This window comes from Nocardia suismassiliense (assembly GCF_900269665.1).
In the GTDB taxonomy this organism is placed as follows: Bacteria; Actinomycetota; Actinomycetes; order Mycobacteriales; family Mycobacteriaceae; genus Nocardia; species Nocardia suismassiliense.
Window position 1 is genome coordinate 4942034 of the sequence record NZ_LT985361.1, and the last position, 57671, is coordinate 4999704.

Consider the following 57671-nt stretch of genomic DNA (forward strand, 5'->3'; position numbering starts at 1 on the left):
GCGCGCACCGCACCGGTTGCCGCGTCGACGGTGTCGGCCCCGAAGAACCGCTGCCTGGCGGCCACCGTCTGCGGCGCCGCCGGTTCAGCAGCGGCGGTCAGCCTTCCTGCCGCCAGCAGAACCCCCGCTCCGAGCACCCCACCCAGCATCGTCCGCCGACCGACCAAGCCCCGCCCAGGAATGTTGCACACCGCAGTACCACATCACGGAACGCCTCACCCGGGCAACCATTTCAGGCGAACCGGTGAGGTGTCGCCTTGTCCACAACGATTCGGCCGCGGCAGGACCATGACCTAGGAGCCCAACTCCCGCAAGCTGCACTCAGCGCTGCAACGTCGTAGTGCAGACCCGGAGGGTGAACACGGCTTCGGCAGGACCGTGCTCGGGAAAGAACGGCCGTATCTCTTCGGCGAGCGCGTGCTGCAGCTCCGAGAGACTCGCCTCGCGGGTCGCAGTGGCCGTGTTGCTTTGGCTCACGAGATAAGCCGCTGCCGCCTCGCACGTCATCGGAACCCGCCATTCGTGGTCGGAGCTGACGGTGGGGCCGAAACCGGCGGCGGTGGCGGCGTCGGGATCGAAGTGCGGCCGGCGGCGTACCGAGGGATACCGGGACATGTACTCGTCCCGCATCCACTCCGCGAACGCCGGTCGATCCACCAGGCGACCGTGGAAGTAGTCGCTATAGACGGCGAGCCCGCCGCCGCGTCGCAGCACGCGGGCCAGCTCGGCTAGTACCTGCGGCGGGTCGAACCAGTGGAATGCCGCAGCGACAGTGGCCAACTCGGCGACGCCGTCCTTCAACGGAAGCTGTTCGGCTGTCGCCGTGACGAATTGCGCCCGCGGATGCCGTTCAGCGGTGCGCACCATCGCCGCCGACGCATCGGAAGCGACGACGGATGTCGCCACGTCGAGCACAGCGCGGGTCGACAGCCCCGTACCGCAGGCAACATCCACCGCGACACCTACACGATCGATCGCCAACTGCCGCAGGGCAATCCGCAGCGCCTGCGGATGGTAGTACAGCCGCCCGCGCACATAACGCTCAGCGATCGCCGCACTGTCGAACGGATTGCCCATCCTGCCGCCCCCTTGTGCCGAACCCACTTCGCATGGCGTCACCCATCCCGCTGCTCTTGCGTGAGATCCGCAGAGAACTACAGGCTGATACCGAGGAGGCCGTCGACAGCCGCCTTGATCGACGCCGGAGCATCGACGTCCGCCCCACCGTAATCCAACGCTTGACGAGCCCAATTGTCCAGTGCGTCCAGAGCTTTCGGCGTATCGAGATCATCGGCCAGATGCTGACGGACACGAGCGATGGTGTCGGCTGCCGCAGGCCCCGAGGCGAGGGCGGTCGCCTGACGCCACTGGCCCAGACGAGTCTTGGCCTGCTCGAGCACCGCGTCGGTCCACATCCGATCCTGCCGGTAGTGTCCTGCCAGCAGCCCGAGGCGGATCGCGGCCGGATCCACCCCGCTGCGGCGCAGCGTGGAGACCAGCACGAGGTTGCCTTTGGACTTCGACATCTTCTCGCCGTCCAGCCCGATCAGACCGGCGTGCACGTAGTGGCGGGCGAAGCGGCGGCCCGCGATGAGCGACTCGGCGTGCGCGGCGGAGTACTCGTGGTGCGGGTAGATGAGGTCGCTGCCGCCACCCTGGATGTCGAACTCGGCGCCGATCCGGTTGAGCGCGATGGCCGAACACTCGATGTGCCAGCCGGGGCGGCCTGCGCCGAACGGGGCGGGCCAGGACGGCTCGCCGGGACGCTCGGCGCGCCAGAGCAGCGCGTCGATGGTGTCGCGCTTGCCCGGACGGTCGGGGTCGCCACCGCGTTCGGCGAACAGGCGCTCCATGGTGGCGCGGTCGTAGCCGGACTCGTAGCCGAACTGCTCGGTGGCGTCGGCGCGGAAGTAGATGTCGGGGAACTCGGCGTCGTCGACGGTGTAGGCCGCGCCGGAGGCGAGCAGCTTCTGCACGAATTCGACTACCTCGTCGACGGATTCGATGGCGCCGACGTACTCGCGCGGCGGCACGATGCGCAGCGCCGACATGTCCTCACGGAACAGTTCGATCTCCCGGGTGCCCAGATCGCGCCAGTCGATGCCGTCGCGCTCAGCCCGTTCGAACAGCGGGTCGTCGACGTCGGTCACGTTCTGCACGTAGTGCACCTCGTGGCCCGCGTCCCGCCACAGCCGGTTGACCAGATCGAAGGTCAGGTAGGTGGCGGCGTGACCGAGATGGGTGGCGTCGTAAGGGGTGATCCCGCAGACGTACATGGTGGCGGTGGCACCGGGTGTCACCGGCCGCACCTGACGGTCGGCGGTGTCGTACAACCGCAACGGTGGCCCTGCTCCGGGGATGGTGGGTAGGGCTGTATCGGACCAGGACTGCATGATTCGAGGGTAAAGGTGTGGTCGAGAGCATCGCTCCCCGCCCCGGTCGAGCGGCCCTGGCAAAGCGCTGACCAGCCGCTCCCGACCTGCGTTTTCCAGCAAATCATGGGATGTCAAGAGTTTCGCTCTCGCAGAATCTGCTGTCGGCCGGGCCGCTCGCGGTGCAATCGGCCGATTCGCTCCCGGCCTCCGTGCGGCACCGCGCGCCACCGAGTCGACCGCCGACAGTATCGTCCCGGCTGCAAGAGGGCAACGAGGAATTTCGCGTCGATCGACCAGCGCTCGGCACATCGTGCAGCCCTGCGCGGGGTGCATGATCAGCGGCACCTATAACCTAGGGCACCCCACGCCGCACCCAGCTCGCCCAACGCCGCAAGTCCCGCGCAGTAAGTCCCGCGCAGTAAGTCCCGCGCCGCAACTGGCACGCCCAACGCCCCACGCCCAAACCCCTCGCCACACCCGGCACGCCCCACAGCACACCCGGCGNCACCCCCGAGATCTCCCCCAAAGCCTTCGCCGGCAGCGTCAGATGTGTATAAGCGACCGCCCCCGGCACGCCCCACAGCACACCCGGCGACGCCCCACGCCAGCGTTCCACGCCCCAACGTTCCACGCCGCACGTCCCAACGTTCCACGCCCCACGCCGCACGTCCCACGCCGCACGAGGGCAACGAGGAATTTCGCTTCGATCTACCGGCGCTCGGCACATCGTGCAGCCCTGCCGGGGGTGCACGATCAGCGGCACCTGGCACCCCGGACGCCCCACGCCGCGCTCAGCTCGCCCAACGCCGCAAACCCCGCGCCGCACCCGGCGCACCCCACGCCACACCCGGCACGCCCAACGCCGCAAGCCCCCCGCCGCACCCGGCACGCCCGACGCGACACGCCTTACGCCCGACGCGACATGCCTTACGCGACACGCCTTACGCGGGACCCAGCACGCCTCACCCAGCACGCCTCACGCGGCACGCCTCATGCGGCACTTCCGACCCGGCACGCCTCACTCTGGACGCGGCATGCCTCACGCGGCACCCCTCACACGGCACGCGGCACCGAGCCCGCTTCGAAATGTCGCACAGCAGAACATGACCGAATCAGCCTCGCGCCGAACTCGATCCACATCCACCCCCGAGCCACCGATACTGAGCGAAACCGGCCCGACTCAGCACACAGTGCACCTACGCACCCACTGCCATTCCCGAACCGACCCAGCACCAACCAGTTTCAGAACGCCGGCCACGGAATCGGCCGTGACGTCCGAGGTGTCGGCATCACCGGATCATCGACGAGCTCCTGAGTACGATCGATCAGCGCCTCGATCTCGGCATCGGTGATATGCCCGGCGAGCTCGTCCGCGACCGCACCGGGCAGCTCCTTCGCGAACGCGGTGATGTCCTCGACGAGCGCGTCACTGAGCGGTTGTCCCGCCCACCCCCACAGCACCGTGCGCAATTTGTGCTCAGTGTGCAAACAGATCCCGTGGTCGACCCCGTACACCTGCCCGTCCATCCCCTCCAACGCGTGCCCACCTTTGCGGTCCGCGTTGTTCAGCAGCACATCCAGCACCGCCATCCGCTGCAGCCGCGGATCGTCGGCGTGGATCAGCGACACTTCGTTGCCCGCGGGGTCCTGCGCGCGCAACACTTCCCGAAAACCATCGGGCACCGCGCCAGGAGGGCACAGGTCGACCAGGTCGAGCCGATCGCCCTGCTCGGTGTGGTTGTCGACCCCGTCGACCCACCGCTGCACCATGCCGATCCCGTAGGGCCCGTCGCGCAGGATCGTCTCCGGAATCACACCCCAGCCGAGCGCGGCGGAGATGCGATACGACGCCACCTCCCGCCCCGCGAGGGTGCCGTCCGGAAAGTCCCACAGCGGTCGCTCACCACGCACCGGCTTGTAGACCACCCGGATCGGCGGTTCACCGTCATCGAGGATGTCGCAGACCACGGTCACGTTACTGGCGGTGCTGATCCGCCCGATCACCGTCAGCTCGCCGCTGTGGAACCGGTCCCCGGCCCGCGTCACCGCTCACTCCTCTAGCTCGGCGGCGCCGAAGATGTCGCCGCGCTTGTACCCGTTGGTGCGCACGCACATGTGCCCACGCGACGACAGCGGCTCCCCGCACAGCGGACACGGCGGACGGCCCGCCGCGATCACCCTGGTGGACCGCAGCGCGAACTCCCGCGCCTGAATCGGGGTGAGGAAAACGCGCACCGCGTCCGGCCCCTCCTCGGTGTCGTCGAGCACCACCGACTCGTCGACCTCGGTCTCGGTGATCGCCAGCAACTCCACCACCACCGCGTTCGCATCGGCATCCCAGCCGAGCCCCATGGTGCCGACCCGGAACTCCGCGTCCACCGGCGTCACCAGCGGCGCGGTATCGCCGATGTCCTCGGCCTGCGGCGGCACCTCGGCGCCGAAGCGACGGGCCACCTCGTCCAACAGCAGACCCATTCGGTCGGCGAGCACCTTCACCTGCTGCTTCTCCAACAGCACGCTGACGACCCGCGGTTCCTGAACGGCCTGCAGATAGAACGCGCGATCGCCCGGCTCACCGACGGTCCCGGCGACGAAACGATCGGGGGTGCGAAATACATGGATTGCGCGTGACACATGCACCTCCTGATACGTGACCCTGATCGACTACCCACGGCGCTGCGATACAACGCCAACTATCCGTGTACAAGGAATCTCAGCGCTCCGCATTCCCATTATCCGCACTCCCGGTACCGCCTAGCTCGCCGCCGGGAACGGGACCGGAGGTATCGACCTCGGCGTCGGGCTTGCCGGAACGGGAATCCGGAACGGGGCGTTGCTGATTCGACAGCGCGGACAAATCGGTACCGGTGTCGTTGAGCCGCCACACGTAGGGCGCGGTGGCGGTATAGCGGACAACACTGATCGACGCGGGTTCCACCACGATGCGCTGGAACCCGTCCAGGTGAATACCCAATGCGTCGGCAAGTACCGATTTGATGACGTCACCGTGGGTGCAGGCCACCCAGAGCGTGTCGTGCCCGTGCTGCTCGGCCAGCGCCCGATCGTGCTCGCGCAGCGCGGCGACCGCGCGGCTCTGCACCTGCGCCAGTCCCTCACCACCCGGAAACACCGCCCCGGACGCGTGCCGCTGCACCACTTTCCACAGCGGTTCGGCGAGCAGTTCGGCGATCGGACGCCCGGTCCATTCGCCGTAATCGACCTCGATCAGCCGATCGTCGAACACCGGTTCCAGCCCGAATTTCTCCGCGAGCGGCGCTACTGTTCGCTGACAGCGCAACAGCGGAGAGTGCACAATACGTTCGATCGGCAGCCCGGCGAGCCGGTCGGCGACGGCCCTGGCTTGCTCCTCGCCGTGCTCGGTGAGCTCGACACCGGTGCTGCGACCGGCCAGCGTGCGGGCGGTGTTCGACGTGGAGACTCCGTGGCGGAGCAGAATCACCGTCATACGGTCAGCCTAGTCATGTCGCCGACGAGCCACCGGGTGCCGGCAGTCCCATAAGGGTCAGACCGAGCCGTATCGCCGACACCGGCGGCTCCTGCACACCTGATCACGTGGCCGACACGACACCCGTGGCCAGCAGACCCATCACGGTCAGACCCAGCACGATTCGGTAGCCCACGAACCAATCCAGCGAATGTTTGGCGACGAACTTCAGCAACCACGCCACCGACGCATAGCCGACCACGAACGCGAGCAACGTCGCCACGATCAGCTGCGCGCCGCTCGCATTGAGCCCTTCACCAGCGGGTTTGAACGCATCCGGAATGCTGAACAGCCCCGAGGCAGTGACCGCAGGGATCGCCAAAAGGAACGAAAACCGCACGGACGCTTCACGAGTCAGCCCGAGGAACAGACCGGCCGACGACGTGGCACCCGACCGCGACACACCGGGAATCAACGCGAGGCACTGCGCGAAACCCATCACCAGCCCGTCGCGAGTGGTGAGCTTCTCCAGCGGACGCGCCTTGCGCCCGTAATACTCGGCCGCCGCGATCACCAGCGCGAACGCGATGAGCATGAAAGAGATCAGCCACAGGTTGCGCGCCGCAGTGCGAATCACGTCTTTGAACAAGAACCCGAGCACACCGATCGGGATGGTGGCGATGATCACATACCAGCCGATCCGGTAGTCGAGCTCGCGCTGCCGCTCGTCGTCGAAGTAGCGGTCGGCCTGCCCCGCCGTCACGACCGGAAGGCGCGTCGTCACCTGGTCGGTGATCGGCACCGTTTCCCGCACCGTGAGCTTGCGCAGCACCGTGCTGAACCAGGCCTGCAGGATCCGCCAGATGTCCTTGGCGAAATACACCAGCACGGCGGCTTCGGTGCCGAGCTGGGTGACGGCGGTGAACGAGGCACCCGCGTCGTCGCCGAAGAACACCCCCGACACGATCCGCAGATGCGCCGACGACGAGATCGGCAAGAACTCCGTCAATCCCTGCACCAGGCCGAGCACGAGCGCCTGCACCCAGGTCATCGATTCGCCCGTCACACACTCTCCTGGTGTCTCATGCCGCCTCCATGTGTTCTTGCCCGAAAGAACTGTTCCGCCTGGGCAATTGGTCATCAGATGGGTCGCACGCGAGTGAGCACCGGCGCAATCCCGCAGCGACAGTACAGTGTCGCGGACGCGGCGGCATGCCCGCACCGCCCTCGTGCAGCGGGTTCACAGGCATCTCTGACCTGCCACCCAGGGATCGGCGACGCTGCTCGCCAGGGAACGTCCACGCTGCCGGACGGAAACGAATTCGGCAGCCAGGTCGGTATCCGGCGTTCCCGCAGGGTGGTTCGCCGTCGCGCGACGCGCGAGTCACTGTGCGGGTAGGCGCCCGGACGCGTACGCACGCTCTAGGCTTGGCGCCGTGACGATTGCGCGGACACGGTGATGGAACAGCGGACGGTCGGCCGCAGCGGCCTACGGGTGTCCCGGATAGGGCTTGCGACCCATACCTGGGGTTCGCATACGGATGCCGACGAGGCATCGGTGCAGTTGGTGGCATTCGTCGAAGCGGGCGGCACGCTCGTCGACACCTCCCCCGCGTACGCCGGTGGCGGCGCGCAACGGATCCTGGCCGAGTTGCTCGGCGATCTCGTCTCTCGTGACGATCTGGTGCTCAGTGGCTGCGCGGGTATCGCGCCGCGCGTCACGCCCGCCCCCGCGGGACCGGCCGTGCCGGACGCGACCACCCGCACCACCATCGATACCTCCCGGCGCGCGCTGCTGCGCCAGCTCGACCGGACGCTGCTCGAATTCGGCACCGACCATCTCGACATCTGGAACGTGGCGGTGTGGGATCCGCGGACCCCGCTCGACGAGGTCGCGGCCACCCTCGACCAGGCAGTTCGGACCGGAAAGGTCCGATACGCAGGCGTGCGCGGGTTCAACGCATGGCAGCTGGCAAGTTTGGCCGCCATCGCCCCGATCAGCGTCGCGCAGACCCCTTACTCGCTGCTGGCTCGCGATGCGGAACTCGATTTCGTGCCCGCCGCGCTGCACCACGGTGTGGGCGTGGTGGCCTCGGCGCCGCTCGCCGGCGGCATTCTCACCGGCAAGTATCGCGACGGGGTGCCGGCGGATTCGCGCGGCGCGGACGAGGCGACCGCGGCCGATATCCGCAGCAGCCTGGATGAGCGCGCGACCCGCGTGGTCGACGCATTGGTGACCGCCGCAGATGGTTTAGGCACTTCGCCGTTAGCCGTCGCGCTGGCCTGGATTCGGGATCGGCCCGGCGTCGCGAGCATGATCGTCGGTGCCCGCGATATCGGTCAGCTCACCGGTGTGCTCGCCGCCGAGACCCTCGAACTGCCGCGGGCCATCGCGGCCGCGCTGGACGATGTCAGTGCGCGCACGGAGTGAGGGACTCGGCACCTGACATCGCGCTGATCCCGGCAGGCACTTGCCCCGGCGGGGTCATCGGCGCAGACCCGATGCGTACTGCCGCGCGGCACGTCTTAGGCTTACCTTCATGAGTGTGACGTCCGGAAATCCGTCCGTCCGAACGCAGTGGACCACCGGTATCCGAACCGGCTGGTCGCGCTGCGTGCTCGCCGTGCTCGCGCTGACGCTGGTCGTGGCCTCGGCCGCGTGTGGAAACGACAGCGCTGCGACGAGTACCGGACAGCGCGGTCCGGCCACCGCGACGCTGAACAGCCTCGACCCGGTGCCGATCGGGCCGGAACCGACGCCGACGTTGCCGGTCACCGTGCGCTCGTTCGACGGTGCCGACGTCACCGTCACCGACAGCAGCCGCATCGTCGCCGTCGATCGCTACGGCACGCTCTCACAGATCGTCTACGCGCTCGGCATGGGATCGAAGCTGGTCGGGCGCAGTACCGTCGCCTTCCCCGCCATTCATGACGTACCCAACATGGCGGGTGGCAACGGTTCACTCAACATGGAAGGCCTACTGGCGCAACGTCCTTCGATCTTCCTGACCGACACCGTCTCGGTCACGCCACCGCTGCGCGAGCAGTTGCGCGCGGCCGGTGTCACCGTCGTCTTCTTCGATCCCGAGCGCACCATGGACGGTGTGGTCCCGCAGATCGAAGCCGTTGCCGCCGCGCTCGGTGTGCCCGACCGCGGCAAGGCGCTCGGCCAGCGCACCCGCGCCGAGATCGACGCCGCCACCGCCGCGGTGCCCAAGCAGGATCCGCCGCTGTCCATCGCGTTCCTCTACTTGCGCAGCTCGGCCATCACCATGCTCGCCGGGCCCGGTTCCGGTGCGGACTCGCTCATCGCCGCGCTCGGGGCCAAGGATGCGGGCGGCGCACTGGCCGAACCGTTCGTCACGATCACCAGCGAGGCGATGATCGCCGCGGCGCCCGACCTGCTGCTGGTGATGTCGGACGGGTTGAAATCCGTTGGCGGCGTTGACGGTTTACAGAAGGTGCCCGGCATCGCGCAAACCCCTGCCGGGCGCAACAAGCGCGTCGTGGACATGTCCGACTCGGTCGTGCTGAGCTTCGGCCCCAACACCGGCCGGGTGATCGCCGCCCTCAGCGAGGCCGTCTACGGCGCTCGGCCCGCATGACCGGAACGGCCACCACCGAGACCGAATCGCAGGTGACACCCTCCGCGCCGAAGTCGCGCGGACGTTCGCGTACGACAGTGGTATTCGCGGTCGCGATCGTCGGACTGATCGTGCTCGCGCTGGCCTCGGCCGCGATCGGGCAGGTTCCGACGACGCCCGCCGAGGTCGCAGGCAGCGTGTTTCATCGCATCGGACTGGACTGGGGGCCGATGCCCGCGCATCCCGCCGGCGAGGTGACGCTGTGGGAGGTGCGGTTCCCGCGGGTGCTGATGGCCATGCTGGTCGGTGCGGCGCTCGCGACCGCGGGCGGGTTGTTGCAGGGGGTGTTCGCCAATCCGCTTGCCGAGCCCGGTGTTATCGGCGTCTCGGCCGGTGCCGCGGTCGGCGCGGGCACCATGATCGTGATCGGTGGCGCGTTCGTCGCGGCGTGGTCGGTGGCCGCGGCCGCGTTCGTCGCCGGGTTGGCCACCACGCTGCTGGTGTATCTGCTGGCGCGGTCCAACGGGCGCACCGAGGTGGTCACCCTGGTGCTCACCGGTGTCGCGATCAACGCCTTCGCGGGTGGATTGATCGCGTTCCTGCTGTTCGTCGCCACGCCTGCCGCGCGCGACCAGATCGTGTTCTGGCAGTTGGGATCCCTCAACGGCGCGACGTGGGATTCGGTGTACATCGTCTCGACCCTCACCGCGATCGGCGTCGCCGCCGCCATTCTCATCGCGCCACGGCTGGACCTGCTCGCGCTCGGCGAACCCGCCGCCCGTCACCTCGGCGTCGACGTGGAACGCTTGCGCCGCAACGTCATTCTGGTCGTCGCCATCCTCGCCACCGCGGGCGTCGCATTCACCGGCATCGTGCTGTTCGTCGGCCTCATCGTCCCGCACCTGGTCCGCATGCTCGTCGGCCCCGCCCACCGCGTGCTGATCCCGTTGAGCGCCATCCTCGGTGCCGTCGTCCTACTCGCCGCCGATGTCGCCGCCCGCTCCCTGGTCCGCAACGCCGACCTCCCGCTCGGCATGCTCACCTCGCTCATCGGTGGGCCGTTCTTCTTCTGGTTGTTGCGTCGCACCCGGGCTCGCGCCGGTGGGTGGGCATGATGCGCGTGGTGGCGTGTGCGAAGGTCGCGCACGCGCGGTGGAGTTTTGCGAATGACGGGCCAGCGCAGAGCGGCACGAGACACGTTGCGGCGCTACGCAATTGCATGAGCGGGGCGACTGTCGACAGCAGCGCGGATCGACGTCGGCACCGATCGCCGGTGATGGTTGCCGGGAATACTTGTGACGCAACGCATCCCAGTCACCGGTGCGACCCCGGTACGGATCAGCGCGGTGGCCGAGCAGTTCGGAGGCGGCGCGTGAACAGCGAGCGGCGCCTACCGTCGGCGACGGTTGCTCGGCAGGCTTGTAGCGCACCACATCGCTGCCACCGAGGCGACCCAGTACCGATCGCCGACGATAGTCGCCCGGCAGGCTTGTGGCGCACGGCATCCCAGCCACCGGTTCAGCCCGGCACGGATCAGCGCGGTCGCCGAGCAGGTCAGAGGTGGCGCGTGAACAGCGTGCGGCACCTATCGTCGGCGATGGCTGCTCGGCAGGCTTGTAGCGCAAGTCATCCCAGCCACCGGTTCGGCCCGGCACGGATCAGCACGGTGGCCGAGCGGGTCGGAGGTGGCGCGTGAACAGCGAGCGGCACCTATCGTCGGCGATGGTTGCTCGGCAGGCTTGTGGCGCACCACATCGCTGCCACCGGTGCGGGCCCGGTACGGATCAGCGCGGTCGCCGAGCGGGTCAGAGATGGCGCGTGAACAGCGAGCGGCACCTATCGTCGGCGACGGCTCCTCAGCAGGCGTGGGGTGCCGCGCACCATGACTACCCGTGCGCTTCGATACGAACGAGTGTGGCGCACTGGCGGTTTGGAGGTAGCGCGTGAGTGGGGTTCGGCAAGTGTTCGCGCGAACACATGAGTTGCCTACTACTCCGGAGAAGGGGGCGGTCACCTTGCGGGCGCGGGGGGTNGGGACAAGAGTGCGCAGCGGCGGGTGCTCGAAGCGGTGGACTTCGATGTTGTCGCGGGTGAGGTGGTCGCGCTGGTGGGGCCCAATGGGGCGGGCAAGTCGACGCTGCTCGCCGCGCTGGCCGGGGAGTTGACGCCGAGCGAGGGGGCGGTCGAGCTCGAGGGGCATGCGCTGACGCACTGGTCACCGTTGGACATGGCGCGTCGCCGGGCGGTGCTCCCCCAAACCCACACTGTCGGTTTCCCATTCACCGCGCGGGAGGTCGTCGCGATGGGCCGCGCACCGTGGCTGCGCACCGAACGGCGCGAACTCGACGACGAGCGCATAGCCGCCGCCATGGCCGCCGCCGACGTGGAACACCTTGCCGCCCGGTCCTTTCCAACCCTATCCGGCGGTGAACGCGCCCGCGTCGCCCTGGCCCGCGTCCTCGCCCAAGACACCGGAACCCTGCTCCTCGACGAACCCACCGCCGCCCTCGACCTCGGCCACCAGGAAGCCGTCCTCCACCTGGCCGCCAGCCGCGCCCAAACCGGCACCGCCGTCGTAGTCGTCCTGCACGACCTAGGCATCGCCGCCGCATACGCCGACCGCGTCGCAGTCCTCGAATCCGGCCGCATCGCCGCCGACGGCCCACCCCGCCAGGTCCTCACCACCGACCTCCTCACCCGCGTCTACCAGCACCCCGTCGAGGTCCTGAACCACCCCCTCACCGGCGCCCAACTAGTCCTCCCCGTCCGCCGCTGAGTCCCTCTGCGCCACCGTCCGGCCCCGCCAGTCCGGCCGTGCGACGTCAGGGCCCGCCCAGCCACACCCTGCCTGCCCGCTCGCCCGGCCACGCTCGCCCGCTCGCCCGCCCGTCCGCCCGTCCGCACGTCCGCCCGTCCGCACGTCCGCACGTCCGCACGTCCGCACGTCCGCCAGGCTCGCCCGCTCGCCCAGCCACGTCTAAGTGCGATGCAGCCCCCGAAGGCGTCTCTCACCTCGATCCCCAGGGTGTGCTCCGGGGCGAACCCGTCGCGCAGCCGCTGCCGCACCTCGTGCTCGTCGTAGCGACCGAGGCGCTCGAGATCCGGCCACAGCGCTACAGCACGCAACTCTGCGATTGGCTCATGTCCGCAGGCTCAGCCGTGTCGTCGGGCTGATCGTCGGGCTCGGCCGGTAATGACGGTGCGCCAGCGCAGCGTCGCCTGACGCGTCCCCCGCTCTGCATGGCGGGACGGTACCGGATCGAACTGCGATCAGCCGCCCCGATTTTCTGCCGGCCTCCCAGCAGCCGCACACCGCACGGTCCCCCGCGCAGCACAAAACGCCTCAACCATGTCCCCCACGCACCCAACCCAAGCATTGAGCGGGACATGGTGGCGGATCCACTCGACGCTCAACGCCCCCATGTCCCCCACGCACCTAGCCCAGGGGTCGTGCGGGAGATGGTGACAGGTCTACTCGACGTCTGCCACATGTCCCACCCCAACACTCAGGTTCGTTTCTGGGTCGGCGCTGGGCAGCGGGGAATGCCTCAGCCGCCGGGTATCAGGCTGCCCTGCAGGCGGACTCGCAGCGCCGCGTTGATTGCCCAGAGCGCGAAGAAGATCACCCCGACAAGCACGGTTGTCGCACTCGCCCAGGCCAGTGCACCACCCCCGAACCAGATCAATTCGAGGGCAACGCGCCACCGACCGGCGAGCGGAAAACGGGGGTTCGCGCCTGCGCCGAACAGCGCCCACATCAGCACGAACAGGGTGGGGGCCATCAGTCCGGTGACTACACGAACCAGCACGCTCCCCGGCATGGTGAATCCCCACACCGCCGCCGCAGCAACAACTCCCAACTCCAACAGGAACATCGCACCCAGGTTGCCCCCCTTGACCCCGGACATAACTCGACTCCTCAGCGCCAGATCAGCTTCAGCACCGCAGGTGTCAGCAACATCCGGATGACCGTGGCGTCCAGGATCAGGGCGGCGATCATCCCGTAGGCGATGTACTTCATCAGCACCAAATCGGAGAACCCGAACGCCCCGGTGACAACGATGAGAATGGCGGCGGCGGAGGTGATCACCCCGCCGGTGTGGGCAATGCCATAACGAATCGCCTCGGCCGGTTCGGCACCACCGGCCCGCGCCTCCGCCACCCGCGACAGCAGGAAAACCTCATAGTCGGTGGACAACCCGAACACCACGGTCACGATCAACGCGAGCACCGCGAACATCAACGGCCCCGGCGTGAAGTGGAAGAACTCCGCCCCGTGCCCCTCGACGAACACCCAGGTGAGCACCCCCAACGTCGACACCAGACTCAGCGCACTCATCGCAACAGCCTTGACCGCCAGCACAATCGACCGAAACGCGACATACATCAGCGTCAGCGCCGCCACCGCCAGAATCGCCACCAGCAGCGGCAACCCTTCCAGCAACCCGTTGATACTGTCGCGTTCCAACGCGGGCACCCCGGCCACCATGACGTCCACGCCAGGCGGCTCGGGAATCGCCCGCAACGCCGAGATCACCCGATCGGAATCCTGCTTGTCCGCCAACCCGGCCTGCAGCACATTGATGCCGTCTTTGGTGGCCACCGACGGCTCGAACCGCCCGGTGAGCCCGGGAATCTGACTCGCCGCGAACCGAATATCGCTGAGCTGCTGCGAATCAGCCCCCAGCACAACGAGTTTCAGCGGTTCGGTGCGAAAACTGGGGAACAGCTCGTCGAACCGCTCCTGCGCCACCCTGGCCGGATTATCGGCCCCGAGATATTTCTCACTGATCCCGCCGAACTCGATGTTGCGGAACGGAATACTCAACGCGAGCAGCGCGAGCACGATCGGCACTGCCACCGCCCACGGCCGCCGCATCGACCACTTCGCGAGGCGCGAGAAGAATCCCGCGTCGATCTGCGCCTCGGTCTTGCTGCGGGAGAATCGTTTCCAGCCCAGCAGATCGATCCGCCGCCCCGCGATACTCAGCGCCGCAGGCAGCGCGGTCACCGAGAGCAGCGCGGCCAGCAGCACCGAGCTGATGCCGCCGTAGGGCACCGAACGCAGCACCCCGTTCGGAAAGATGAAGAGCGCACCGAGACTCACCGCGATGATCGCCGCCGAGAACAGCACCGTGCGCCCCGCCGTCGCGACGGTGCGCGCGGTGGAGTCTTCCACACTGTGTCCCGCGGCGAGTTCCTCGCGAAACCGCGTGACGGTGAACAACCCGTAGTCGATCGCCAACCCGAGACTCACCAAAGTCATGACGGTGCTGGCGAATACGTTCACATCGATGACCCCGGTGAGCGTCCGCATGATGCCGGCCGTGCCCATGATCGTCATGCCACCGATCAACACCGGCAGCAGCGCGCCGATCACTCCGCCGAACACGAAGTACAGCAGTATCGCCACCAATGGCAGCGCGATGATCTCCGCCCGGTGAATGTCGTTCTGCATACCGGTATTCAGTCCCGCCAGCACCGGCTGCAACCCGGCCAGCTGCACCGTGGTGCCGCCGGGCCCGCCGCCCGCCTCCCCCGCACCAAGGTGGTCCTTGATCGCGGTGTAGTTCTCGACGGTGGCCGTGCCCTCACCGCGCAGCCCGACGCTGGCGAACGCGTGCGTGCGCGTGGCATCGGTGGCGTTGGCGGCGAACGGACTGTCCCAATAGCTGTCGATCTTCAAGATGTTGTCGGGAAACCGCGTCAGCAAGCCGCTGAGCGCACCGGTCACCGCGGACCGCACGGCCGGATCGTCGACGGTGGTCCCCGCCGGCGCGGTGTACAGCAGGATGAGATCACTATCGGTGTCGCGCCCGAACGTCGCGTCGGCGATCTTGGAGGCCGCCACCGACTCGCTCGACTCGTCGAACCAGCCCTCCTGCGTCAACCGGTCCGTGAGATCGCGACCCAACCAGCCGGACGCCAGCACCGCCAGCGCGAACACGCCGAGCACGAGGAACCGGTGGCGGTAAACGAACCGACCCCAGCCCAGCAGCCCGGAGTGCAGCATCGAATCGTCCTGCGAGCCGCGAGTACGCGAAGTCCGCAAATCCGACACAGGTCAGCCGCAGGCCGGCGTGCGATAGTCCGCGGAACGCAGAATCCCGCACAGGTCGGTCCGCGAGATCTTCCACTTGCCGTCGAGCAGCACGAAATGCACCACGGTGGTGCGCACCGCGGTCCCGCTGCCGTCCTTGTCCAGGCGCATCGTCGCGGTCAGTGTGCCGTCGTGGTTGTCGAACACCGGATCGGTGACGCCGTAGACGGCCCGCGGGTTGTCCTGCAGCGCCTTGTACATGTCGGGGATCGCCGTCTTGAACGCGTCACCGTCCTCGATGAGGTCGGTGCGTTCGCTGTCCGGCAGCCCGGGATCCAGCGCGCGTTTGATCTGCGCGTCCAGCTGAGTGGCCGTCGGCAGCGGCGGGTGCGCGGCGATGGAGGACGTGGTGATGGACGCGGACAGCGACGCGTTGGCCGACGAACGCGCGGCGTCGACGGCCGCCTCGTCCGGTCCGGTGCTGCATGCCGCGGCGGCGGCCACCAGGAGGAGGCCGGTCGCGGTCAGCGCGGTGCGGGCGAGATATGTGTATGGCATCACCATCTACATACCATCAATTACGGAACTGATGCGTCCCAGCAACGCGCGCACGGTGGTCACTTCGCGGTCCGGGACCGCGTCCACGGGTACCGCGTCGGGGATCATGTCGCGGACCAGCGCGACGACGCTGCGTTCGTCGTCGAGGTCGATGTCGGTGACCCGGGCCTCGGCGACCGCGACGACGTCCTCCGGGCCGGGCACCGCGCTGACGAGGTCGGCCCGGTAGATCTCCAGCGTCAACGTGGACCGGACCGTGCGAAACGCGTACGGCCTGCCGTCGCCGGTGGTCCCGAACCCGTGCGCGAACGGACCAACGGTTACGTCATCGATGGCAAATCCAGACGTATGGTCGGCTATCAACCGGATCTCCCTGATTTGGACACTGTTTCAGCTCAACCGTAACCCGCATCACCGACATTCTCCCCCAGCCGCCACCCCGGTACGCCGCGATGGTGCGCCATCATGGTCAGATGATGGAGTTGCGATGAATCGTCGGTAGAAGGAGTTCGGTGGATGCGCCCTCGCGGCTGGGTTGGATTGGCGGCGTTCGCGGGCACCTCTGTGATTTCGCTCCGCGACCGTAACCGCGGCGTTGGATCGGCGACACGCCCGGGAGTCTCCCGCGTCACCACCGCCCTCGTCGGCGTGACGACCCTCGCGCTGCTGGCCGGCTGCTCTTCCGGCTCGAACAGCGACAACCTCCCCACCCGGGATCCGGCGGTTGCCGCGGTCTCGCCCGCCGCGACAACCCGTCCGGCAGGGGACGTCGTCGGGCTCGCCAACCCCGTCGGTGCGCTGTTCGCCGAGGCCGGCACCGGACAGATCGCCGCGCTGGGGTCCGGCACCACCCTCGCCCTGTTCGACCCCGCGACCCTCACCGCCACGCCGCGCACCCTGTCCCTGCCCGCGCCCGGCGCAAGCCTCGCCCAGGGCAAACCAGGCGAACTGCTGATCCCGGTGCCCGGCCGGATCATCCGCGTCGACGTCGCCACCGCCGCCCTCACCGAAGTCCCCGTCGACGGCGACGCCAGATCGGTGCAGCGCCGCGACGACGGCACCCTGCTCGTCGGCACCGCGGACGGCAAGGTCCATACCCTCGACCCCGAAGGCAAGCTCGTCCGGACCGTCGACGGCCTCGCCTCCGCCGACGCGCTCGCCGTCACCGAGGACCACGTGGCCGTGCTCGACCGCCGCCAAACCTCGGTCACCGAGATCGAACTGGGCAAGAAGAACCTCGGCTTGGCTCTGCGCGCGGGCGACGGCGCCACCAACATGATCACCGACCGGTTCGGCCGGATCATCGTCACCGACACCGACGGCGGCGAACTATTGGTCTTCAGCGCCGGACCTCTCCTCCTGCGCCAGCGGTTCCCGGTAAACTCTTCGCCTTACGCGCTTGCCTACGATCAGCGGTCCGACACCGTGTGGGTGACGTGCACGCAGAGCAACGAAGTCGTCGGATTCGATCTGTCGACAGGTATTCCGACCGAGGTCGGCCGTTACCCCACGGTGCGGCAACCGAATTCGGTGACCATCGATCAGCGCACCGGTGACATGTTCGTAGGGTCCGCGGCCGACGGCGGTCTGCAGCGGATCCGCGCGGACGATCGGAAGAAAGGCCAATGATGACTCGGGCAACGCGGGCAGACGACGAACCAGCTTCACCACGCGAGCAGCGAGCGCGCCGCAGCGCGCTGCCCGCGGGCTGGGAAACCACCAGCGACGACTACGAATACGTGCCGCTGCGGCTACCACCCGAGGTGACCAGGGTGACCGCGTCCATGCGGCTGGCCATCCAGGCCGAGTTCGGCGGCTGGGAACTGTCCCGCGTGCGGGCCTATACCGACGGTAGCCGCCGGGTGCTGCTGCGCCGCCGAAAAACCGCACTACCCCAGCCGGAACCGGGAATGTGAGCTGATGTACGCCCTGTTATTACGCCTGATGTTCCTGGTTCCGCCGGAACGCATCCACCACTTGGCCTTCGGCGTCATGCGCCTGGCCGCGCGCTTCGCGCCCACGCGCTGGCTGATGACCACCGTCTTCGCCGGCGGCGATCCGATCCTGCGTAACACCGCCTTCGGCATCGACTTTCCGGCGCCGGTCGGCCTGGCCGCCGGTTTCGACAAGAACGCCGACGGGGTAGATGCTTGGGCGCCACTGGGTTTCGGCTTCGCCGAGATCGGCACCGTCACCGCGCAGGCCCAGCCGGGCAATCCCGCGCCCCGGCTGTTCCGGCTGCCTGCCGACCGCGCGCTGATCAACCGTATGGGCTTCAACAACTTCGGGGCCGCGGCCGCCGCCGAGCACCTGCGCCGCCGCCGCGGTGACGTGCCGATCGGCGCGAACATCGGCAAGACCAAGATCGTCGAACCCGCCGATGCCGCAGACGATTACGCGATCAGCGCGGCACTGCTCGGCCCCCTCGCCGACTTCGTCGTCGTCAATGTCAGCTCCCCCAACACTCCTGGACTGCGCGACCTGCAAGCGGTGGAGTCGCTGCGCCCGCTGCTGCAGGCCGTGCTCGACAGCGTCCAGGTGCCGGTCCTGGTGAAGATCGCCCCCGACCTGTCCGACGAGGACATCGACGCCGTCGCCGACCTGGCCGTGGAACTCGGCCTGGCCGGCATCGTCGCCACCAACACCACCATCCGCCGCGACGGCCTGCGCACGCCCGCCGACGAGGTCGCCGCCATGGGCGCGGGCGGACTGTCCGGCGCCCCCGTCGCCGACCGCTCGCTCGACGTGCTGCGCCGCCTCTACCGCCGCGTCGGCGATCGGCTCGTGCTCATCTCCGTCGGCGGGATCGAAACCGCCGACCAGGCGTGGGAACGCATCCGCGCGGGCGCCACGCTCCTGCAGGGCTACACCGGGTTCATCTACGGTGGCCCGTTCTGGACGCGCAAAATTCACCGCGGGCTCGCACAACGCTTGCGCGACAACGGGTATCAGAACATCGCCGACGCGATCGGCGCGGAGTACGCCGCCAACGCCTAGGTGCCTGCTAGCCGCGCACGAACGGCGGATCGATGGCATGCCCGTGCCGATGCGGTCGCACGGACCGCTCGCCCGGTGCCGCGTCCGCCGGCAGCGCCAACCGCGCCGCCATCCGCTGAGCCAGCAGCACCACCGCCTCGGTCAGCGTGACGCCCAGTGCGCTGGCGTAGTTGGTCATCCGGACCATCGCCCCCGGATCGTCCACCGCCTTCGGGTCGCCGAGCAGTTCGTCGAGTTCCATGCCCGCCCGGGCCTGGTCACGGGTCAATTGCCGGTCCGGCAGCCAGCTGAGCCGCCACACCTCGATGCTCGAATCCGCTGCCCGATGGGCGGATTCGGGTGTCCTGTCACTGGTCATCGACCAGGCCGTCACGTCAATGGTCACGACGTCCTCCTGTCGTGCATCCGGTGTGCAGTCGGAGACTGGGGTGCTGCACGGTGGTCCCCCGTTGGTCGGCGCGCGACAGTCCGCGTGGTGCCGAACGGCCTCGCTCCTGGAGGTGGAGGAGACCGCGCCGGGACGTGACGACCGCTTTCGGGGTGCGTCGAATCTCGGCCGAAGGTGCTGTGTTCGAAGAATCACGCTCGTCACCAGGCCCTCCCGCGTACCTGGCGGGGCGATCGAATCGCCAATTTCAGTGTGGCACTTGCCGTTCTCAATGGTCAATTGCCGATGTTCATCGATAGTTGACGGTCCGCCGCCTCCCTAAACCTCCTATCGTGCACGGCAGGGGATGACGACCGGCTTCAAGGCTATGGAGAGTGTGTCTCGAAGATGCCTCCACTGCATTCCAGAATGGTTGCCGTACGCGGGGTCGTGCGGTCGCCGCCATTCCCGGACCATGGTTGACCGCCGATCTCACCGATGACTCCACAACACGCCCGAATGGTCGTGCGGCACAGCTTGGTCACGACGGAGCCGCGCTGCCATTCGCTTGGCCAGCAAGATCACCGCGTGCTCGCGGAGGATGCCGAGATGATCCGCGCACGCGGCGACCCTGGCCTGCGCCATCCGATCGTGCACCGCATCCGGATCGCTGAGTAGTTCGTCGAGTTCCATACCCGCCCGCGCTTGGGCCGGGGTGAGCGCACGATCCGGCAGCCAACTCAGGCGCCACGAGTCCTTTTCCGCCACAGCGCGGTACGCCGACTCCGGGGTCACGGTGCTGCCGATCCAGTTCGCCGTCTGAATGATCATGCCTGCCTCCGCAGGGCGAGGTGCCGCGCGGTCAGCCGTGCGGCACTGTGATTTCGAGTTCTTCGGCCCAGCGCGAGCGGGGGCCTGCAAGGTTGTCGTGCGGGTTCCGCACCCGCAGCGCACAACGCCCATTCTGGGGGGGTGACGCTGCTGCCCGATCTGTTGGCGCGTGTTACCGGAGTCTCGCCGAGAAACGACGTCATCGAATCCGCGACTGCCTAGCCGATAGTGGAATTCGGTTCCAACTCGGTCGCGCCGCCGTCGGGCTTGCGCCGACTACGCCGACGGGTGTGCCGTATCAACAGAATCACTTTCATCACCAGGGACCTCCCAGTCAGCTGGTGCGGCGAACTATCGCCGAGTTCAGTGTGGCAGTTGCCGATAACGAACGTCAATTGACATCAGTATGGGGCGATTGACATGCAATTGACGGTAATTGCAGCCGTACGTACCGTTGGTTACCAGCGGTTCGCCTGCGGCCGGGAGCTGAGGACCGAGACGGAGGAGGCCTACGATGGCCGTCCATGAGTCGGATATCGTCGCCGTGCGCAGCGCGCTCCAGCAACTGTCCAAACACCGAGGACTGACACCGAAACGGTTGCGGACCACCGTCATCGACGCCGGCACGCTCTTCGCCCTGCCCGCGGTGCAACGCCGCCACCGCCAACTCGGCGGCGAGGTGCCGGAGGCCTTGATATCGGTTGTCCGAGAACTGGCGCAACAGTTGCCCGCCACCGACCGGATCATCGTCGATGCGGAATTGACCCTCCGCCTACTCGACACTGCGTCGGCGCGAGAGCTGAATGTCGAACAGCTCTACGACAACGAGCTCGGCAAACGTCGCAGCTACCTGGTCGAGCAGTGGCGGGCTTTGCATGCGGCAGTCGGGGCGGACGACGTACCGCCGACTCCAACCGAACGCTCGCTGCGGAGCACCCCGGAACGTCACGCCTTCACCGAACTCGCCAAGGCACTCACGGCGGGGGCGGTCCGCACCGCCGAATCGACGACTTTCCCCGGACCCCGAATCGACCGTCGCACAGCAGGTCCCGTGGTCACGGTGATCGGCGACGCGGTCATGGATCTGGTGTTTCGAACCGACCACATACCGCTGTCCCCCACCTCACACACCTCGACGCGCGCGAAGCACGAGTTTCGACCAGGTGGCAAAGGACTGTATCGCGCGGTGGCGACCGCTCGTCTCGGCTTGGACGTCCGGTTGCTCGCGGCAGTCGGCGACGACGCAGAGGGCCGCCGCATCATCGAATACCTGCGGTCGGAGAACGTCGATACCGAACTGGTACGGATTGTTCCGAACACGCCGACTCCGGTGGTCTGTGTCCTCGTGACAAACGACGGTGTAACCAGCTTGGTCAGTAAGACAGACGAAATCCGGCTCGGCGAAGACGACCTGAACGCCGCCGCCGCGCGCGCGACGCTCGCCGCCACCAGCGTCGTGCTGCTCACCTTCGAGCAACCCGGCAGCATCGTCGAGCTACTGCTGGAGATCATTCGGACGCTGCCCGATCGCCCGGTGGTCGTTCTGCATCCGGCACCGCCGGAGGAAGCTCCTGCGCGTTTACACCAGTTCCTGAGCATCATCGACTATCTCGTGGGTTCCCCTGCCGAACTCGAACGCATCGCGCAGCAGACCCACCGGCTGAGCGTCGACGAGGCGATCACGCAGCTTCGGCTGCTCGGCTCTCGCTCGGTGTGCGTGATCGAGAACTTCCAGGCCACCGTGCATTCCGACACGGTGGATGTGCACGTCCCGCGATTCCAGGTGGAACTGGAAGACAGCCCGGCCGTGCGCGCCGTCTTCTCCGCCGCGCTGGCTTACCGCCTGGCCACCTCGAACTTGCCCGCCACCGAAGCCGACTTCGTTTGGGCGACAGCGGCCATGGTGGCCGCTCGATCCGGGTTCCTGCTGCACCGCGACAACGACCTTGTCGACGAGATCGATCGCATCATCCGAATCGCCGAGGAGCAGCAGCCCCGTACCGAATTGCTGGACAAACGCTGATTGAGACAGCCTGAATCATTAACCGCCCCTTGCCGTCCCGCAGCGTCCGGCACACACCTGGTAGAGCACCTGTGATCTAGAGCACATCCCGTGTCGGGATGCTTGCCGCCCGGTAGCTTCGCCGCGTCCATCAGAAGTCTTACGGGCCAACCGATATCGCGCCGGAACGTACATACCGGACACCACTCGGTCACTTGGAACGTCGCGGTTGGACCGTTGAAATGTGCGGCGGACTCGATCGAATCGGAGTAAGAATCGATCTGGAACGTACCCCCTGTCACCGTGGATGTGCCGCCTCTGCTTCAGCCGCACAATTCCCTCCGCCATGACATCCGAGAAGTCCTCCGACAGACACTTGGAGACACCTTGACCACGGGATCGCAGTTTCGCACCGACACCGTCCATCGACTGACCCGCAAGGGTCACCAGCTGAAGGTTCGGGTCGACGACCTACCCGGTGGAGCCGAATACGGCTTCATCCTGGTCGCCGGTGACATCGCAGACGGATGCCTGGTCCGGATCCACTCCCGATGCGTCTACGGCGACGTGCTGGGATCGGAAGATTGCGACTGCGCGGCACAGCTCGACCGGTCACTGGACCTCATCCAGGCCGAAGGCAGCGGCGTCCTGATCTATCTCGAGCAAGAAGGGCGCGGCGCCGGGCTGGTGGCCAAAGCTCGCGGCAAAAATGTCCAGGAACACACCGGCGTCGACACCTTCTCCGCCTATCGGGCACTCGACCTGGCGCCCGACAGCCGGGATTACCTGCTCGCCATCGTGGCACTACTGCGCCTGGACCTCGAGTCCGTGCGCTTGCTCACGAACAACCCGGAAAAGATCCGGCCGCTGCAGTACGTCGGCATCCGAGTGGAGGTGCAGCCACTGCTCATCTCGCCGCCCAACGAAGAGGTGCGACAGTACCTGGAGGCGAAGCGGCTCGAGCGTGGCCACCGAATCCCCGAGGAACTGACCGCGCCCGCCGCAGAATCGGACCGCCAGTCACAGAGCATGCCGCTCGTCGGTTACGCCTTCCGGGCGCCGCGGTGGCGCACACCGAAATTCTCGAGCCGCTGGGATCCTCGTCGGCGCGCTCAGCCCGGGCCGGAACGCGCGGTGGCGATCACGTTGCGCGAGACGGACTTCGACACGGTCTCGGTGTGGGAGGACGACGATCGTCCGGCCGCCTCGGGCCTGCGCGGCGTCCGCGCATGGCTCTGGCAGGAGCTCAAGCGACGGTGGTCGGCCGACCGAGCCCAGCGCTTCGGCAGCCATGCTTCGCCGCGCATAGCCTGAGCGGCTGTCCGGTACCTAGCGGATTTACCAGCTACTACGCCTGCGATCTGGCTACGATAAGTGAGCCGCGCCACTCCTGGTGCGCCGACCCGTGAGAAACTGACTGAAGCGTCATTTCATTGTGTCAGGATCGGGTCTCGAATCGCCCGCGTGTGGACGCCGCGAGGCGCGATTCATGGCATGAATATCGGGAACAGGGATATGAAGACAGACATCGGCTATGCGCACAAATCGGGCAAAACGGTCTACACGGTTCCGGAGGCGTTCCAGGAGACCCGGACGCTGCGACCTGAGCAGGTGGCGTTGCGGACGGTCGGCGGAACACAGCAGATCACCTGGCGCGAGTACGGCGAACGGGTGCAATCCATCGCGGCAGGACTGGCCGGACTGGGTGTCGGGCCTGGCGACACCGTCGGGATCATGCTGACCAACCGGCCGGAATTCAACCTGGTCGACACCGCGGCGCTGCACCTGGGCGCCACCCCGTTCTCGATCTACAACACCAGTTCGTCCGAGCAGATCACCCATTTGTTCACCAATGCGGCGAACAAAGTGGTCGTGACGGAACAGGTTTTCCTGGACAAAGTGACCGGCGCGGGCGTCGAACTCGCGCACATCATCCTGGTCGACGGCCCGGCGGCCGGCACCATCACCCTCGCCGAGGTCGAGGCGAACCCCGCCGCCGACTTCGATTTCGACGCGGCCTGGCGGGCGGTCAAGCCGGATGACCTGGCCACCCTGATCTACACCTCGGGCACCACCGGCCCGTCCAAGGGCGTAGAGGTTTCGCACCGCAACGTGATCGCGCAGATCATCGCCCTGGTCAACGGCCCGCTGCCGGTCGGCCTGGACGACCGTTCGGTGTCGTACCTGCCCGCCGCGCACGTCGCCGACCGCATCTCCTGCCACGCCATCAACCTGATCACCGGCGTGCAGGTGACCACCGTGCCGGACCCGCGCGAGGTCGCCGCGGCCCTGCCCGACGCCCGCCCGACCACCTTCTTCGGGGTGCCGCGGGTGTGGCAGAAGATCAAGGTCGGCATCGAGGGCAAGCTCGCCGCCGAACCGAGCGGGGTGAAGAAGGCGCTCGCCAACTGGGCCATCGAGACCGGAAAGGCCGCGGCCCGAGCCGATCTCGCGGGTCGCAGCCGCGGCCCCGTCCTGGCCGTACAGCACAAAGTCGCCGAGGCGCTGGTGCTGTCGAAGCTGCGGCACGCCATGGGCTTGGACGCGCTGAGCGTGCCTGCCTCCGGCGCCGCGCCGATCCCGCCGGAGACGCTCGAATACTTCATCGGCCTCGGCTTCCCGATGAGCGAGGTGTGGGGCATGTCGGAGACCACCGGCGTCGGCACCTTCACCGAGAAGGACAAGCCGCGCCCCGGCTCGGTCGGCCGCCCGGTCGACGGCCTGGAGCTGCGACTCGACACCGACGGTGAGGTCCTGGTGCGCGGCCCGATCGTGACCCGCGGCTACCGCAACATGCCGGAGCAGACGGCGGAGGCGATCGACGACGACGGCTGGCTGCACACCGGCGACGTCGGCACCCTCGACCCCGACGGCTACCTGCGCATCGTGGACCGCAAGAAAGAACTGATCATCAACGAGGCGGGCAAGAACATCGCGCCGAGCAATGTCGAGAACGCGGTGAAGGCCGTGTCCTCGCTGGTCGGCCAGGTCGTCGCGATCGGTGACGCCAAGCCCTACATCGCCGCGCTGATCGTGCTCGACCCGGATGTTGCGGCCTTGCGCGCCAAGGAGTTCGACGCCACCGACGCCGATGTGGCGACGCTGGCGACCCGCAAGGAGATCCTCGACGAGGTGCGGGCCGCGGTGCAGGCGGGCAACGTGAAGCTCTCCCGGGTGGAGCAGATCAAGCGATTCACCATTATCGGCGCGATCTGGGAGCCGGGTGGCGACGAGCTCACCCCGAAGATGTCGCTCAAGCGCGCCCCGATCGCCACCAAGTACGCGGCCGAGATCGAGGCGCTCTACGCGAAAGAGCCCTCGGACAAGGTCGTCAACGTCAAGTAACCCGCCGGCCCCCGATAACGACTGTGGCCCTGAGCATTTCGCTCAGGGCCACAGTCGTTCAGCGATTACTTCTGCTCGTAGGTGCCCACGATCGTGGCGCGCGCGATGGCGTGCGAGAACAGGTTGAACCCGAGGTAGGCGGGCGTCGCGGACTCGTCGAGGCCGAGGCTCTCCACGTCTACCGCGTGCACCACGATGAAGTAGCGGTGGTAGCCGTGTCCGGGCGGCGGTCCCGCGCCGACGAAACCGGCGAACCCGCCGTCGTTGCGCAAGGTGATCGCGCCGGTCGGCAGCGCACCACCCTCCTCGCCGCTGCCCGCGCCGGTCGGCAGCGAGGTCGCGCCGACCGGGATGTCGGCCACCGCCCAGTGCCAGAACCCCGCCGCGGTCGGCGCGTCCGGGTCGTACACGGTGACCGCGAAACTCTTTGTCTCCTCGGGGAATCCGGACCAGGACAGCTGCGGCGAGATGTCCTTGCCGCCCGCGCCGAAGATGCCGCTGACCTGATCGTTGCCGAGTGGCTGACCGTCGGTGACGTCGTCGGAGGTCAGCGTGAACGACGGCAGCTGCGGCAGCGCGTCGTAGGGATTGTAGGAGTAATCGGGCACGGGTTGTCCTTTCGTCAGCTGTTCAGCAAAAAGTGTTCCAGCACCCGGGTGCCGAACTCGAGCGCCTCCACCGGAACTCGTTCGTCCACGCCATGGAACAGCGCGGTGAAGTCCAGTTCCGGCGGCAGCTGCAGCGGCGCGAAGCCGAAGCAGCGAATGCCCAAGCGGGCGAACGCCTTCGCGTCGGTGCCACCCGAGAGCATGTAGGGCACGGTACGGCCCTGCGGGTCGTGGGCGAGGATCGCGTCGTTCATCGCGTCCACCAGATGACCGTCGAAAGTTGTTTCGTAGGAGTCGAGTTTGGTGATCCACTCCCGTTCGACATCCGGGCCGATGAGCTCGTCCACCTCCCGCTCGAACGCCGCCTGCCGGCCGGGCACCACCCGGCAGTCGACGACGGCCTCCGCGGTTTGCGGGATCACATTGGCCTTGTACCCGGCCTGCAACATGGTCGGGTTCGCCGTATCCCGCAGCGTCGCACCGATAATGCGGGAGATGGTGCCCAGCTTCGCCAGCTGGCCCTCGATGTCGGGGCTGTCCGGGTCGAACTGCAGTCCGGTCTCCTCGGCGACGGCGGCCAGGAACTCGCTCACCGAATCCGACATCACCACGGGGAACGTGTGTTTGCCCAACCGCGCGACCGCGTCGGCCAGAATGGTGACCGCGTTGTCCTCGTGCAGGAACGAGCCGTGTCCCGCACGGGCCTTGGCGCGCAACCGCATCCAGCCGAGACCCTTCTCGGCGGTCTCCACCAGATACAGCCTGCGTTCGGTGCCGTCCGGGCGCGGCACCGTCAGCGAGAAGCCGCCGACCTCCCCGACGGCCTCGGTGATCCCCTCGAACAGGTCGGGCCGGTTGTCCACCAGCCATTGCGAGCCCCACTTGCCGCCGTTCTCCTCGTCGGCCAGGAAGGCGAACACGATATCGCGGGGCGGCACCGTGCCCTCGAGCTTGAACTGGCGCGCGATCGCCAGCATCATCCCGACCATGTCCTTCATGTCGATGGCGCCGCGGCCCCACACGTAGCCGTCGCGCACCGCACCGGAGAACGGATGCACGCTCCAGTCGGCCGCCTCGGCGGGCACCACGTCCAGGTGACCGTGCATCATCAGCGCGCCGCGGCTGGAGTCCGCGCCGGGCAGCCGTGCGAACACATTGCCGCGCCCGGGCGCGCCCGACTCCACATACTCGGTCGTATACCCGGCCTGGTGCAGTTGTTCGGCCACCCATTCCGCGCATTCGCGCTCGCCCTTGGTGGTGGCCAGGTCGCCGGTGTTCGAGGTATCGAACCGGATCAGCGCGCTGACCAGGTCTACCACCTCGTCGACCGCGCGAGAGCTGCTGTTGGGGACCGATCCTTCGACAGTTGTGGACACGTACCCTTTCCTACCACCTGTCCGTACTCCTGTTTCCCATCCCTCCCACCGCGGCGTACCCGCGCGGGGCCGGGCGACACAGCGTACGGTGCCGATCGGCCCGGCCGCAGGGGTCAGCATCACGGTGATCGCAACGCCGTAAGTCGCTCCGGGGTAACGGATCAGGGAGTGTCGAGCGCCAGCTTCAGGCCGAGGGCGACCAGCACCGAGCCGGTGAGGCCTTCCATCCCGCGCTTGACCGAGGGCCGATCGAACCACGACTTGGTGAACCGGACGCCGCAGATCAGCACCGTGGACCACAGCACTCCCTCGACGAAGTGGACCAGGGTGAGTGCGGTGCCCATCAGCAGGTGCGGTGCGTGCGGCGGGATGAACTGCGGCAGCATCGCGATGTAGAACACGCCTACTTTGGGGTTGAGCAGGTTCGACGTCGCACCGCGCGCCCAGGCCCGCAGCAGACTGCCGCTCGCGACGGCGCGGTCGTCGACCTGGCCGGCACCGAGGTCGCCGGAGCGCAGAAGCGCGACCAGGCTGGTGAGTCCGAGCCAGATCAGGTAGATCGCACCGGCGATGCGCAGCACTGTGTACGCCCATTGTGAGGTGGTCAGCAGCACCGATAGCCCGCACGTCGTCGCGATGCCCCACACCAGCAGTCCGCTGCCCACCCCCAGTGCGGTAGCGAAGGCGGTGCGGGTGCCGCGGACGATCGCGGAGCGCAGGACGAGGGCGGTGTCCAGGCCGGGAACCAGGGTCAGGAACCCCGCGACGACGGCGAACGACACCAGTGCGGTCCAAACGCTCACTCATCCAACCTATCTCGCTCGATTACCTTGTGCCCGTTCATTTTTCGTCACCGATTGAGGTGCTTGTGCACCGCGTCGTTCATGCGGCCGAGCATCTCCGCGAGGACCGGGCGATAGGTCGCGAAGTTCAAGCGCGCGAATCCCGCACCGCCGGGGCCGAAGTCCGGGCCGGACAGGAGTTTGACCTTCGCGTGCTCGAGGAAGAAGTCCGCGGGGTCTCGGCCGAGTTCGAGGGCGCGACAGTCGAGCCAGGCCAGGTAGCCCGCGTCGGGGCGGTGGAACCGGCTCTCGGGTCGCAGCGTCTCGGCGACGAGGTCGCGGTTGGCGGTCAGCAGCTCTCGGGTCGCGGCCAGCCATGCGGCACCGTCCCGCCATGCGGTGCAGGTCGCCAGCACGCTCAGCGCGCTCACCTGTCCGTACAGCTGCGGTGGTTGCGCGTCCAAGGCGGCGCGGACCCGGCTGTCGCCGACATGGGCGACGCAGCACCGCAGTCCGGCCAGATTGAAGGCCTTGCTCGCGGAGTTGAGAGTGACTGTGCGCGCAGCGATTTCCGGACCGAGCGAGGCGAACGGGGTGTGCCGGTGCCGCTCGTGCACGAGCTCGGAGTGGATCTCGTCGGCGATCACCAGAAGATCGTTGCGGGCGGCGATCTCGGCGATGGCCGTGAGTTCGTCGCGATCGAACACGTGGCCCGTCGGGTTGTTCGGGTTCACCAGAATCAACGCGCGGCAGTTGTTGCTACGAACATCCTCGGCCATCCGGTCGACATCGAAGGTCCAGCCGTCGGCCTGCTCGACCATCGGGATGGGCACCAGACGTCGCCCCATGAGCTCGATGGTTTGCAGGAACGGCGGGTACGCGGGGGTGTGCACGGCGATCGCGTCGCCCGGCCGGGTCATCAGTTGCAGCACGATCTGCAGCACCTGAATGAGCTCGGTGAAGACGTACACGTCGTCCGGGTCGATCCGGAAGTCGTACTGCTCACGCATACGATCAGCGAAGGCTTCCTGCAACGGATTTCGATCGGGACGCTCATCCCACGCGGGGTAGCCGAGGTCGCCGTCCACCGCCTGCCGCAGTGCCGCGCGCACCGGATCCGGCACCGCGAAGTCCATGTCCGCGATCCACGCGGGCAGCACATCCGCCCCGGCGCGCGCCCATTTGATGCCTGCCCGCTGCCGCAGCACGTCGATATCGACCAGATCTTCCATGAGCTGAACCCTAGAAGGAAGGCCGCCGGACGCGATTGACAATTTTCCCGTCGGCACGCAAATTTATTGCGTGAGTGTGCTGCCGTTGGACGATATCGATCACCGACTGCTCGAGCTGGTGCAGGTCGATGCGACGCGACCGCTGCACGAGCTCGGTGCACGAGTCGGCCTCTCCCCCAGCGCGGTCCAGCGCAGGCTCATCCGGCTGCGCACCGGTGGGGTGATCACCGCGCAGGTCGTCGTGATCGATCCGCGCACGGTGGGCATGGGTTTGACCACCGTCGTGCTCGTCGAACTGGCCGAAGACGACGCCGACCACTACCTCGCGTTCTGTGAGCGCATGCTCGCCGAACCGGCCGTGCAGCAGTGCTATTCCGTTGTGGGCCAATGGGATTACGTCGTGGTCATGATCACCGAGGACCTCGCCGCCTACCGCCGGATCTCGAACGAGCTGTTCGTCGGGGACAAGTCCGTGCTCCGCTACGAGACGCTGCCGACCTACGAAAGGGTCAAAGCCCAACTCGCCGTGCCGTTGTCGGCGTCGCGCCCAGAGACCAAACTGTAATGGGCTTCACAGGAACTGCACGGCAAACTGTTGCCGACCGCACGGGTTGGCGCGCTTTACTGGAAGAGTGCCGAGCGGCACGCGGCAAGGGTGCAGTCCGAGGAGGTCAGGCATGTGCTCGGCACCTGTCACGGACGGCCCCGATCCCGAAGTCGTGCGACTCAGCGGTACCGCATGGGAGTCGTTGAGCAGGCGCGGTTCCCGCACCCTCAACGCCGACGCCGCGGCCGCCGTGATCGATCCGGTCACCGGGAAGACGGCGTTCGTCGTCGCCGACGGTGTCGGTGATCACTTGCCCGCCGCTCGGGCGGCACGCACCGCGGCAGAGGTCGCCGCGCACGTCGGCGCACGCACCGGCGCGTTCGCCGGAATTGTTGCGGCCCAACGCGAATTACTGCGCCAGTTCCCGCAATCCGAGGCCGACAGTGTGCTCGTCATCGCCGTGCTGCCGTCCGCGGGACAACCCGACGGGCCGTGCGAAGTCGCCTGGGTCGGGGACTGCCGCGCCTACCGCTGGAACGGGCGGGTACTGCACCAGATCACCACCGATCACACCGTCGGCGAATTCTGGCGCACCCGCGGTTACGGTCCGGCACCGCGACTCGATCATGTGGTCCTCACGTCCGTCCGCACCGTCCGGCCCGCAGACATCGGTCACGCGGGCACCGGCTCCAGTACCGGCAGGCTGCTGCTGAGCACCGATGGTGTGCACAAACGCCTCGACATGCCCGTGATCAAAGCGATGCTCGCCGACGGGGAATCAGCTGCCCACGTCGCGGAAGCCTTGGTGGACAACGCCCTTCGCAGCGGCGGCACCGACAACACGACCGCCCTCGTCGCGGATTGCGGACCTTTTCTCGAACGAACCAGTGACGACGCCGAGTAAGTGACGGCCGCCGGCTTCGAATGCGCGGGCGGCATAGCGGTGCGCAGCCGGTTCATCATCAACGGGACTGGCAGCAAAGCCGAAAAGCCTCACCGTGTACTCGAGGGCTGCAGCACCTGTCCAGTATCCGGTGAGATTGCCACTATGGCCCACTGGCACAGGTGGACGGTGGCCGCGCACCTCAGTACCAACGGAACGGGGTCGCGCATCGCCGGAGTAACCCTGCCACCATCTCCCGCTCAGCGCAGAGCCCGGCGGCGAGAGGGACACCGTGACGGACACGTGCAAGTGGGGCACCACCATCTCCTGCTCAGCAGGGAGGCAGGCGACGGGCGGAACACCGTGGCGGACCGTGCGACTGGAGCGCCACCACGTCCCGCTCGGCCCGAAGTCGGGCGGCGAGAGGGACTTGGTGGCGGAGAAACACGACCGGGAGCACCCTCATGTCCCACCCGGCGCGGAGTCGGGCGGCGGACGGGACGCAGTGGCGGACCGTGCGACTGAGGCGCCACCACGTCCCACCCGGCGCAGGGTCGGGCGGCAAGAGGGACACAGTGGCGGAGAAGTGCGCGTGGGAGCGCCACCACGTCCCGCTCAGCGCGGACTCGGGCAGCGCTCGGGACACGATGGCGAAGACGTGCAAGTAGAGACGCCATCACGTCCCCCTCGGCGCGGCGTCCGGCGGCGAAAGGGGCGCGATGGCGGACCGTGCCAGTGGGGTGTCACCACCATGTCCCGTCGAGAATGCCTGCCACTGTGGCCCACTGGCACAGGTGGTGCGGGGTCGGGCGGCGAGCGGGGCACAACGGCGGAGAAGCACGAGTGAGAGCGTCCTCGTTTCCCTTCGATCACGAACGGGAGCGGTCTGCCGCTAAGTGTCCGGAAAGCGGGCTGGTCCTCGAAATGGTGCGCCGGGGAACATGTATTTGCTGTTAATTCGCTCGGCTATTCGTTTGATCATCACACTTCGGTAACTTCCCCAACTCGTGGTGGCCTACCAGGGCTAATCTTCGACGGTTGCTGTTCTACTATGCCCATGCCGGGGTTGCCTCGGCCGCTCGACCATGCACTCGGAAATCTGTTGTACCGAACTTTGCGCGGGAAAGTGGAGTGGGATGGCTCAGGAATTGCTCGTCGCTATCTGTGCCGCGATGATCGCGGTGGCGGTATTGGTTGTCGGGGATCGGATACGTCCGAAATCATGGCGGCAAAACAGTGACGAGTCGTCCAGTCACCTCGCACTCGATCTGGCGAAAACCATCTTCACCGCGGTGCTCGCCTTCGTCTTCGTGGCTTGCTGGAACCAGAACCAGAACGCGTACAACCACACGATCACCGAGTCGAAGGGCCTGGTCGACACCCACCTGGCCATCCACGCGCTGCCTGCCCCGGACCGGGACCGGATCCACGACAAGGTCATCGCTTACACCGATCAGGTCCTCACCGAGGAGTGGCCGCTCATGGAGCGCGAGCGACGGCTCAGCCCCAACACCGAGAAGACGCTCAACTCACTGCGCGCCGCCGTCATAGCCGTTCAGTCGGAGGATCCGACCGTCATCGAGGCACGCACCCGGGCGCTGACCGGTATCGACCGGGTGACCCAAGCCCGCCATGATCGCGCGATCGACGTGGTCCGTAACCTCCCCCAATTCCTTTACATCGCACTGTGTTTCGGCGCGGTACTGGTGCTGCTGAACCCGGTGCTGACCGGCATGCTGGTCACCCGGCGCAGCGTGGCGATGACCGCGCTGCTCGGCGTCATCATCGGCTCCGCACTGCTGGCCATCCACGACCTCGAGCGACCGTTCTCCGGCGTGCTCGGCGTGCCGACCGACGCCTTCCGCTACGCCCAGTCCCAGTACGAGCCCAGCAGCGACAGCCCGATCACCACCGCCGAATGAGCCGTCCACAGTTGCGGTCGGAAGGTATCGCGCCGCGGATAACCAGAGGCGCAAGAGGATTCGTCGTCGTAAGCGCGTTCGTACCCGCGGCATTACTGTTCGGCGGCCGGTCAGCCGCCGACGAAACGATCCCGGACCCACCGCCCGTCGCCGACGTGACCGCAGGATGGATAGCGCAGCAAGGCTTCTCAGCCGGTGGTGCGCCGCAGACGGACGCACCGGCCGATGGCGCGCTACCGGTAGGCGCCCCAGGAGATGCGGCACAACCAGACTTCTTCACCGGCGGCGCAGCCCAACCGCACGTCTCACCAGGTGGCCCAGCTAAGCCGCGGGCCTCGGTTGATGCCACGCCACCAGTCGGCTCCCCATGGGCCGCGGCCCAACCAGATTTCTCCACCGACGGTGCAGCCCAACCACACTTCTCGCCTGGTGGCGCCCCACCGGTAGGCGTCCCGGAAGCCGCAGCTCGGCCAGACTTCTCCACCGGTGGTACGGCGCAGACGGATGCACCGGCTGGTGGCACGCCGGTGGGCTCTCTGGGGGTTGCGGCGCATCCAAACTTCTCGACCGGCGGCACCGTCGAGCCGGACGTCTCGCGCGGTGACGCGTCACCGGTAGGCGTCCCGGAGGCCGCAGCTCACCCAGACTTCTCCACCGGTGGCGCGGCCCAACCGGGCGACCCTGCCGGTGACGTCGCGCAGCAACACTTCGGCGGTGGCGGAGCCGCTGAGCCCGGCGTCCCCGTCGACAGTGCCGCACCAGCAGACGCTCCGAACGCAAGCACGCCACCGGCAAACGTCCCGGCCGGCGGCACAGCCCAACCAGACATCCCAACCGGAAGCGCGGCCCCGGCAGACAACTCGACCGGAAGCGCGGCCCCGGCAGATGCCTCCACCGGAAGCCCAGCCCCAGCAGACAACTCCACCGGAAGCCCAGCCCCAGCAGACAACTCCACTGGAAGCTCGACCCCGACAGACGCCTCGACCGGAAGCGCTGTCCTGCAAGGTGTCTCGATAGGAACCGCCGCAGATGGAGGCTCACTCGCACTCGAACCTCCACCGACACCTGCCGCAGCCGGAGCACTTCGAATCAACGGTGCTGCCGACACCGCGGACGACGCGGACCCGGCGACACCTGCGGCGGCCGGAAACGCCGCGCTCGGCGTCGACACCGGCAGCATGCTCACCGCGTGTGTCGGTAGCGCGGCGGGCGCCGCGTTGTTGTTCCTCGGATCCGCCGCAGGCTCCGGCCTGATCGGACCAGGAATCCTCGCCCCACCCTGGTGGGCGGTCGGTTCGGCCGGGTCCGCACTGCTCCCGCCTGCCTCCGGCTCGAGCGGATCCGCAATCGGCAGTGGGGTCGTCGGCAGTGCGATGGCGGGCAGCGCGGTGGTGACCTGCCTCCTCACGCTGTCCACCGTCACTCCCCCGCCCACACCGTCACTGCCGCTACTCATCCCGTCCCCGATCCCGATACCGAATCCCCCATTTGTGCTGCCCGTCTCCGCACCCGTCGCCACCCCCGAATCCGCAACCGCAGCACAACGGTTGCCCGTCGCGGCGGCGACACCACCGGCCGTGACGGCGGAGGCCGCACCGACGTCGGACCTCTTCGGCTGGAACACCCTCGAGATCGTGGTGTTCATCGTCGTGCTCGTGCTCGTCGCCATCCAGGGCTCCGCCGAAGCCGCCCGCAAGCGGCAGCGCCAGTAACGTCGAATTGGTTGGGCCACAACAGGGCCCAACCAATTCAGTCAGCTACTCGGTGCTACCTGCCGGAGAGCGCGTACGACGGGGAGTGCCCGGCGTCGTACCCGCACCGCCATTCTCTGATGGCGTGTTCACGCTGGAACTGCTGGCCGGCGTCGACGCACTGCCCGTGGGTCCGGTACCAGCCGAGGTGGCGCCACCCGGCCAGTTCCGACTCCGGTGCGAGCTTGGTATAGCTGGGCGAGGCGACCGCGTTAGCCGGAGCGGACATTCCGGTGAGCCCCAGGATCGCGATCCCGACGGCCATGACTGCTGCACGTATGCGCATTTCTCATCCTATCTCTGAAGGGTAGTTCGAACCCCAGATACCGATCGGTCAGCGACTGCTGATGTCGGCCTACCCGCACTGGTGGGGTGATCCTATGTTCGAAGATCACCACCATGATCGAAAACCGGGAAATTGTCGGCTGAATTCAATTGAACAACAGCGGGTTTCGCGCAAACTGCCTGATCAACCCACTTTCGGAGTAATGAATCACTCCGGTGATCAGTAATGGCTATGTGAGCTATACGCCTGCGGCACAACCATTTACACGTCAGGCATCCTCGATGATTTAGTTCAGTTCTTGATTATGTTGCGCCCCAATACCTTTTCCGACTGATAAAGCTGAATCGGGCTTCACGTTGCCGTACTTCCCTATGAACGTAGGCCTCCGATCAACGTTCGGAGGTCTACTCAGGCAGTTACGGTTACCCCACCGCTCGGCCGATGAGTTTCCGGCTCCCGGCCCGTCGAAACTGATGACCCCCTAGGAAAGGACACCGCCATGTCAGAGCTTCTGGTCGACTTCATCACCTCCCTCGACGGCTACGCCTCGGGAGAGGGATGGCCCGGATTCTGGGGCCTCGAGGGCCCGGAGTACCTCGCCTGGCTCGGCGAGCAGCCCGAGGCCACCTACCTGATGGGAGCCAACACCTACCGCCTGATGTCGGGCTTCGCCGCCGGCGAGGTCCCGGACGGCCAAGACGAGTTCAGGCCCGAAGAAGAGGCGTCCGTCGATGAGCTCACGAAAGCGTCCAAGGTGGTCTTCTCCTCCTCACTCGAGCAGCTGACGTGGGCCAACTCCACACTCGTCCGCGACGACGCCATCGAGGCCGTCCGCGCCTTGAAATCGAGTGGCTCGGGGCTGCTCAGCACGATCGGCAGCCTGAGCCTGTGCCGGTCGCTGCTACGAGCCGGACTCGTCGACCGCTTCCGGGTCGTGATGTTCCCGGTCATTACCGGCGCCACCGGCGCGGAACGCATCTACGACGGCTACCCCGACGTCGCCCTCGAGATGATCGAGCACCGCACCTTCGACAGCCGCATCCAACTGGTCGAGTACAAGCCCCGCGTCCTCGAACACCCGCCGCTCGGCGCCCCGGCGTGACGTCGCCTGTCCGGACTGGCGCCAGGCTGTCACCTCACCGCCAATGACGGTCGCCGAGCGCCACCGCTTCCGATCCTCCGTCGGCGAAGATGATCTGACCGGTCACGAAACGATTGTCCGCGCTCGCCAGCCAGCAGATGAGCTCGGCGACCCACTCGGGCCGGCCAGGAAACCCGCCGAACGGTTGCGGCGCAGCGGTTTCCACCGCTTTGCGAACGTTTTCGTCGGTGAGGATGTAGGCGGCAGCGGGTGTGTCCACCACACCCGGGGCCACGACGTTGAGGGCGATGCCGGAACCGGCCCAGTCCGCGGTCGGGGCGGCCCTGCGCACCCATCGATTCAATGCGCGTTTGGCGATCCCGTAGCCGCCGGTTGCACCACCGGCCGCGGGATCGGCTGCGAGATAGCCGACAGCGGCGGCCTCGTCGCCGTCGAGACACGCCTGCACGATGCGTTCATCGGCCGGCGCCAGCGACGCCGTCGAGGAGACGGCTACCGCGCGGGGTGCGGGGCTCTGCGCCAGCAGCGGCCGAAGTCCCTGCAGTGTCGCGACCGCACCGAAGTAATTTGTCTCCAGCAGACCGGTTTTGCCGCCTCCGGCGATAGCCAGGACGGCATCGATCCGACCGTGCTCCTTCACTTGGTCGAGAAGCGCCCGCCGCCCGGCGGGAGAGGACAAGTCGGCCTGAACCTCGGCATCGTCGAGATCACAGCCGATGACCTTCGCGTCGCGCTCTCGAAGCAGCGCGGCAGTCGCGGCGCCGATACCCGAAGCCGAGCCGGTGACCACATATGTGCGTCCAGCGAAACCTGCGTGCGTCGTCATCGCGTCCTCTCCCACTTGCCGCGCCCGGATACACCAGTACCATAGGCAGATGCCGCCGCCGTCCGCATTGCCCGACCATATCCTTTGCCGGACAGGGTGTTCCACCACACGGTAACGGCCCGCGCCTTCTTCGTTCTCGGCGGTGGAACGCGCAGGATCAGCCGACAACCCGCTCGGGTGCGGCCGCGGCCATCGCGGCGCCGGTCAGCTCGACCGAGCGCACCCGATCCTCGATCTGCGTGGCCTGGTGGGTGAGGATCAGCTCGTCGGCCTCGATCGAGGCGGCGAAATCGTCGAGATACGAACGGACTTCGTCGGGTGTGCCGACGGCGGTGTACTGGGTCATCGAGGCGAGCTGGCGACCGTTGGGTGAGGCGAGGAACGCGTCGATCTCTTCGTCGGTGTAGCGCACGTCCGCGGCACCGCGCTTGATCATCATGCGCGCCCGGGCACGGTAGGCGATCGTCTTCTGCGCGACGGCGTCGTCGGTGTCGTGCGCGGCGAACACATTGACGCCGGCCATCACGTACGGCTCCGCCAGCTGCTCCGAGGGCCGGAAGCTGTCACGGTAGACGGCGACCGCCTGATGCAACGCGTCCGGCGCGAAGTGTGACGCGAAGGCGTACGGCAGACCCAGCTGTGCGGCGAGCTGCGCACCGAACAGCGACGAACCCAGGATGTACAGTGGCACAACCCCTTCCGCGCGCGGCACCGCCTGCACGCCGGGCACCCGCGAACGACCCGTCAGATAACCCTGAAGTTCGAGCACGTCCTGCGGGAACGAGTCCGCCGACGACGGATTGCGGCGCAGCGCGAGCATGGTCTTCTGATCGCTGCCCGGCGCGCGGCCGAGCCCGAGGTCGATGCGCCCGGGAAACAGCGTCTCCAGCGTGCCGAACTGTTCGGCGATCACCAGCGGCGAGTGGTTGGGCAGCATGATGCCGCCGGAGCCGAGCCGGATGGTGTCGGTGTGCGCCGCGACGTAGCCGATCAGCACGCTCGTGGCACTGGAAGCGATCGAACCCATGTTGTGGTGTTCGGCGTACCAGACGCGACGATAACCGCTCCCTTCGGCAGCCTGCGCCAAGGCGACGCTGTTGCCGAAACTGTCGCGCGCGGACTGGCCGGGCGCGATCGACGCCAGGTCGAGGATGGACAGAGCAGTCGACATAGGAGGTTGCCTTTCGTAGGTCAGAGAACGCGGTGCAGTTGTTCGGTGAAGGCGCGGATGCGGGCGTCGTCGCGGCGGTAGTAGATCCACTGCCCGCGCCGGGTCGCGCTGAGAAACCCGGCGCGCTGCAGGATCGCCAGATGCGCCGACATCGTCGAGGCCGACGTCCCCGCCTTCTGCTGGATGAGGCCGACGCATACGCCCAGCTCAGCCGTCTCGTCCGCGCGTTCCGGGAAATGCACGTCCGGCTCCTTGAGCCACTCCAGCACGCGCAACCGCGTCTCGTTCGCCAGCGCCTTGCACTCGTCGAGCACACTCACCACCCTTCGGCATTTCGCTAATTAACGAACTTACGCCGCACCCCCGCATCCGGCACCATGACGCTGCTCACTCGCCACAGCCGGCACACCGCCGCCGCGCTTTCGCCCACCCGAGCGCAACACCCGCTCCCTGCGCTACACCGAAAGCCCGTCGCGTAACCTGCTCGTCGCAGTGACGACCGCGCCCGCCTGAACCGCTACCAACCGTTCCAGCGACACCGCCTCACCCGGCACCAGGACGCTGCTCACTTACCATCCGGACCGACCTCGAGCATCAGACCGGACGCCCGTCGCGCAACCTGCTCGCCGCCGTGACGATCGCGCCCGCTTGAATCGCCACCAACCGTTCCAACGGCACCGGCTCACCCGGGGCATTGCGCTCGACGTCAGCGCTCCAACCATCGAATATCGCACCGACCCTAGCCCTTTCGGCCGCCAGCGACGGGTCGCGCTGCAACTCCTCGTCGAGCAACCGCAGCAGCATCCCCCCGGCACGCAGGCGCTGCGCCGCGACCCAGAAGTACTCCTCGATGAAGATCTCGCCCAGGGTTGCGCGGCGGTCCTGACCGGCGGCCGCGTCCCGCTCCGCGGCCAGCTCCCCGAGTGCCCAGCCCATACCCCGGAGCGACCGTTCGAACGGACTGCGGCCGGTCAATCGATCACCCAACCCATCGAGCACCCCGGTCACCAGCGCAGCGATCTCACGATACGCCGTTGCGGTGGAACGCATTACGTCGTTCCATGACCGTTCACTCGGCGTCTGGTCGGCGATCCGCGGGTCTGTCCAGAGCGGCAACTCACTCACCAGCACCGCCGTCCCGTAGGGCGCCGCATAATCCAGGCTGCCCCCGCCGCCGATCCCCGCCACCGGATCGACTCCGACCGCCAGCCAGGCGTCGGCCATCTTCGCGAAGGTCGGCAGCTCGTAAATCCCTTCCGCCCACCGTGCCCCACCGGGCGCATCCGGTTCCCCCTGATGCCGCGGCACCCCCGCGTCGTCCAGCAATTGGACCAGCGCCGACCAGTAGTCGGCGTCCCCGCCGGAGCAATAGTAGAAGCCACCACCGAAGTCGCCATTGTGCAGCGACGCGATCAGCGCGGGCCGAGTTCGATCGATCAGCGTCATCAGCGCCCGCGTCTCCGGCATCGGCACCCCGACTTGCTTGTCCCGCCAGGTGATGGGAAAACACCACTCCGGCTGCTCGGGCCCCGCCGGACGGTAGAACTCGCGCGCCACCGCGGTCCGGGTGCGCGGTCCGGCGAACCATCCCTCGTTGAGCCGCGTCCCATCCGGGTCCACGCACGGCACGAAATGCCAAGTGGCGCCGAGAGTGTCCGCTTCGCCACGAGCCAACCTGCCGAGCAGATGCCGGATCGTCGCCATGCCGATCGGCTCGTTCGGATGCGGGTTGCCGAACACGAGCAGGTGCCGTTCCCCCGACCCCACTCGGACCTCGCGGATCGCATCCCCGCTGCTCGACCGCCCGATCTCCTCGACCGCGACCTTGTCCGGGTGCGCGGCGACCAGCTCGTCCACGAACCTGTTGAGCTCGTCCACCGTCGGAAACGCGTCGATCTTTTCGACCGGTCCGACGATCCGCGCCACTTCGTCCACCACCCGCACCGACTCCACCGCGCCACGCCCGCAACCGGCCGCCACCGCCACACCCAGTCCTGCCACCAGCGCGAACAGCCCGCGCCGCTCCAGTTCGACCATCATGCCTCTTTCGATATTCTGATTATTTCAATAATGAGATTATCATGGGCTCATGCGACGTGCGGAGATCCGGGAGAACACCCGAACGGCCCTGATCACGGCGGCGATCACCGAGATCGCCGCCCACGGTTACCAGTCCGCCCGCCTCGGCGATATCGCCGACCGCGCGGGCTTGACCACGGGTGCGATCTACTCGATCTTCGGCAGCAAACAAACGCTGCTCTTCGCCGCGATCCACCGGATAGTCGCGGAGTACCACGACACCTTCCGCCCGCTGACCGACCCCGACCTGCCGCTCGCCGAGGTGCTACGCGGCTACGCGGCCGCGGTCCTCGACGCGGCAGCGGAAAACCGCGCCCGCGAATACTTCGCGTTCGAACTGGAGGCCATGGCCGCCACCCTCCGCGATCCGCAGTTGATGTCGGACGTGGACGAGCAGGTCCCGAGCAATCTCGATCTACTGAAGGAACTGCTCATCGATCACCCGATCGACCAGGCCGACGGTCCCAGGACAACCGCCGAGCAGGTGGCCCGGCTGGCGCCCGCGGTGCATGCGCTGATGACCGGGTTCGCGCAATACGCGATCGTCGAGCCCGCTCAGATCGACCGCGACTACGTGAACGAGTCCCTCGTCGCGCTCCTCACACTCATCGACTGACCGGAATGCCTTCCTAGACAGGCGGTCTCAGCGACTCGCCGGATACCTCGACGTCACCACACGTCATCGCAGGCAGGATCTCGGGTACCCCGGCGACCTTGCGCCGCGGCCTGCTCGGCGACTCGTCCTGACCCGCGATCGCCACCGCGTTGCCACCCCGGCGCTTCGCCCGATACATCGCCGAATCGGAACTCCGCAGCAGCCGGCGGAAGGTACTCGCGGTGTACGGATCACCGTCGATGACCGCGACGCCAACGCTGGCGGTGATCTGCACCGGCAGATCGGGCATGGTCTCGATCGCCCGGCACAGCCGCTCACCGACCGTGGCCGCGTCCTCGCGCAAGCACCCGACGACCACGAACTCCTCGCCGCCGGTGCGCGCGAGCAGTGCATCGGCATCGACCACTTCGCGTAACCGTTGCGCGGTCCGCGTCAGCACTTCGTCGCCGAACGGGTGGCCGAAGGTGTCGTTGACGGCTTTGAACCGGTCCATGTCCAGGGTCGCGACGTAGGCCGACCCGCCGCGGCAGTGCACGAGGTGCGCCGAGAGGTGGGCGTCGAGTCCGCGCCGGTTCAGCAGCCCGGTGAGCGGGTCCGACAGCGCGTCGGCCCGCAGCAGCCAGTGGCAGAACTGCACGAAGGGCAGCATGACGCCCACCACGACGAGCATGACCAGGATGACCGCGAGGCCGAGGGCCAGATCTTCTTTCCGGTATGCGCCGTCCGCATGCCCGGCCTCGGCGAGCGTCCCGTTCACCATCAGTACCGCCAGCACGATGCTCGTCAACAGCGTCCAACCGATATGCAGCGCCAGAATTCGCGGACCGTGAAATACGGTGACATACGCACCCATCGCTGTCAGCAGCACGACGCCCAATACTCCGACGACGCGGTCGTGCACCAGCAAATCATTGGCGGTGGTGTCGATATCGAAAAGCACGATCCAGGCGAGTGATTCGCGCTCGCGCGGCCACGGCAGAAACCACCACCGCAAAGTCCAGGCCCCCGCGACGGTCGCCTCGACGCCGCCTTGCACCTGCCCGACCCACCCGGCGACGTCACCTTGGGCCACCGACGCGAGCACCGCGATCAACAGCATGACCAGCCCGCCCGCGCCGAGCATGAACTTGAATCGACCGAGCGCACCGTGCGATTCGAAGGTCTCGACCAGGGCACGGTAATCGACCGGGTCTCGCCACCATGTTCGAAACATCGATCGATCGCCGGTCAATGAATACCGCCTTTGGTCGACTACGGACCCGGGCGTCGGCCCGGGATCCCCCTGGTCATCCAGCTTGGCGTGCTAATCGACATTAAGGCGGTCCAGCAAATCGTGCAATGTGAGATCGGCACACTACCGATTTCGTTTAGCACGGCTTATCCTGGTGGCCGTTCCGCAGGCCGCGTGATCATTTCTTCCGCGCGCGGTAGGCCGCGACGGCATTGCGGTTTCCGCAGGTGGTGCCGCAGTAACGCCGTGAGCGGTTGCGGGACAGGTCCAGCACGAGACCCTCGCACGTACTGTCCGCACAGACCGACAGCCGACTCAGCTCGTCGGAGCGGATCAGATCGATCATCGCCATCGCGGTCTCGACGGCGATTCGCACCGGCAACGGCGCCTCCGACGGCACCGCGTGAATGTGGTAATCGACATCGCCGTGCCGAACGAGCTGTGGCACGGCCCGATGCTCCGCCAGCGTCTCGTTCACCAGCCGGGTCGCGGTATCGCGATCGCTGGTGAGCATTCGGCGCAGCGGCGCCCGCAGTGCTCGCACCTGCGCGAGCTCCGCCGTGTCGCCGGCGTGCACACCGGTGTAGGTGTGTTTGACGAAAAACTCTGCGAGCTGGTCGATTTCGGTCAGTGTATCCGGCTCCTCCGCCGAGTTCACCAGCTCCACCGCGGCCATCAGCGCCGCCTCGGTGTCATGAGCAAAAGTCATGTTGACATATTACATGGACCCTCATACCGTCATTACCCATGGCTACGATGACTCATGACACGGCCGCTCAGCGGCTGAAATCCGGACTGATCCTCGCGGTGCTGTCCGCCTCGTCGTTCGGCCTCTCCGGCCCGCTGGCCCGCGGTTTGATGAACGCGGGCTGGAGCGCCGCCTCCGTGGTGGCGATCCGCGTGCTGGTGGCCGCCGCCGTGCTGGTGCCGATCGCGGTGGTGCAGTTGCACGGCGAATGGCATCTGTTGCGCCGCAACGCATTTCTGATCACCGCGTACGGCCTGGTGGCCGTCGCCGGTACCCAGCTCGCGTACTTCAACGCCGTAGCGCACATGGAAGTCGGGGTGGCGCTGCTCATCGAATACACCGCGCCGATCGCCGTGGTCGGCTGGTTGTGGCTGCGGCACCGCCAACGCCCGGGTGCCGCGACGGTCGCCGGCGCCGTGCTCGGTATCACCGGCTTGTTCCTGGTCATCGACCTGCGTTCCGGCATGACGACCAGCTGGGTGGGCCTCGCGTGGGCTTTGGCCGCCATGGTCGGCGCGGCGGGCTACTTCGTGCTCTCCGCGCAGGGCGACGGCACGCTGCCCGGCACCGTGCTCGCCGCCGGTGGACTCCTCATCGGTGGACTCGGCCTGCTCGCCGCGGGCGCGGTCGGCATCGTCCCGCTGCACGCGACCACGAATCCTGTTGTCTTTCAGAGCTTCACTATCGCCTGGTGGCCGCCGGTGCTCGCGCTCGGCACGGTGACCGCCGCGCTCGCCTACGTCTCCGGCATCGCCGCGACCCGCCTGCTCGGCTCCCGCCTCGCCTCGTTCGTTGCCCTCTTCGAGGTACTCGCCGCGCTGCTCTTCGCCTGGGCGCTGCTCGGCGAGGCACCGCGGCTCATCCAATTGCTCGGCGGCACACTGATTCTGGTCGGCGTGGTGGTGGTACGGCGTGGTGAACTCAATGCCGAATCCGTAGCCGAATTCAGCCCCGAAGGTCAGGTGCTCGACGACGCTCCGCGCAGTTGAACCCGAGCGACCAGGGCGCGATGATCCGCACCGGGCAACCCCACGGTCTCCACCGCGACCGCACGGCCCTCGGCGACCAGGATGTGGTCGATTCCGACCAGCGGCGGGAAGCGCTTGTCGGTCGGGTAAGTGACCAGGTGACCGGCGCCCGCCTGTTCCGCGGCGTCGCCGAACCGTCCGGACAACATCGAGCGGTACTGCGCGTGGTCGAAGGTCGCGTTGAAGTCCCCGCCGACGATGGCCGGCCGGTTCGCCGGCGCTCGCTCGAGAATCTCGTGCAGCCGGGACAGCTCATCGGCCCATACCTGCGTGCCGTACACCGGTGGCACCGGATGGAAGGCGAACACCGAGACCGGGCCGACGTCCGGAATGGTTGCCGTGGCCGAGATCTGGTTCAGCACGAATCCGTCGTACTCGACGGTGTCCGTCAGCGGATAGGTGCTCCAGATTCCGGTCCCGGTCGCGGTCCGTCCCGGTGACAGATACCGGTGCGGCAGCAACTGATCGAGCCCGGACCGGCCGAGCGCCTCGACCGCCGACGGTGTGAGCTCGTTGACGGTGAGCACCGCGATGTCGCGGGCCCGAACCTCATCGACCAGCGCCCGCGGATCTGCCCCGTCGAACAGCAGATTCGCCTGCATCGCCGACACACTGTGTTCGCCGGCCTCGCCCGAGCCACCGACATAGAGCGGAGTCTGCGTCCACAGCGCGCCCGCCAGCACCACGACCGCGACTGCCGCACCGATCCAATACCGCGTGGCGGCGAATGCCACCGCACCGAGCAACGCGCACGCCATCAGGTAGGGCGCACCCGAAGCCGCCAAGACCAGCAACTCGAGACCCGACCGGCTGAAGTGCAATGCGATCCCGGCGACCCCGGCCAGCGTGGCACTCCAGGCAGCCAGGTGCACACCGACCCGAATCCATTTCGACTTCACACCCGACAGCCAAACACGAGCTCATGGCCGCAGGCCAATAGCCGATGCCGCTGGACCGGGCCGCTGTCACACCGTGCGTTCGTCCAAGCGAGCCTGCTCGACGGGTTCGATGGGGCCCAGGCCATCGATGGAAGTACGCGGGACCGCAGCCATGGCCAGCAGACCGATCGCGGCGACCGCAGCGAAAAGATAGAAGCCCCAAGGGTTTGCGGAACCCACGACGATGAGCCAGCCGGTGATCGTCGGCCCGAAGATCGCGCCGAGGCGGCCGACCCCCGAAGCGAGCCCCAGCGCGGTGGCGCGAATCTCGGCCGGATAGGCCTGAGTCACGTAGGCGTAGATGAGGACCTGCGCGGAGAACACGAAGACTCCGGTGACCAGCACCAACCCGTTGAGCAGCACCGTGCTGGAAATCTTGATGCTCAGCAACGCCAGGAAAACCGCCGCCGCACCGAACCACACCAGCACCGTCGGTTTGATGCCCCGCCGGTCAGCGAGCGTCCCCGCCGTCAGCAGACCGATCACCGCGCCGATGTTCAACATCAACAGCACCGTCAACGAGGTCGACATGTTGTACCCGGCATCACGCATCAACTTCGGCAGCCAGGTGTTCAGACCGTAAACAAGCAGCAGCCCCATGAACGAGCCGACCCAAACTCCCAGCGTCGCACGCAGATACAACGGCTTCAGCAACACCGCAGGCCGAACCCGGATAGGCGCGTTCTTGGCCGCGAGGAACGCCGCGGACTCCGGCAGTTTCAGCCAGACCACCGGCACCAGCACGAACCCCGCCACGCCACCCAGATAGAACAGTGGTTCCCAGCGCGGAACGAGCTGGAGTGCGAGCAGCGCGGCGAACACCGCTCCGACGTGGTATCCGGTCATGGTGATCGTGCTCGCGAAGGCCCGGCGGGACGCGGGCATGTGCTCGGCCATCAAGGTCAGCGCGGGCGGCATACACGCGCCGAGCCCGATGCCGGCGATCAGCCGGAACATCGCGAACATGCCGACCGAGCCTGCCAGCGGGATCACCGCGGTGAACAGCGAGAACAATACGATCGAGCCGAGCAGCATCCATCGGCGCCCGTAACGATCGGTCACCGGTCCCGACCCGGTGGCCCCGATGGCCACGCCCACCAGCGACATCGTCGCGGCGAAAGTCGCACCGGCAGCGGTGAATCCGAGGTGGTCCTGATCGATGAGGGTGGGTATGACGGCCCCGAGGACGACGAGGTCATACCCCTCCAGCAGCACGGTCAGCCAGCAGAGCACGGCCGGCCACGACAGCAACTTGTTCATAGCAGTGTCCGATTCTGTTATGCAGTTGTGACTGTCATCACGCTACCTCGGAACGGCGGCGCGCACCCCTGTAAGCCGCAGAGCAGCAACATTATTCGCTGGGACTGGCCTGACCTGCCTTCTTGTGCAGCGGTGCGTGGTGCAGGCTCTCGCTGGTTCGCCACAGCAGTCCGAGGACCTGCTGCTCGGGCGGGTGTCCGCAACCGAGCAACCGATTGCAGTGCATGTGCACGAAGCTGCGGGCGAGCTCGAGGCGTGCACGGCTCAGTTCACCGCGCTCGGCAAGTGCGTCGAACCGTGATGCGCACTCGCGTAGCAGGATTCGGCGTCGAGCCAGTACCTCGGCAATCGCGTCCCCTCCCGGCTGGGCCGACAGCCACTGCGGATCGCCGAGTAGCGACCTGAGAACTGGCTGCTGACTGCGGTACTCCGCAGAGGTAGCGCGGCGATCGACAACACCGAGTCGATAGAAGTCCGCCTGCTCGGCCGCGTCCAGGCCGAGCGCGGCCACCAGATCGTGCACCGTGTAGATGCCGAGCAGCGTGCGGTCCAATTCAACCGTTCGCTGGTCGATCAGATGCAGCAGGTCCAGCACGGCAACGCTGTCGGCGGCGAATACCTCTTCAGCGACCGCCATTCCAGCCGGGCCGCCGTAACGCTCCAACTCCTGGTCGTAGGTATCCAGGCACACCCGACGGCAGAAACCATTGGTCACCAAACCATTCCCCCACCGCAGCAGCGCGGGCGCCAGCCGGTCCGACAGCCGATCGGGGTCGCCGTGCCAGCGGATGCGCAGATGCGGGTCCGGATCGGCATAACGCAGAAAGAACCAGCTGTCGGCCGACCCCTCGGCCACCGTCTCGGCGCAGAACGTACGGAGCTGATCCGCGAGCAGATCCTCCTCGAAGGTCGGCACGTGATAGAGCTTGGCGAACAGCCAGTCGCTGCCCGGCGGGCGCAGGCGTTCGTCAGCCGTCGACCGAATAGTGCTGGCCCGCAATCGAACCGGCTCGGCAGCCTGCTCTACGGCATCGAGCACGACAGGCACAACGATCTCGCTGACGTAATGCCCGCCGGGCCCGGGCAGCCAGGCCTGGTCCGGCGCGGGCAACGCTTCGTCCAAAGAGAGCTTGCCACCGGGCATTCGACGGGCTTCGAGGCGAATCTGCTCGACCTGTTCGGGCGAGTCGAGATCGAGCAGCAGACGGTGGTCCGCCATTGCCAGAAAGACGTGGCGTGGCGGCTGCCACCGCTGCCGCCAGGCCGCGAAGGTGACCGCGAAAGCTGCCGTGTCGGTAGCCAGTTCGTCGGCATTCACTCGCCACCGGGCCGGGGCCAACACCACTCGACCGACCTGAACCCGTGGCAGTAAAGGAAATCCGGCCGCTGTCCCCCAGTCGAAGGTCGTCGGCATGGCGCGGCCGTTGCGGTTGATCTCGTCCAGGAACCGCACGACCGCCGGAGCAAGCTGAGCGTTGAGCATGTGGCCCGCACAGGCGACGATCTCCTGCCCGGTCTGCGGCCACCGCACCACGAATCGGTTTCCGTGCAGGCCGACGACCAGTTCGGACAGCGGAACCACCCGATCGGCCGGTGCTCCGGGCGTCGTGTCGAAGGCCAGCTCCCAGTCCCGCGCCAGCGGCCGGATCGCCACATTCGCCAACCGACCCGGTCGTGGCAGGTAGGTGATCTCGGCGGACAACCTTCCGGGCCGACAGTAGGTCTCCGCGGCGGCCGCGGACCGCAGTGCGACATCGGCTTCCGGCCCGACCAGGTCGGCGAAGCGCCCCAGCACGCGGCCTGCCGCAGCCGCTCCCATGTTGGGCCCCACCACCACCTGGAAGTCGCCCGCATCCACCGCTGCGGGTGACGCGGCCACGACGAACAACGAGATATCCAGCGAGGTAGGTGCTTTCGCGATGTCGATCGGCTGCAATTCGAGCTTGCCGATGGTCGTTGCGTCGAGCTCGACCACCTGCCGGCCGTCCCGGATCGCATCGAGCGCCATATCGGTGAGCGTGCGCTGACGCAGCTGCCGCCAGCTGTCGTCCGCGGTGGTGTTGTCGAACTGACCGGGCGGGCCGAGCCCGATCTCCGGGTCGAGCAGCTCCAGCAGGCCCACCTCGCGCTCGGATCCGTAGCGTTCGATGAACGAGTCGCGGTAGCGATCCAGATGCGCCAGGCCGGTCGGCCACGACGTGAGCCGGAGCATCAAATCCGCGGCATGCGCGGCCTCGGCGGCGACAGCACTGCTTAGCCCGCCGGACAGCGGCAAGCCGAGGTCCGTCTGGAACGGACCTTTGGGTGTCGGCACAGCGTGCACCGTCTGGGCCTGCGCCACCAGTTTCGGATATCCGGCCGCTGCTTGATCGTGGTCCAGCTTGTCCCATGCCTCCAGCTGTTCGAGGAGGTCGCTGACGGCAGCAGCGTCGGCACCGGCCGCGGGGATGTCGGCCAAGCGCCGCAACACATACCGGGCCGGGTCGGCGACGGTGAGCGGCGGCCGCAGGTCGGTCAGCAACAGGGTCTGCTCACACAGCTGATCGAGCAGCCGCGTCACCTGCTCGGTCGTCGCGCCGAGCGCAACGGTCAACTCATCGACCAAATCGCTGTAGGGCAACGGAGTTCGCGCACGCTCCAGCGCCCGCCGCACCGGTGTGGTGGCCCGCAGCGACATCGCCCGGCCGGGTTCGGCGGCGTCGCCGATCGGTGTGCGCTCACTCAGGAACACCCGATCGGCCTGAAAGAACGCGGCCGGATTGGTGAACACGCTTAGCCGCGAACGGATTTCCGCGCGCTGCTCCATCGTGTGCACGAGGTCGAGCAACCATCCCATGTCCGGCCTGGTGCGTACGGTCGCGGGCAGGTCGGCTATCGCGAGGTCGGTCCGCTCACCCCACTGCGCCAGGCCCACGCCCGCGAACAACCCGAACGGTATCGGCCTGCTCGACATCCTGATCAGATATCGCTGCAGTTTGCCCGCCAGCCGTTTGCGGGCACGAGCGTCGGCGACCGGTCGTTCCAAGGCGCGCATCAGGTCCCCGCCACCCACCGCCAGCGCCCGCTGCACGCGGGGATCGGCGGGAACGAGGGTGCCCGGCGCGGTTTCGGTCGGCCAGTCCGCGATCGCGTCGAGCGCGAGGTACTCCGCGATGGGCAACAGCGGCGCACGCACCACCAGCCACTGCAACGGGCGATACATTGGCATCGCCGTCTCCTTTCCTCAGGCCAGCAGCAACGTGCGATCCCACGATGGCGGCACATCCGTGGCCGAGGCGAGCAGGGCGAGCGCCACCCCCGCCGCACCATCGAGCAGGCTGGGATCATCGGTCGCCGGACCACTCTCGGCCAGCGCTCGGTATCCGAACCGGCGCTCCGGTTCGAACATCGCCAACAGCTGGGTGGTCAGCGCCGCTGCGGCGGTGGTGAATACGGCGTCGCCGGTGTCGTGCGCGAAGCGCAGGGTGATCTGTAGCAATCCGGCCACTCCGTGGCACAGGCCGGCGGAGGCGTCGATGCGCCGATCGGCTGCCGGGCGGCGGAACACAGCGGCCATGGTCGCCACCGCGATCTCGGTCAATGCGTTGTCTCCCAGCGCAATCCCGGCCAGCCACAGTGCCCGCGCCACTCCGGGACTGCCGTAGCACCAGGCGTTGTGGGTCGGTCCGTGCGCGGGCGGCGTGCAACCAGCCGTGTCCGGCAGCGCTACGCCCGTGGGCCAATTCGGTCCCCACTCGTCATCGCATCGGTGCGCGACCAGCCAGCGCGCCACCCGCGCGATCGCATCCCGTTGTCCGGCAACCGCGACACCCGCCGCCTCGGCGAGCGCAAGCACCGCCAGCGGTCCTGGAATCCCGTGCGCGAGCCCGCAATTGAGTACACCTGTCGGATAAGAACGCGACATCGGGGTGTTCGGAATCATGGCCGCGAACGGGGTGTGCCAATTGGGCAGTCCGTCCTTCTCGTCGCACAGCGCGACCAGCCCGGTCAGTACGGCCCGCAGCGCAGCTTCGGCTCGCGGTTCCGCCTTGCGGCACAGCAGGTAAGCACCGGTTCCCGCCAAACCGGCGATGGCGTCGAACGCCGCGAACGGCAGTCCGGCCGGTGTGCGCGCCACGGTCTCACCCAACGCTGCCGCCGGCCCGGTGATCGCCTCGTCCAGGCCATCGAGCAAGCGTTGGTATCGGGTCCCGTTGCGCGACAACGCATCGGCCGCGAACGCCACCTCACACAGCCCGCCGAACAGGCCGAGATATCCACGCTCGGCCTGCTCGACGGTCCGTGCGGCGGCTGCCAGGCAAGCATGTGAGCTAGCTGCCCACTCTTGCTCCGGCAGAACCCGATCCAATTGGCCGAACAACACGGCACGCCCCGCGTTGTTCGGCCGCTGCGCCGAATCCGCAGCACGCAGCCGTTCCCCGACTTCCACGGCCACCGCGATCGCCGACAGGGCCACGTCGGCGGGCAGCACGCTGCGCCAGGGCCGTTGGCATCGGTCGATTGTCGTCGACGTAAGGTCCGCGTTCACTGACGACGGTGTCCTTTCTGAAAGTCGGTGCAGCGGCACATCAGCAATACCGGCTGCCGGTGCATACACGATGCGTGCAACAGCCGGTGGCCGCGGTAGGGCAGCCCACCTCGGTGCACGGCTCGAGCTGTGTCACGGCCATGGCCATGCCCACCTCGATTCGCACGCGCGGTTCGCCGACCCGGATATCCAGATCGAATTCATCTACCGGAGCGGACATCTCGGCGCCTAGACCGTGCAGTACTTGGTGCACCGCGGCGGATGCTCGGTGTTGCACGCCGACCCGCAGGTCGCGCAGTGCGAGTCGTTGCACGTTTCGAAATCCGAGGTCCTTGCCGCCATGGCGGGATCGAGCAGCCGGCTCGCCGCGCCGATCCGGATGTCGAGGTCGAAATCATCAACAGGTGCGGACATTTCATCCTTCTTTCAGCAAGTCCGTTCGGTGGTCTTGCACATCGGGTAGCTACTACATTCGTCAGTGGGACAGACGGACTCGTTGGTCCGCAGCACCATCGGGTCGGTCAGGACCTCCGCCCGCACCGCGCCGAGACGAATATCGAGATCGAATTCGTCTATCGGAGTGGTCATCTCTTCCTTTCCCCATCGGCTCACGAGTCGCCGCGTGGATTACACGACTCCCACCGTGCGGCACGGCCACGCCTGGGTACTAGAGGAAGTTGCCGCGTCGCACCGGGACGTTTTCCCGAATCATCGGGAACGCGCTCTCTGTCGGCTGGGCATGCCGCACCACCAGCCTTGAGCGGTGGGCCGGACACGGGCAGCGTTCCGCCGCAAATAATCCCGTGCATTTCCGCGGAATCGGCGCGAGCCTGTAGGGCGTACACCAGCAGGCACAGGAGGGGACCCGATGGCCGCAGAAACCACCGCACCACCCCTCGTCGGCATCGACGAGATGACCACCCCGACCTGGATGACGGTGGACAAGCAGGTCGCCGAGGCCGGGATCTGGCGGACATTACGGGCACTCCCCGCGGGCGCACGGGTGGTGACCGGCCTGGCCTGGCAGGCCTCCCGGCGCCTGACCCTGCTCACCGCACTCCTGTCCATCGCAGGTGGGTTCGCGACCGCGGTCGGCTTGCTCGCCACCGCCGACGTGCTGACCACGCTGCTCGCGCAGGGACCGACCGCGCAGCGCGTGGTGGCGGCATTGCCCGCGGTCGGCTCGGTGGTGGCCGCCCTCGTGGCGCGCGCCCTGCTCGAAAGCGGCTCCGCCACAGCCGAAGCGCTGCTGAAGCCGCGGGTCGAGCAGCAAGCGCGGGACAAGGCGCACACCGCGATCGCCCGGGTCGAGCTGATCGCCTTCGAGGACAGCGAGTACGCCGACCTGATCCGCCAGGGCTTGCAACGCGGCATGGGCAGCATCGCCCACTGCGTCGACGCGATCACCGGCGTGGCCGGTTCGCTCATCCACGTCTGCGCCGCGGTGGCCACGGCGGCGGTGCTGCATCCGTTGCTCGCGCCGCTGGTGCTGTTGGCCGTCATCCCGGACATGTGGGCGTCGGCGCGGGCCGCGAAGCTGTCCTATCAGTCCTATATCCGCATCATGACCAGCCATCTGCGGACGTCCATCGCCAGCGACCTGTTGTCCGACCGGGACACCGCGGCCGAGCTGCGCGCGTGTACCGCGGGCCCGGCCCTGCTCACCGAGTACCGGCGGATCAGTCAGCAGATCACCGAGGAGACGAGCCGGGTCGAGTTGGCCAGGGCGCGCGTGCGTTTGGTGGGGCGCACCATCGCCGGGATCGGCACCGGCATCGCCTTCGGCGCGCTCGGCCTGCTGCTCTACCTCGGCGAGCTACCCCTGGCCATGGCGGGCACCGCGGTCGTGGCGATGCGGATGGCGTCGGCCGCGTTGTCGCAGACCATGATCGGGGTCAACAGCCTCTACGAGAACACCCTCTACCTCGAGTTCTACGGCAACCTGCTCGACCAGACCGAGCGGCGCACCCGCCCACCGGCGGAGCTCGATGCGCCCACCGACCCACACGAGATCACGTTACGTTCAGTGTCTTTCACCTATCCAGGCCAGAACGAGCCCGCGCTGCACGAGGTCGACCTGACCATCCGCCGCGGCCAGATCATCGCGCTGGTCGGCGAGAACGGCTCCGGCAAAAGCACTATGGCCAAGCTGATCACCGGCCTGTACCTGCCGACCCGAGGCCAGATCTGCTGGGACGGGATCGATCTGGCCACCGTCGACGAGCAGTCGATCTACCGGCAGGTCTCGATGGTCATGCAGGATCCGGCCCGCTGGCCGATGACCGCGCGGGACAACATCCGCATCGGCCGCATCGAACGCGCCGACCCGGACGGCCGCCTACTCGCCTCGGCGGCACGGGAATCCGGCGCGGACGTCGTCATCGACGAGCTGCCCTACGGCGAGCACACGGTGCTGTCCCGGCAATTCAGCAAGGGCCGCGACCTCTCCGGCGGCCAGTGGCAGCGGATCAGCGTGGCCCGCGGCCTGTACCGCGACGCACCCATCCTGGTGGCCGACGAACCGACCGCCGCCATGGACGCCCGCGCCGAGCACGCGGTCTTCCAGTCCTTGCAACACCTCAGCCGCGGCAACGGCCGCAGCGCGGCCAACCGCACCACCATCCTGATCACCCACCGGCTGGCCAACATTCGGCATGCCGACCGCATCATCGTGCTGGACCACGGCCGGATCGTGGAGGAAGGCACGCACAGCGAACTCATGGCGAAGGACGGCACCTACGCTCAGCTGTTCGGCCTGCAAGCCGCCGCCTACCAGCTCGAGTCGAGCAGCTGATCAGGCTTGGCGAGCCTCCCGCTCGGTGACGTCCCGGCCGGGTTCGGCTGCCCGACGGGCACGCTGACCGCGGGCGACCTCGGTGGCGAGGGCGTCGAGCGGCTGGGCGAACTGTGCCAGCTGATCCGTCAGGGCCGACAGCCACAACTGGGCCACCTCGACACCGGCGGCGTCCAGGGCATAGACCCGGCGCGTGCCTTCCGCGCGGACGCGCACCAGCCCGGCGTCGCGCAGCACCTTGAGATGCTGCGAGACGCCGGGCTGCGAAATCCGGGTAAACCCTTGCACGGCAGCGACAACCGTGCCCGCCGGCTGTTCGCCGGCGGCTACGAGCTCGAGAATGTAGCGGCGCACGGGGTCGCCGAGCGCCTCGAAGATTCTTTCGGGAGCAGAGGTCATCAGGACTGCGCGTTGTCCTCGGGCTCGACGGTATAGAAGGTGATCGTGCGCTCGGCGGCTTCACGCGCGGCGGCCGGGTCGTCGCCGGCCTCGATGGCCGCGTTCGCCCAGTCCGAACCCGCCGCCCGCACGAACGTGATCCCCTCGGGAGTCGTCGGAAACGCCAGCCCTTCGGCCGGATCCACCGCCACCCCGCTCGACAGATGCAGACCAAGCGCCATCAACGCCAGATCCCAGCCGACGCCGACCGCACCCGGACCGTACTGCCCCCAGAACTCGGGATCGACCGGCGCCTCGTGCGCCAACTCCAGCACAGTGCCCTCGTCGCCGGGCGCGAGATCAACCGTCACCCACGACACCTGCGGGCCCATCTCCCAGGTCAGTGCGAGCCGGCGCGGCGCCTCGCACTGCTCGACCACTCCCCCCGCATTGCCCTCCAGCTGGTAATGACCACCGACTTTCAGGTCACCACTGATCGGCAGGAACCAGCGCGGCAGCCGCTCGGCGTTGGTCAGCGCGTCCCACAGATCGTTCTGGTCGGTGGCGTACGTGCGGCGCGCGACGGCGATCTTGGTCGGCGCACCGTCCCGAGATCCGTTGCGGACCTCGCGAACCATGAGCCCGGCGATGCCGGCGGGATCGGTGAGCAGGGGCATAACGTCCTCCTTCTATAAGTTTTCACTTATATTAGCGGCACTGTCGAGCCTCCGCCACCCCGGCCCTGCTGTGACCGATCACAGCTCCCGCGACGCCGCGTCCGCGTGTTCTCACAAGTTCGCCGGTAACCTTCTCCGACCACCAGCGCGTAGTTAGTGTGAACCAGCTACATAGCTATTGCTGACAAAGGAGTTGTCATGGCTATCGACAGTCCGCTACGGCCGAATCTGACGATCTCCGGGCAACCCATGTCCACCCCCTTACGCGACGTCAGAGCCCTGTCCCGGCAGATGGTCGGCCACTTCGTCGAGAACGTAGTGCCCTGCGGGACGCTGCCAGGCGAGGCGATCTACGGCGACATCACCACCATCACCCGGGTGTGCCTGGAACTGGCCGCCAGCATGCTGGACGGGCAGAACATCCCGGAGAAGGTGGAGAAGCTCGAGGAGGCCGCCGCCGGCTGGGCCCGCGAGGGTGTCCCGATCGACGCGATTCACGACGCCATTCACGCCGGCTTCAAAATGGGCGTCGACCTGGTCGTCTCGAAGCTGACGGCCAAGGACTTCGACACCTTCGTCGACAGCTCCAAAACGAACATCGAGATTTTGCACACGCTCACCTCGGCCATCTCCCGCGCCTACTTCCGGGAACTGCGCGCCGTCGTCAGCGAGCACCACACGGCGGTGCACACGCTGACCTCCGCGCTGCTCGGCGGGCGGCCGACGTCGACGATGGCGCGTGAGTGCGGCGTCGCCATCGCCGAGTCCTATGTGGTGCTGGCGGTGTCGATTCCACGCCATCGCGACGAGCACAACCCGGCCCTGGACACCCAGGTCGTGGCCCGCCGCAAGCTGCGCCGCACCCAGGCCGAGCTGGCCGCCCGCTGTGGCGGCAGCGCGCTGTCACTGCTCAGCATCGATGGCGGAACCATTCTGCTGCCCGCCGGCCAGCACAGCGACGAGGAACTCGACGAGCTCGTCGCCGGCCTGTCCAGGGCCGCACAGGTCGGCATCACCGCCGCCCTGGTCGAGTCGGTGCCCGACCAGATTCCCGGCGCCGTTGACCAAGCCCACGAACTGCTCGACATGGTGCATCGCCTGCACTGCGTCACCGGGCTGTACCGATTCGACGAGCTCGCGCTCGAATACCAGCTCACCCGGCCGGGTCCCGGCCGCGAATACCTCGGCGCGGTGCTCACCCCCTTGGACGAGCACACGGAATTGCTGGAGACGCTGCAACTGCACATCGCCAACAACCTCAATCGCCAACGCACCGCCCGCGCCTTGCACGTGCACACCAACACCGTCGACTATCGGCTCAAGCGCATCGGTCAGCTCACCGGCTTCGATCCGTCGCAGCCCTCCGGCCTGTGGTACCTGCGCTCGGCGCTGATCGCGCGCTCGTACCACCCCACCGACGCCGCTAGTCGCCAAGTGGGTTGAGCAGGTCGGCCTTTCCCTCGAAGGCGAACAGCAGCAGGTCGGTCATCCGGAAGGTATTCGCGTCCGGCCCGTACTTGGGGCGCCAGGCCGGATCGCGCACGATCGAGGTGCGGCTACCCTCGATGGCCCGGTGGAACACCTCCGCCACGATCCGGCCGCCGACCGGACCGAGCAGGCCGTTGCCGAACTCCGCTTCCCGCAACAGGTAGAACCACAGCGGCGTAGCGGCGAGCACGCCGGCGCGCTGCTCGTCGGTGAGCGCGTCGAGTGAGGCGCCCTGATTGCCGTGCAGGATCTGCTCGGCGCTGAGCGGTTCGACACCGATGAACTCGGCCATCTGCTGCCCGCTGGCGAGGCGGACCATGTGCGCGCGGGTGAGATTGCGAAATGCCAAGTTGCGGTGGATGTTCGGGACCGTGCTGCCGCGGCCGCCGAAGGTGCCCGCAGGCAGGTTGACCAGCGGGTCCACCAGCAGGGTATCGACCCGCTTGGTCACGTTGCCGCCGCCGCTCTCGGCGGGCGCCGCGAGGTCGGGGCGGTTCGCCTCGGTGAAGTCGAAAAGCCTGCGGAAATCCGCGATCCAGTTGGTCGGCAGGGTATCCACGGTGCCCGAATTCGGATTGTCGAGATCAGGAATCTGCGAACCGGCCTGGAAATTACCGCTGGTGCCGCTGAAGGTGAACAACTGCAGCAGGCTGGCGATCTCGCCGGGACCCGTGCTGTTGAATACCCGATTCCACTGGTAAGTGTCGCGAATCATGCTGTGGCCGATGCGATATGCCGCGACGGAGAACTCGATCGGCATGGTCGGGCGCAGGCCGCGGCCCGCGTACCCGTCGCCCGGCGCCTCGAAGAACCGCCTGCCGTTCCGGAACACATCGGCGACGATCGCCGGGTCCACGATGCGCGGCAGGAAATCGTGCACCAGCATCCACTGGTAGTGCCGGACCACCAGCTCACGGGCCGCGCTGAACAACCGCCGCCTGGCCAGGCCCTTGAGCGCCAGTTCCTCGACCACCCGGTTGTGAAAACGGATGAACGCCAGGTGCGTCTGCGCGACCGCGAGGTTCTCGTCGTTGCGGTTGTCCGGGATCAGCGGGCGCCGCCGGTCCGCGGCCGTTCCGCCCGCACCACCGAATCGCGGCAGGTCTAAGCCCGTCAGCTCGACTTTCACCCGGTCGTCGGGAAAGTCCGCCGGGGAGGTCGTGCCGACCTTCAGTGTCACGCCGTCCTCGGTGTAGCAGACGCGATCGTTCGGGTCCGTCGGCCCCCTGCCGTACACGGAGTCCAAATCCAGTGCGGGAGACCGCCCTTGCATCAACTCGTCCACGGTGACGTCCTCACCGAGCTGGGCCGAGGTCCGGTCCATGGTGAGATCGTGGTCGACGAACTGGCCGAGGTAGGTGAAGCCGGCCGGGATCGGCGGCTCGGCCGAATCCGGTTGCGGCACGCGGGCGGTGATCGCGGCCGCCAACGCCGCCCTGGTCGGCTCGTCGATCGGCGCGCCGACCGGACCGAGCCGGGAGAAGCGGAATCGGCGCAGTTCCTCGACGGTCAACGGCTGCCGCGTGATCGGGCGTCCTTGCCAGTCGAATTCGAGCACACCTTCGCCGACGACGAAGAAGCTGTCAGTACCGTGCTGTTTCATGCGAACCCTCCGAATGGTTCGAAAAGTGATTTCGGACGAATGTCCGCATGACAGCCGCCCCCCGTTTTTATCTGTAGTGCTGAACTGCGCGCTCCCCCGAGCGTCGACCGGTCGTCACGACCGATCGAGTGCGCATGCCTCCGAGCTGGTAAACGATCAGCTAGGGCAGCCGACCGCCGCCGAAGAACCGGTGGTCAGTGCCGCGACGAGCCCGGCGAGCAGGCCTGCCGCGCACTCCGCCGACCAGGTCGTCGGATTACCGCCGACCTGTGT

The 57671-nt window shown here is 67.4% G+C and carries 52 protein-coding genes and 1 pseudogene (2 of these 53 running past the window's edge); 19 read left to right on the forward strand and 34 right to left on the reverse strand.

Features of this window, described 5'->3' with window-relative positions; genetic code table 11:
• The 7 genes from DBO33_RS22190 to DBO33_RS22220 all read right to left on the reverse strand — a co-directional run.
• Positions 1-137: the beginning of an MBL fold metallo-hydrolase gene (locus DBO33_RS22190; protein WP_234390978.1), read on the reverse strand. 910 nt of this gene lie to the left of the window's left edge; the window shows 137 of its 1047 coding nt (coding positions 1-137); it begins with the start codon at positions 135-137; its stop codon lies beyond the left edge, outside the window.
• 184 nt (positions 138-321) lie between these two features.
• The gene (locus DBO33_RS22195; protein WP_107656758.1) at positions 322-1077 is read right to left on the reverse strand and encodes a class I SAM-dependent methyltransferase; all 756 of its coding nucleotides are present in this window, start codon (positions 1075-1077) and stop codon (positions 322-324) included.
• Between the two features lie 77 nt (positions 1078-1154).
• A complete protein-coding gene (gene mshC / locus DBO33_RS22200; protein WP_107656759.1) occupies positions 1155-2393 on the reverse strand; it encodes a cysteine--1-D-myo-inosityl 2-amino-2-deoxy-alpha-D-glucopyranoside ligase in 1239 nt (412 codons plus the stop codon).
• Positions 2394-3617: 1224 nt separating this feature from the next.
• On the reverse strand, positions 3618-4421 hold the full coding sequence (locus tag DBO33_RS22205) for an SCO1664 family protein (RefSeq protein ID WP_107656760.1): 804 nt from the start codon (positions 4419-4421) through the stop codon (positions 3618-3620).
• Positions 4422-4424: 3 nt separating this feature from the next.
• Entirely contained in the window at positions 4425-5009 is a 585-nt protein-coding gene (locus DBO33_RS22210; RefSeq protein ID WP_107656761.1) for a DUF3090 domain-containing protein, read from the reverse strand.
• Between the two features lie 79 nt (positions 5010-5088).
• Complete coding sequence (locus tag DBO33_RS22215) at positions 5089-5841, reverse strand: histidine phosphatase family protein (protein WP_107656762.1); 753 nt, start codon at positions 5839-5841, stop codon at positions 5089-5091.
• Between the two features lie 103 nt (positions 5842-5944).
• The gene (locus DBO33_RS22220) at positions 5945-6871 is read right to left on the reverse strand and encodes an undecaprenyl-diphosphate phosphatase (protein ID WP_107656763.1); all 927 of its coding nucleotides are present in this window, start codon (positions 6869-6871) and stop codon (positions 5945-5947) included.
• Positions 6872-7279: 408 nt separating this feature from the next.
• Here DBO33_RS22220 and DBO33_RS22225 point away from each other — a divergent pair, with 408 nt between their 5' ends.
• From DBO33_RS22225 to DBO33_RS22240, 4 genes and pseudogenes are all read left to right on the forward strand, one after another.
• Positions 7280-8251 carry an aldo/keto reductase gene (locus tag DBO33_RS22225; RefSeq protein WP_107656764.1) on the forward strand — a complete coding sequence of 324 codons (972 nt, stop codon included), beginning with the start codon at positions 7280-7282 and terminating at the stop codon, positions 8249-8251.
• Between the two features lie 109 nt (positions 8252-8360).
• Entirely contained in the window at positions 8361-9425 is a 1065-nt protein-coding gene (locus tag DBO33_RS22230; protein ID WP_107656765.1) for a heme/hemin ABC transporter substrate-binding protein, read from the forward strand.
• Positions 9422-10519 carry a FecCD family ABC transporter permease gene (locus tag DBO33_RS22235; protein WP_234390979.1) on the forward strand — a complete coding sequence of 366 codons (1098 nt, stop codon included), beginning with the start codon at positions 9422-9424 and terminating at the stop codon, positions 10517-10519. Before DBO33_RS22230 ends, DBO33_RS22235 begins: the two co-directional genes overlap by 4 nt.
• An 828-nt stretch (positions 10520-11347) precedes the next feature.
• Positions 11348-12180 (forward strand): annotated as a pseudogene (locus DBO33_RS22240) (heme ABC transporter ATP-binding protein).
• A 772-nt stretch (positions 12181-12952) separates the two neighbouring features.
• Here the strand turns inward: DBO33_RS22240 and DBO33_RS22250 are convergent.
• From DBO33_RS22250 to DBO33_RS22265, 4 genes are read right to left on the reverse strand one after another with little or no spacing between them, the layout of a single operon-like run.
• Positions 12953-13312, reverse strand: a complete 360-nt coding sequence (locus tag DBO33_RS22250) for a YrdB family protein (RefSeq protein ID WP_107656766.1) — start codon at positions 13310-13312, stop codon at positions 12953-12955.
• An 11-nt stretch (positions 13313-13323) separates the two neighbouring features.
• Entirely contained in the window at positions 13324-15417 is a 2094-nt protein-coding gene (locus DBO33_RS22255; RefSeq protein ID WP_107656767.1) for an MMPL family transporter, read from the reverse strand.
• A gap of 51 nt (positions 15418-15468) precedes the next feature.
• On the reverse strand, positions 15469-16008 hold the full coding sequence (locus DBO33_RS22260; RefSeq protein WP_107656768.1) for a hypothetical protein: 540 nt from the start codon (positions 16006-16008) through the stop codon (positions 15469-15471).
• Positions 16009-16365 carry a hypothetical protein gene (locus DBO33_RS22265; protein WP_107656769.1) on the reverse strand — a complete coding sequence of 119 codons (357 nt, stop codon included), beginning with the start codon at positions 16363-16365 and terminating at the stop codon, positions 16009-16011.
• A gap of 285 nt (positions 16366-16650) precedes the next feature.
• Here DBO33_RS22265 and DBO33_RS22270 point away from each other — a divergent pair, with 285 nt between their 5' ends.
• The 3 genes from DBO33_RS22270 to DBO33_RS22280 are packed head-to-tail and all read left to right on the forward strand — an operon-like array spanning position 16651 to position 18999.
• Positions 16651-17631 (forward strand): YncE family protein, encoded by a 981-nt coding sequence (locus DBO33_RS22270; protein WP_107660497.1) that lies wholly within the window; start codon positions 16651-16653, stop codon positions 17629-17631.
• Entirely contained in the window at positions 17631-17918 is a 288-nt protein-coding gene (locus tag DBO33_RS22275) for a DUF5703 family protein (protein WP_228540747.1), read from the forward strand. The genes DBO33_RS22270 and DBO33_RS22275 overlap by 1 nt, the downstream gene beginning before the upstream one ends.
• 4 nt (positions 17919-17922) lie before the next feature.
• A complete protein-coding gene (locus DBO33_RS22280) occupies positions 17923-18999 on the forward strand; it encodes a quinone-dependent dihydroorotate dehydrogenase (protein WP_107656770.1) in 1077 nt (358 codons plus the stop codon).
• Positions 19000-19006: 7 nt separating this feature from the next.
• Here DBO33_RS22280 and DBO33_RS22285 read toward each other — a convergent pair whose 3' ends face one another.
• Together DBO33_RS22285 and DBO33_RS22290 are read right to left on the reverse strand one after the other, a co-directional pair.
• Entirely contained in the window at positions 19007-19384 is a 378-nt protein-coding gene (locus DBO33_RS22285) for a hypothetical protein (RefSeq protein ID WP_107656771.1), read from the reverse strand.
• Between the two features lie 474 nt (positions 19385-19858).
• A complete protein-coding gene (locus DBO33_RS22290; RefSeq protein WP_107656772.1) occupies positions 19859-20197 on the reverse strand; it encodes a hypothetical protein in 339 nt (112 codons plus the stop codon).
• A 514-nt stretch (positions 20198-20711) separates the two neighbouring features.
• On the opposite strand from DBO33_RS22290, the gene DBO33_RS22295 reads away from it, so the two are divergent.
• From DBO33_RS22295 to DBO33_RS22305, 3 genes are all read left to right on the forward strand, one after another.
• Positions 20712-22220 (forward strand): carbohydrate kinase family protein, encoded by a 1509-nt coding sequence (locus tag DBO33_RS22295; protein ID WP_107656773.1) that lies wholly within the window; start codon positions 20712-20714, stop codon positions 22218-22220.
• 366 nt (positions 22221-22586) lie between these two features.
• The gene (locus DBO33_RS22300; protein ID WP_107656774.1) at positions 22587-23513 is read left to right on the forward strand and encodes a GTP cyclohydrolase II; all 927 of its coding nucleotides are present in this window, start codon (positions 22587-22589) and stop codon (positions 23511-23513) included.
• A gap of 201 nt (positions 23514-23714) precedes the next feature.
• The gene (locus tag DBO33_RS22305) at positions 23715-25544 is read left to right on the forward strand and encodes an AMP-dependent synthetase/ligase (RefSeq protein WP_107656775.1); all 1830 of its coding nucleotides are present in this window, start codon (positions 23715-23717) and stop codon (positions 25542-25544) included.
• Between the two features lie 65 nt (positions 25545-25609).
• Here DBO33_RS22305 and DBO33_RS22310 read toward each other — a convergent pair whose 3' ends face one another.
• The 4 genes from DBO33_RS22310 to DBO33_RS22325 all read right to left on the reverse strand — a co-directional run bounded on the left by DBO33_RS22310 (position 25610) and on the right by DBO33_RS22325 (position 29542).
• Complete coding sequence (locus tag DBO33_RS22310; RefSeq protein WP_107656776.1) at positions 25610-26152, reverse strand: YbhB/YbcL family Raf kinase inhibitor-like protein; 543 nt, start codon at positions 26150-26152, stop codon at positions 25610-25612.
• A 14-nt stretch (positions 26153-26166) separates the two neighbouring features.
• Positions 26167-27528 carry a M20/M25/M40 family metallo-hydrolase gene (locus DBO33_RS22315; RefSeq protein WP_107656777.1) on the reverse strand — a complete coding sequence of 454 codons (1362 nt, stop codon included), beginning with the start codon at positions 27526-27528 and terminating at the stop codon, positions 26167-26169.
• Between the two features lie 161 nt (positions 27529-27689).
• Positions 27690-28331, reverse strand: a complete 642-nt coding sequence (locus DBO33_RS22320; protein WP_107656778.1) for a LysE family translocator — start codon at positions 28329-28331, stop codon at positions 27690-27692.
• A 47-nt stretch (positions 28332-28378) separates the two neighbouring features.
• A complete protein-coding gene (locus tag DBO33_RS22325; protein WP_107656779.1) occupies positions 28379-29542 on the reverse strand; it encodes a MalY/PatB family protein in 1164 nt (387 codons plus the stop codon).
• Between the two features lie 70 nt (positions 29543-29612).
• Between DBO33_RS22325 and DBO33_RS22330 the strand changes: the two genes are divergently transcribed.
• The 4 genes from DBO33_RS22330 (at position 29613) to DBO33_RS22350 (ending at position 34606) form a co-directional block, all read left to right on the forward strand.
• Positions 29613-30107: an Lrp/AsnC family transcriptional regulator gene (locus DBO33_RS22330; protein ID WP_234390980.1), complete on the forward strand. Its 495-nt coding sequence runs from the start codon at positions 29613-29615 to the stop codon at positions 30105-30107.
• A 112-nt stretch (positions 30108-30219) separates the two neighbouring features.
• Positions 30220-30993, forward strand: coding sequence for a PP2C family protein-serine/threonine phosphatase (locus DBO33_RS22335; protein WP_107656780.1), 774 nt, complete (start codon positions 30220-30222; stop codon positions 30991-30993).
• A gap of 1115 nt (positions 30994-32108) precedes the next feature.
• Positions 32109-32894: a bestrophin-like domain gene (locus DBO33_RS22340; RefSeq protein ID WP_107656781.1), complete on the forward strand. Its 786-nt coding sequence runs from the start codon at positions 32109-32111 to the stop codon at positions 32892-32894.
• 1178 nt (positions 32895-34072) lie between these two features.
• A complete protein-coding gene (locus DBO33_RS22350; RefSeq protein WP_107656782.1) occupies positions 34073-34606 on the forward strand; it encodes a hypothetical protein in 534 nt (177 codons plus the stop codon).
• Between the two features lie 55 nt (positions 34607-34661).
• Here DBO33_RS22350 and DBO33_RS22355 read toward each other — a convergent pair whose 3' ends face one another.
• Positions 34662-34931 (reverse strand): hypothetical protein, encoded by a 270-nt coding sequence (locus tag DBO33_RS22355; RefSeq protein ID WP_107656783.1) that lies wholly within the window; start codon positions 34929-34931, stop codon positions 34662-34664.
• Positions 34932-35430: 499 nt separating this feature from the next.
• Between DBO33_RS22355 and DBO33_RS22360 the strand changes: the two genes are divergently transcribed.
• Positions 35431-36033, forward strand: a complete 603-nt coding sequence (locus tag DBO33_RS22360) for a dihydrofolate reductase family protein (RefSeq protein WP_107656784.1) — start codon at positions 35431-35433, stop codon at positions 36031-36033.
• Between the two features lie 34 nt (positions 36034-36067).
• Here the strand turns inward: DBO33_RS22360 and DBO33_RS22365 are convergent, their stop codons facing one another.
• The 4 genes from DBO33_RS22365 to DBO33_RS22380 form a co-directional block, all read right to left on the reverse strand.
• Entirely contained in the window at positions 36068-36859 is a 792-nt protein-coding gene (locus DBO33_RS22365) for an SDR family oxidoreductase (RefSeq protein WP_234390981.1), read from the reverse strand.
• Between the two features lie 157 nt (positions 36860-37016).
• A complete protein-coding gene (locus tag DBO33_RS22370; protein WP_107656786.1) occupies positions 37017-38030 on the reverse strand; it encodes an LLM class flavin-dependent oxidoreductase in 1014 nt (337 codons plus the stop codon).
• A gap of 20 nt (positions 38031-38050) precedes the next feature.
• A complete protein-coding gene (locus tag DBO33_RS22375) occupies positions 38051-38350 on the reverse strand; it encodes an ArsR/SmtB family transcription factor (protein WP_107660500.1) in 300 nt (99 codons plus the stop codon).
• A gap of 274 nt (positions 38351-38624) precedes the next feature.
• Positions 38625-40070: a M14 family zinc carboxypeptidase gene (locus DBO33_RS22380; RefSeq protein WP_107656787.1), complete on the reverse strand. Its 1446-nt coding sequence runs from the start codon at positions 40068-40070 to the stop codon at positions 38625-38627.
• Between the two features lie 49 nt (positions 40071-40119).
• Here DBO33_RS22380 and DBO33_RS22385 point away from each other — a divergent pair, with 49 nt between their 5' ends.
• Complete coding sequence (locus DBO33_RS22385) at positions 40120-40725, forward strand: TetR/AcrR family transcriptional regulator (protein WP_107656788.1); 606 nt, start codon at positions 40120-40122, stop codon at positions 40723-40725.
• Positions 40726-40738: 13 nt separating this feature from the next.
• Here DBO33_RS22385 and DBO33_RS22390 read toward each other — a convergent pair whose 3' ends face one another.
• The gene (locus tag DBO33_RS22390; RefSeq protein ID WP_234390982.1) at positions 40739-41938 is read right to left on the reverse strand and encodes a GGDEF domain-containing protein; all 1200 of its coding nucleotides are present in this window, start codon (positions 41936-41938) and stop codon (positions 40739-40741) included.
• Positions 41939-42134: 196 nt separating this feature from the next.
• Entirely contained in the window at positions 42135-42665 is a 531-nt protein-coding gene (locus DBO33_RS22395) for a CGNR zinc finger domain-containing protein (protein WP_107656790.1), read from the reverse strand.
• Between the two features lie 38 nt (positions 42666-42703).
• On the opposite strand from DBO33_RS22395, the gene DBO33_RS22400 reads away from it, so the two are divergent.
• The gene (locus tag DBO33_RS22400; protein WP_107656791.1) at positions 42704-43693 is read left to right on the forward strand and encodes an EamA family transporter; all 990 of its coding nucleotides are present in this window, start codon (positions 42704-42706) and stop codon (positions 43691-43693) included.
• On the opposite strand, the gene DBO33_RS22405 is transcribed toward DBO33_RS22400, so the two are convergent.
• The 6 genes from DBO33_RS22405 to DBO33_RS42925 form a co-directional block, all read right to left on the reverse strand.
• Positions 43663-44631: an endonuclease/exonuclease/phosphatase family protein gene (locus tag DBO33_RS22405; protein WP_234390983.1), complete on the reverse strand. Its 969-nt coding sequence runs from the start codon at positions 44629-44631 to the stop codon at positions 43663-43665. The genes DBO33_RS22400 and DBO33_RS22405 overlap by 31 nt on opposite strands.
• Positions 44632-44697: 66 nt before the next feature.
• Positions 44698-45930: an MFS transporter gene (locus tag DBO33_RS22410; RefSeq protein ID WP_107656792.1), complete on the reverse strand. Its 1233-nt coding sequence runs from the start codon at positions 45928-45930 to the stop codon at positions 44698-44700.
• Positions 45931-46021: 91 nt separating this feature from the next.
• On the reverse strand, positions 46022-49138 hold the full coding sequence (locus DBO33_RS22415) for a lantibiotic dehydratase (RefSeq protein WP_107656793.1): 3117 nt from the start codon (positions 49136-49138) through the stop codon (positions 46022-46024).
• Between the two features lie 15 nt (positions 49139-49153).
• Positions 49154-50458: a lanthionine synthetase C family protein gene (locus tag DBO33_RS22420; RefSeq protein ID WP_159080409.1), complete on the reverse strand. Its 1305-nt coding sequence runs from the start codon at positions 50456-50458 to the stop codon at positions 49154-49156.
• 228 nt (positions 50459-50686) lie between these two features.
• Entirely contained in the window at positions 50687-50872 is a 186-nt protein-coding gene (locus DBO33_RS22425; protein ID WP_107656795.1) for a hypothetical protein, read from the reverse strand.
• Positions 50873-50884: 12 nt separating this feature from the next.
• Positions 50885-51046 carry a hypothetical protein gene (locus DBO33_RS42925; protein ID WP_159080410.1) on the reverse strand — a complete coding sequence of 54 codons (162 nt, stop codon included), beginning with the start codon at positions 51044-51046 and terminating at the stop codon, positions 50885-50887.
• A gap of 280 nt (positions 51047-51326) precedes the next feature.
• Here DBO33_RS42925 and DBO33_RS22430 point away from each other — a divergent pair, with 280 nt between their 5' ends.
• Positions 51327-53252 (forward strand): ABC transporter ATP-binding protein, encoded by a 1926-nt coding sequence (locus tag DBO33_RS22430; protein ID WP_107656796.1) that lies wholly within the window; start codon positions 51327-51329, stop codon positions 53250-53252.
• Here DBO33_RS22430 and DBO33_RS22435 read toward each other — a convergent pair whose 3' ends face one another.
• Positions 53253-53651 (reverse strand): ArsR/SmtB family transcription factor, encoded by a 399-nt coding sequence (locus DBO33_RS22435; protein ID WP_107656797.1) that lies wholly within the window; start codon positions 53649-53651, stop codon positions 53253-53255. It lies immediately after the preceding gene.
• Positions 53651-54307, reverse strand: a complete 657-nt coding sequence (locus DBO33_RS22440; RefSeq protein ID WP_107656798.1) for an SRPBCC family protein — start codon at positions 54305-54307, stop codon at positions 53651-53653. The genes DBO33_RS22435 and DBO33_RS22440 overlap by 1 nt, the downstream gene beginning before the upstream one ends.
• 198 nt (positions 54308-54505) lie before the next feature.
• Here DBO33_RS22440 and DBO33_RS22445 point away from each other — a divergent pair, with 198 nt between their 5' ends.
• Positions 54506-55750, forward strand: a complete 1245-nt coding sequence (locus tag DBO33_RS22445; protein WP_107656799.1) for a PucR family transcriptional regulator — start codon at positions 54506-54508, stop codon at positions 55748-55750.
• On the opposite strand, the gene DBO33_RS22450 is transcribed toward DBO33_RS22445, so the two are convergent.
• Together DBO33_RS22450 and DBO33_RS22455 are read right to left on the reverse strand one after the other, a co-directional pair.
• Positions 55731-57398, reverse strand: a complete 1668-nt coding sequence (locus DBO33_RS22450) for a peroxidase family protein (protein ID WP_107656800.1) — start codon at positions 57396-57398, stop codon at positions 55731-55733. The two genes, DBO33_RS22445 and DBO33_RS22450, sit on opposite strands and share 20 nt — an antisense overlap.
• Before the next feature lie 156 nt (positions 57399-57554).
• On the reverse strand, positions 57555-57671 hold the 3' portion of the coding sequence (locus DBO33_RS22455) for a hypothetical protein (RefSeq protein ID WP_159080411.1). It continues 99 nt past the right edge of the window; only the last 117 of its 216 coding nucleotides appear in the window; the start codon falls outside the window, past its right edge; it ends in the stop codon at positions 57555-57557.

Excerpts from the sequence above, each read along its gene's own strand:
- DBO33_RS22195 (WP_107656758.1), bottom strand. The coding sequence starts at position 1,077 with ATGGGCAATCCGTTCGACAGTGCGGCGATCGCTGAGCGTTATGTGCGC.
- mshC (WP_107656759.1), bottom strand. The coding sequence starts at position 2,393 with ATGCAGTCCTGGTCCGATACAGCCCTACCCACCATCCCCGGAGCAGGG.
- DBO33_RS22215 (WP_107656762.1), bottom strand. The coding sequence starts at position 5,841 with ATGACGGTGATTCTGCTCCGCCACGGAGTCTCCACGTCGAACACCGCC.
- DBO33_RS22220 (WP_107656763.1), bottom strand. The coding sequence starts at position 6,871 with ATGACCTGGGTGCAGGCGCTCGTGCTCGGCCTGGTGCAGGGATTGACG.
- DBO33_RS22225 (WP_107656764.1), top strand. The coding sequence starts at position 7,280 with ATGGAACAGCGGACGGTCGGCCGCAGCGGCCTACGGGTGTCCCGGATA.
- DBO33_RS22230 (WP_107656765.1), top strand. The coding sequence starts at position 8,361 with ATGAGTGTGACGTCCGGAAATCCGTCCGTCCGAACGCAGTGGACCACC.
- DBO33_RS22235 (WP_234390979.1), top strand. The coding sequence starts at position 9,422 with ATGACCGGAACGGCCACCACCGAGACCGAATCGCAGGTGACACCCTCC.
- DBO33_RS22250 (WP_107656766.1), bottom strand. The coding sequence starts at position 13,312 with ATGTCCGGGGTCAAGGGGGGCAACCTGGGTGCGATGTTCCTGTTGGAG.
- DBO33_RS22255 (WP_107656767.1), bottom strand. The coding sequence starts at position 15,417 with ATGCTGCACTCCGGGCTGCTGGGCTGGGGTCGGTTCGTTTACCGCCAC.
- DBO33_RS22260 (WP_107656768.1), bottom strand. The coding sequence starts at position 16,008 with ATGGTGATGCCATACACATATCTCGCCCGCACCGCGCTGACCGCGACC.
- DBO33_RS22275 (WP_228540747.1), top strand. The coding sequence starts at position 17,631 with ATGACTCGGGCAACGCGGGCAGACGACGAACCAGCTTCACCACGCGAG.
- DBO33_RS22280 (WP_107656770.1), top strand. The coding sequence starts at position 17,923 with ATGTACGCCCTGTTATTACGCCTGATGTTCCTGGTTCCGCCGGAACGC.
- DBO33_RS22290 (WP_107656772.1), bottom strand. The coding sequence starts at position 20,197 with ATGATCATTCAGACGGCGAACTGGATCGGCAGCACCGTGACCCCGGAG.
- DBO33_RS22295 (WP_107656773.1), top strand. The coding sequence starts at position 20,712 with ATGGCCGTCCATGAGTCGGATATCGTCGCCGTGCGCAGCGCGCTCCAG.
- DBO33_RS22305 (WP_107656775.1), top strand. The coding sequence starts at position 23,715 with ATGAAGACAGACATCGGCTATGCGCACAAATCGGGCAAAACGGTCTAC.
- DBO33_RS22325 (WP_107656779.1), bottom strand. The coding sequence starts at position 29,542 with ATGGAAGATCTGGTCGATATCGACGTGCTGCGGCAGCGGGCAGGCATC.
- DBO33_RS22335 (WP_107656780.1), top strand. The coding sequence starts at position 30,220 with ATGTGCTCGGCACCTGTCACGGACGGCCCCGATCCCGAAGTCGTGCGA.
- DBO33_RS22340 (WP_107656781.1), top strand. The coding sequence starts at position 32,109 with ATGGCTCAGGAATTGCTCGTCGCTATCTGTGCCGCGATGATCGCGGTG.
- DBO33_RS22350 (WP_107656782.1), top strand. The coding sequence starts at position 34,073 with ATGCTCACCGCGTGTGTCGGTAGCGCGGCGGGCGCCGCGTTGTTGTTC.
- DBO33_RS22355 (WP_107656783.1), bottom strand. The coding sequence starts at position 34,931 with ATGCGCATACGTGCAGCAGTCATGGCCGTCGGGATCGCGATCCTGGGG.
- DBO33_RS22360 (WP_107656784.1), top strand. The coding sequence starts at position 35,431 with ATGTCAGAGCTTCTGGTCGACTTCATCACCTCCCTCGACGGCTACGCC.
- DBO33_RS22365 (WP_234390981.1), bottom strand. The coding sequence starts at position 36,859 with ATGACGACGCACGCAGGTTTCGCTGGACGCACATATGTGGTCACCGGC.
- DBO33_RS22370 (WP_107656786.1), bottom strand. The coding sequence starts at position 38,030 with ATGTCGACTGCTCTGTCCATCCTCGACCTGGCGTCGATCGCGCCCGGC.
- DBO33_RS22380 (WP_107656787.1), bottom strand. The coding sequence starts at position 40,070 with ATGATGGTCGAACTGGAGCGGCGCGGGCTGTTCGCGCTGGTGGCAGGA.
- DBO33_RS22385 (WP_107656788.1), top strand. The coding sequence starts at position 40,120 with ATGCGACGTGCGGAGATCCGGGAGAACACCCGAACGGCCCTGATCACG.
- DBO33_RS22390 (WP_234390982.1), bottom strand. The coding sequence starts at position 41,938 with ATGTTTCGAACATGGTGGCGAGACCCGGTCGATTACCGTGCCCTGGTC.
- DBO33_RS22395 (WP_107656790.1), bottom strand. The coding sequence starts at position 42,665 with ATGACTTTTGCTCATGACACCGAGGCGGCGCTGATGGCCGCGGTGGAG.
- DBO33_RS22400 (WP_107656791.1), top strand. The coding sequence starts at position 42,704 with ATGGCTACGATGACTCATGACACGGCCGCTCAGCGGCTGAAATCCGGA.
- DBO33_RS22410 (WP_107656792.1), bottom strand. The coding sequence starts at position 45,930 with ATGAACAAGTTGCTGTCGTGGCCGGCCGTGCTCTGCTGGCTGACCGTG.
- DBO33_RS22415 (WP_107656793.1), bottom strand. The coding sequence starts at position 49,138 with ATGCCAATGTATCGCCCGTTGCAGTGGCTGGTGGTGCGTGCGCCGCTG.
- DBO33_RS22425 (WP_107656795.1), bottom strand. The coding sequence starts at position 50,872 with ATGTCCGCACCTGTTGATGATTTCGACCTCGACATCCGGATCGGCGCG.
- DBO33_RS42925 (WP_159080410.1), bottom strand. The coding sequence starts at position 51,046 with ATGACCACTCCGATAGACGAATTCGATCTCGATATTCGTCTCGGCGCG.
- DBO33_RS22430 (WP_107656796.1), top strand. The coding sequence starts at position 51,327 with ATGGCCGCAGAAACCACCGCACCACCCCTCGTCGGCATCGACGAGATG.
- DBO33_RS22435 (WP_107656797.1), bottom strand. The coding sequence starts at position 53,651 with ATGACCTCTGCTCCCGAAAGAATCTTCGAGGCGCTCGGCGACCCCGTG.
- DBO33_RS22440 (WP_107656798.1), bottom strand. The coding sequence starts at position 54,307 with ATGCCCCTGCTCACCGATCCCGCCGGCATCGCCGGGCTCATGGTTCGC.
- DBO33_RS22445 (WP_107656799.1), top strand. The coding sequence starts at position 54,506 with ATGGCTATCGACAGTCCGCTACGGCCGAATCTGACGATCTCCGGGCAA.
- DBO33_RS22450 (WP_107656800.1), bottom strand. The coding sequence starts at position 57,398 with ATGAAACAGCACGGTACTGACAGCTTCTTCGTCGTCGGCGAAGGTGTG.